The organism is Streptomyces sp. PA03-6a (assembly GCF_033792765.1).
In the GTDB taxonomy this organism is placed as follows: Bacteria; Actinomycetota; Actinomycetes; order Streptomycetales; family Streptomycetaceae; genus Actinacidiphila.
This window is the reverse complement of record NZ_JARAVK010000053.1, coordinates 1-44,443: the sequence shown is the minus strand read 5'-3', so window position 1 is coordinate 44,443 and position 44,443 is coordinate 1. Positions and strand designations below refer to the sequence as shown.

Annotated in this window: 42 protein-coding genes and 1 pseudogene; 19 read left to right on the top strand and 24 right to left on the bottom strand. The window is 72.7% G+C overall.

The window, feature by feature from the left end; genetic code table 11:
- Positions 1 to 2 precede the first annotated feature (2 nt).
- Positions 3 to 1,595: an FAD-binding oxidoreductase gene (locus PV350_RS15485; protein WP_500334347.1), complete on the bottom strand. Its 1,593-nt coding sequence runs from the start codon at positions 1,593 to 1,595 to the stop codon at positions 3 to 5.
- A gap of 72 nt (positions 1,596 to 1,667) precedes the next feature.
- Between PV350_RS15485 and PV350_RS15480 the strand changes: the two genes are divergently transcribed.
- Together PV350_RS15480 and PV350_RS15475 are read left to right on the top strand one after the other, a co-directional pair.
- On the top strand, positions 1,668 to 2,267 hold the full coding sequence (locus tag PV350_RS15480; RefSeq protein ID WP_499509363.1) for a TetR/AcrR family transcriptional regulator: 600 nt from the start codon (positions 1,668 to 1,670) through the stop codon (positions 2,265 to 2,267).
- 5 nt (positions 2,268 to 2,272) lie between these two features.
- Positions 2,273 to 3,835, top strand: coding sequence for a glycerol-3-phosphate dehydrogenase/oxidase (locus PV350_RS15475; RefSeq protein WP_500334351.1), 1,563 nt, complete (start codon positions 2,273 to 2,275; stop codon positions 3,833 to 3,835).
- Positions 3,836 to 3,853: 18 nt separating this feature from the next.
- Here the strand turns inward: PV350_RS15475 and PV350_RS15470 are convergent, their stop codons facing one another.
- On the bottom strand, positions 3,854 to 4,480 hold the full coding sequence (locus tag PV350_RS15470) for a TetR family transcriptional regulator (protein ID WP_499509364.1): 627 nt from the start codon (positions 4,478 to 4,480) through the stop codon (positions 3,854 to 3,856).
- A 133-nt stretch (positions 4,481 to 4,613) separates the two neighbouring features.
- Between PV350_RS15470 and PV350_RS15465 the strand changes: the two genes are divergently transcribed.
- Positions 4,614 to 5,132, top strand: coding sequence for an ATP-binding protein (locus PV350_RS15465; protein ID WP_500334344.1), 519 nt, complete (start codon positions 4,614 to 4,616; stop codon positions 5,130 to 5,132).
- 103 nt (positions 5,133 to 5,235) lie between these two features.
- Positions 5,236 to 6,078 carry a thioesterase family protein gene (locus tag PV350_RS15460; RefSeq protein WP_500334350.1) on the top strand — a complete coding sequence of 281 codons (843 nt, stop codon included), beginning with the start codon at positions 5,236 to 5,238 and terminating at the stop codon, positions 6,076 to 6,078.
- Positions 6,079 to 6,114: 36 nt separating this feature from the next.
- Here PV350_RS15460 and PV350_RS15455 read toward each other — a convergent pair whose 3' ends face one another.
- From PV350_RS15455 to PV350_RS15445, 3 genes are read right to left on the bottom strand one after another with little or no spacing between them, the layout of a single operon-like run.
- A complete protein-coding gene (locus PV350_RS15455) occupies positions 6,115 to 7,065 on the bottom strand; it encodes an ornithine cyclodeaminase family protein (RefSeq protein ID WP_499509366.1) in 951 nt (316 codons plus the stop codon).
- Positions 7,062 to 8,195 carry an aminotransferase class I/II-fold pyridoxal phosphate-dependent enzyme gene (locus tag PV350_RS15450; RefSeq protein ID WP_499509367.1) on the bottom strand — a complete coding sequence of 378 codons (1,134 nt, stop codon included), beginning with the start codon at positions 8,193 to 8,195 and terminating at the stop codon, positions 7,062 to 7,064. The genes PV350_RS15455 and PV350_RS15450 overlap by 4 nt, the downstream gene beginning before the upstream one ends.
- Entirely contained in the window at positions 8,192 to 8,839 is a 648-nt protein-coding gene (locus tag PV350_RS15445; RefSeq protein WP_500334341.1) for a helix-turn-helix transcriptional regulator, read from the bottom strand. The genes PV350_RS15450 and PV350_RS15445 overlap by 4 nt, the downstream gene beginning before the upstream one ends.
- Positions 8,840 to 9,021: 182 nt before the next feature.
- Here PV350_RS15445 and PV350_RS15440 point away from each other — a divergent pair, with 182 nt between their 5' ends.
- Positions 9,022 to 10,005 carry an IS481 family transposase gene (locus PV350_RS15440; RefSeq protein ID WP_500334339.1) on the top strand — a complete coding sequence of 328 codons (984 nt, stop codon included), beginning with the start codon at positions 9,022 to 9,024 and terminating at the stop codon, positions 10,003 to 10,005.
- Here the strand turns inward: PV350_RS15440 and PV350_RS15435 are convergent.
- Positions 10,002 to 10,856: a serine hydrolase gene (locus tag PV350_RS15435; protein ID WP_500334337.1), complete on the bottom strand. Its 855-nt coding sequence runs from the start codon at positions 10,854 to 10,856 to the stop codon at positions 10,002 to 10,004. The genes PV350_RS15440 and PV350_RS15435 overlap by 4 nt on opposite strands.
- 539 nt (positions 10,857 to 11,395) lie before the next feature.
- On the opposite strand from PV350_RS15435, the gene PV350_RS15430 reads away from it, so the two are divergent.
- Positions 11,396 to 11,758 (top strand): DUF1330 domain-containing protein, encoded by a 363-nt coding sequence (locus PV350_RS15430; protein ID WP_499509370.1) that lies wholly within the window; start codon positions 11,396 to 11,398, stop codon positions 11,756 to 11,758.
- 21 nt (positions 11,759 to 11,779) lie between these two features.
- Here the strand turns inward: PV350_RS15430 and PV350_RS15425 are convergent, their stop codons facing one another.
- Positions 11,780 to 12,457 carry a FadR/GntR family transcriptional regulator gene (locus tag PV350_RS15425; protein ID WP_500334335.1) on the bottom strand — a complete coding sequence of 226 codons (678 nt, stop codon included), beginning with the start codon at positions 12,455 to 12,457 and terminating at the stop codon, positions 11,780 to 11,782.
- A gap of 3 nt (positions 12,458 to 12,460) precedes the next feature.
- On the opposite strand from PV350_RS15425, the gene PV350_RS15420 reads away from it, so the two are divergent.
- A complete protein-coding gene (locus PV350_RS15420) occupies positions 12,461 to 13,708 on the top strand; it encodes an MFS transporter (protein ID WP_499509372.1) in 1,248 nt (415 codons plus the stop codon).
- Between the two features lie 22 nt (positions 13,709 to 13,730).
- On the opposite strand, the gene PV350_RS15415 is transcribed toward PV350_RS15420, so the two are convergent.
- The 3 genes from PV350_RS15415 to PV350_RS15405 all read right to left on the bottom strand — a co-directional run bounded on the left by PV350_RS15415 (position 13,731) and on the right by PV350_RS15405 (position 17,489).
- The gene (locus PV350_RS15415) at positions 13,731 to 14,423 is read right to left on the bottom strand and encodes an SDR family NAD(P)-dependent oxidoreductase (RefSeq protein WP_500334332.1); all 693 of its coding nucleotides are present in this window, start codon (positions 14,421 to 14,423) and stop codon (positions 13,731 to 13,733) included.
- Between the two features lie 170 nt (positions 14,424 to 14,593).
- Positions 14,594 to 16,351: a CocE/NonD family hydrolase gene (locus PV350_RS15410; protein ID WP_500334330.1), complete on the bottom strand. Its 1,758-nt coding sequence runs from the start codon at positions 16,349 to 16,351 to the stop codon at positions 14,594 to 14,596.
- 136 nt (positions 16,352 to 16,487) lie between these two features.
- Positions 16,488 to 17,489: a nuclear transport factor 2 family protein gene (locus tag PV350_RS15405; protein ID WP_500334328.1), complete on the bottom strand. Its 1,002-nt coding sequence runs from the start codon at positions 17,487 to 17,489 to the stop codon at positions 16,488 to 16,490.
- Between the two features lie 389 nt (positions 17,490 to 17,878).
- On the opposite strand from PV350_RS15405, the gene PV350_RS15400 reads away from it, so the two are divergent.
- Entirely contained in the window at positions 17,879 to 19,153 is a 1,275-nt protein-coding gene (locus tag PV350_RS15400; RefSeq protein ID WP_500334326.1) for an MFS transporter, read from the top strand.
- Between the two features lie 120 nt (positions 19,154 to 19,273).
- Here the strand turns inward: PV350_RS15400 and PV350_RS15395 are convergent, their stop codons facing one another.
- From PV350_RS15395 to PV350_RS15385, 3 genes are all read right to left on the bottom strand, one after another.
- Entirely contained in the window at positions 19,274 to 19,834 is a 561-nt protein-coding gene (locus tag PV350_RS15395; protein WP_500334324.1) for a mycothiol transferase, read from the bottom strand.
- 72 nt (positions 19,835 to 19,906) lie between these two features.
- Positions 19,907 to 20,359, bottom strand: a complete 453-nt coding sequence (locus PV350_RS15390; protein WP_499509378.1) for a MarR family winged helix-turn-helix transcriptional regulator — start codon at positions 20,357 to 20,359, stop codon at positions 19,907 to 19,909.
- A gap of 42 nt (positions 20,360 to 20,401) precedes the next feature.
- The gene (locus PV350_RS15385) at positions 20,402 to 21,109 is read right to left on the bottom strand and encodes an SDR family oxidoreductase (protein WP_500334322.1); all 708 of its coding nucleotides are present in this window, start codon (positions 21,107 to 21,109) and stop codon (positions 20,402 to 20,404) included.
- Between the two features lie 247 nt (positions 21,110 to 21,356).
- On the opposite strand from PV350_RS15385, the gene PV350_RS15380 reads away from it, so the two are divergent.
- The 3 genes and pseudogenes from PV350_RS15380 to PV350_RS15370 all read left to right on the top strand — a co-directional run bounded on the left by PV350_RS15380 (position 21,357) and on the right by PV350_RS15370 (position 24,236).
- On the top strand, positions 21,357 to 21,731 hold the full coding sequence (locus PV350_RS15380; protein WP_500334320.1) for a nuclear transport factor 2 family protein: 375 nt from the start codon (positions 21,357 to 21,359) through the stop codon (positions 21,729 to 21,731).
- Between the two features lie 30 nt (positions 21,732 to 21,761).
- Positions 21,762 to 22,022 (top strand): annotated as a pseudogene (locus tag PV350_RS15375) (carboxymuconolactone decarboxylase family protein); the annotation flags it as partial.
- 720 nt (positions 22,023 to 22,742) lie between these two features.
- Positions 22,743 to 24,236, top strand: coding sequence for an IMP dehydrogenase (locus PV350_RS15370; protein ID WP_499509382.1), 1,494 nt, complete (start codon positions 22,743 to 22,745; stop codon positions 24,234 to 24,236).
- Between the two features lie 51 nt (positions 24,237 to 24,287).
- On the opposite strand, the gene PV350_RS15365 is transcribed toward PV350_RS15370, so the two are convergent.
- Positions 24,288 to 25,091, bottom strand: coding sequence for a GNAT family N-acetyltransferase (locus PV350_RS15365; RefSeq protein WP_499509383.1), 804 nt, complete (start codon positions 25,089 to 25,091; stop codon positions 24,288 to 24,290).
- 86 nt (positions 25,092 to 25,177) lie between these two features.
- Entirely contained in the window at positions 25,178 to 26,071 is an 894-nt protein-coding gene (locus tag PV350_RS15360; RefSeq protein WP_500334317.1) for a helix-turn-helix transcriptional regulator, read from the bottom strand.
- Between the two features lie 270 nt (positions 26,072 to 26,341).
- On the opposite strand from PV350_RS15360, the gene PV350_RS15355 reads away from it, so the two are divergent.
- Entirely contained in the window at positions 26,342 to 28,798 is a 2,457-nt protein-coding gene (locus PV350_RS15355) for a SpoIIE family protein phosphatase (protein WP_500334315.1), read from the top strand.
- Positions 28,799 to 28,831: 33 nt separating this feature from the next.
- On the opposite strand, the gene PV350_RS15350 is transcribed toward PV350_RS15355, so the two are convergent.
- Positions 28,832 to 29,653, bottom strand: a complete 822-nt coding sequence (locus PV350_RS15350; RefSeq protein ID WP_499509386.1) for a hypothetical protein — start codon at positions 29,651 to 29,653, stop codon at positions 28,832 to 28,834.
- 317 nt (positions 29,654 to 29,970) lie between these two features.
- On the opposite strand from PV350_RS15350, the gene PV350_RS15345 reads away from it, so the two are divergent.
- From PV350_RS15345 to PV350_RS15335, 3 genes are all read left to right on the top strand, one after another.
- On the top strand, positions 29,971 to 30,876 hold the full coding sequence (locus tag PV350_RS15345) for a TIGR03619 family F420-dependent LLM class oxidoreductase (protein WP_499509387.1): 906 nt from the start codon (positions 29,971 to 29,973) through the stop codon (positions 30,874 to 30,876).
- 120 nt (positions 30,877 to 30,996) lie between these two features.
- Positions 30,997 to 31,215 carry a hypothetical protein gene (locus PV350_RS15340; protein ID WP_499509388.1) on the top strand — a complete coding sequence of 73 codons (219 nt, stop codon included), beginning with the start codon at positions 30,997 to 30,999 and terminating at the stop codon, positions 31,213 to 31,215.
- A 1,250-nt stretch (positions 31,216 to 32,465) separates the two neighbouring features.
- Positions 32,466 to 33,119 (top strand): class I SAM-dependent methyltransferase, encoded by a 654-nt coding sequence (locus tag PV350_RS15335; protein WP_499509389.1) that lies wholly within the window; start codon positions 32,466 to 32,468, stop codon positions 33,117 to 33,119.
- Positions 33,120 to 33,305: 186 nt separating this feature from the next.
- Here the strand turns inward: PV350_RS15335 and PV350_RS15330 are convergent, their stop codons facing one another.
- Positions 33,306 to 33,803, bottom strand: coding sequence for an ArsR/SmtB family transcription factor (locus PV350_RS15330; RefSeq protein ID WP_499509390.1), 498 nt, complete (start codon positions 33,801 to 33,803; stop codon positions 33,306 to 33,308).
- Positions 33,804 to 33,998: 195 nt separating this feature from the next.
- On the opposite strand from PV350_RS15330, the gene PV350_RS15325 reads away from it, so the two are divergent.
- From PV350_RS15325 to PV350_RS15310, 4 genes are all read left to right on the top strand, one after another.
- Positions 33,999 to 34,811: a class I SAM-dependent methyltransferase gene (locus PV350_RS15325; RefSeq protein WP_500334311.1), complete on the top strand. Its 813-nt coding sequence runs from the start codon at positions 33,999 to 34,001 to the stop codon at positions 34,809 to 34,811.
- A 156-nt stretch (positions 34,812 to 34,967) separates the two neighbouring features.
- Positions 34,968 to 35,546, top strand: coding sequence for a TetR/AcrR family transcriptional regulator (locus PV350_RS15320; RefSeq protein WP_499509392.1), 579 nt, complete (start codon positions 34,968 to 34,970; stop codon positions 35,544 to 35,546).
- Positions 35,547 to 36,124: 578 nt separating this feature from the next.
- On the top strand, positions 36,125 to 36,709 hold the full coding sequence (locus tag PV350_RS15315; RefSeq protein WP_500334309.1) for a hypothetical protein: 585 nt from the start codon (positions 36,125 to 36,127) through the stop codon (positions 36,707 to 36,709).
- A gap of 119 nt (positions 36,710 to 36,828) precedes the next feature.
- Positions 36,829 to 38,040 (top strand): serine hydrolase domain-containing protein, encoded by a 1,212-nt coding sequence (locus PV350_RS15310; RefSeq protein WP_500334307.1) that lies wholly within the window; start codon positions 36,829 to 36,831, stop codon positions 38,038 to 38,040.
- Positions 38,041 to 38,110: 70 nt separating this feature from the next.
- On the opposite strand, the gene PV350_RS15305 is transcribed toward PV350_RS15310, so the two are convergent.
- The 7 genes from PV350_RS15305 to PV350_RS15275 all read right to left on the bottom strand — a co-directional run bounded on the left by PV350_RS15305 (position 38,111) and on the right by PV350_RS15275 (position 44,333).
- Positions 38,111 to 39,472: an MFS transporter gene (locus PV350_RS15305; protein ID WP_500334348.1), complete on the bottom strand. Its 1,362-nt coding sequence runs from the start codon at positions 39,470 to 39,472 to the stop codon at positions 38,111 to 38,113.
- A 252-nt stretch (positions 39,473 to 39,724) separates the two neighbouring features.
- Positions 39,725 to 40,960, bottom strand: a complete 1,236-nt coding sequence (locus PV350_RS15300; RefSeq protein WP_500334305.1) for a putative hexosyltransferase — start codon at positions 40,958 to 40,960, stop codon at positions 39,725 to 39,727.
- Positions 40,957 to 42,198 carry a bifunctional glycosyltransferase family 2/GtrA family protein gene (locus tag PV350_RS15295; RefSeq protein WP_499509396.1) on the bottom strand — a complete coding sequence of 414 codons (1,242 nt, stop codon included), beginning with the start codon at positions 42,196 to 42,198 and terminating at the stop codon, positions 40,957 to 40,959. Before PV350_RS15295 ends, PV350_RS15300 begins: the two co-directional genes overlap by 4 nt.
- 72 nt (positions 42,199 to 42,270) lie before the next feature.
- Positions 42,271 to 42,786: a cellulase gene (locus tag PV350_RS15290; RefSeq protein ID WP_499509397.1), complete on the bottom strand. Its 516-nt coding sequence runs from the start codon at positions 42,784 to 42,786 to the stop codon at positions 42,271 to 42,273.
- Between the two features lie 10 nt (positions 42,787 to 42,796).
- Positions 42,797 to 43,306 carry a SigE family RNA polymerase sigma factor gene (locus PV350_RS15285; protein WP_499509398.1) on the bottom strand — a complete coding sequence of 170 codons (510 nt, stop codon included), beginning with the start codon at positions 43,304 to 43,306 and terminating at the stop codon, positions 42,797 to 42,799.
- Between the two features lie 345 nt (positions 43,307 to 43,651).
- The gene (locus PV350_RS15280) at positions 43,652 to 43,840 is read right to left on the bottom strand and encodes a hypothetical protein (RefSeq protein WP_143681789.1); all 189 of its coding nucleotides are present in this window, start codon (positions 43,838 to 43,840) and stop codon (positions 43,652 to 43,654) included.
- 82 nt (positions 43,841 to 43,922) lie between these two features.
- Positions 43,923 to 44,333 carry a hypothetical protein gene (locus PV350_RS15275; RefSeq protein WP_499509399.1) on the bottom strand — a complete coding sequence of 137 codons (411 nt, stop codon included), beginning with the start codon at positions 44,331 to 44,333 and terminating at the stop codon, positions 43,923 to 43,925.
- Positions 44,334 to 44,443 lie beyond the last annotated feature (110 nt).

The window sequence follows — 44,443 nt, the reverse complement described above, 5'->3', positions numbered from 1 at the left end:
GGTCAGCGGGTGGGGAGCAGGATGCCGGGGTTGAGGAGCCCGTCGGGGTCGAGCGCGTCCTTGACGGCGCGCAGGGCCTCGATGCCAAGCGGACCCGCTTCGCGGACGTACCAGTCGCGGTGGTCGGTGCCCACGCCGTGGTGGTGGGTGATGGTGCCGCCCGCGGCGAGGACGGCCTCGTTGGCGGCCTCCTTGGCGGGGGTCCAGTGCGCCACGGGGTCCTCGCCCTGCGCCGAGACGACGGTGAAGTAGAGCGAGGCGCCGTTCTCGTAGACGTGGGAGATGTGGCACATCACCAGCGGCGGGGTGCCGGCCGCGGCGAGCGTCGCGGTGAGCGCCTCGCGCACGGATTCGTACAGCTCGGGGATCCGGGACCAGAAGGTGGCGGTCTCCAGGGTCTCGGCGAAGGCGCCCGCGTCGAGCAGCGAGTCCCGCAGGTAGGGGGCGGAGTACCGGCCGTGGGCCCAGCGCTCGCCGGGCTCCTCGCCCAGGTACGCGCCGCCGCACTCGCGCAGTACGGCCGCGGCCTGCTCCCGGCGCAGGGCGGTGTCCTCCGCCGTGCCCTCGTAACCGGCGATCGCCGTGCAGCCCGCGGACGCGGCCCCGTCCGAGCCGATCGCGTCGGGCTGGGCGAGGCCGACCATCGTCTCGGTCTCGTCGGACAGGCGCAGCACCGTGGGGCGGGGGCCGTCCTGGGCGAGCCGGCGCAGGGCCGCGGCGCCCTCGGCGAAGGAGGCGAAGCGCCAGCCCTCGTAGACCTTGACCTGGGGAAGCGGGCGGATCCGCACCGTCACGGAGGTGATGACGCCCAGCGCGCCCTCGGAGCCGAGGATCAGCTGGCGCAGGTCGGGGCCGGCCGCGGAGCGGGGGGCCCGGCCGGCGTCGAGGGTGCCCTGCGGGGTGGCGACGGTCAGACCCAGCACCATCTCGTCGAAGCGGCCGTAGCCCGCGGAGGCCTGGCCGCTGGAGCGGGCGGCGGCGAATCCGCCGATGGTGGCCCACTCGTAGGACTGGGGGAAGTGGCCCAGGGTGAAGCCCTGTTCGGCCAGGAGCGCCTCGGCCTCGGGGGCGCGCAGCCCCGGCTGCAGGATCGCGGTCCGCGAGACGGGGTCCAGCGACAGCAGACGGTTCATGCGGCGCAGGTCCAGGGCGACGAAGGGGCGCCGCCCCTGCGGGGCGAGGCCTCCGACGACGGAGGTGCCGCCGCCGAAGGGGACGACGGCGAGGCCGTGTTCGGCGCAGACGGCGAGGACGGCCAGGACCTCGTCGTGGCCGGCGGGCAGCACGACGGCCGCCGGGGTGTCGTCGACGTCGCCGCCGCGGATGCGCAGCAGGTCGGGGGTGGACTTGCCGCGCGTGTGGCGGATCCGGGTCTCGGCGTCCGTGCGCACGTGGACCGGGTCGCCCACGCAGTCGGCGAGGTCCTGCCGGGCCTCGTCGGTGAGGGGGGACCCGGGTACGGCGATGTCCTGCAGGGCGGCGGGTTCCGCGCCGCGGGGTTTGACGCCCAGCAGATCGCGCAGCAGGCCGATCACGGTGTCGGGCAGCGGGGCCGCTTCGGCCGGGTCGCCCCAGCCGCTCCACAACATGTCCACGGGCTCGTCCTCACCGGTCGTTTCTGGGGGTGCCGTCTCCTGCGTCCCCCACAGGGCGTTACACTGTGACACATGGCGCCTATTCGTCACAACACCTCGGACAGCGATCCGGTGCTCGACGCGGTCCGCGACTGCGTCCTGGCCGTCGGCGTCCGCCGCACGACCCTGACCGACGTGGCCCGCCGGGCCGGCGTGTCCCGCATGACGCTCTACCGGCGGTGGCCCGACGTGCGCACGCTCGTCGGCGACCTGATGACCCGTGAGTGGGTCTCGGTGGCGGTGGACGCGATGCCCGAGCGGCACGAGGGCACCAGCATCCGGACGTACATGGTCGAGGGGCTGGTGGCGGGAGTGCGTGCCTTCCGCCGCCACCCGCTGTTCGTCAAGATCCTCGACGTCGACCCCGAACTGCTCCTCCCCTATGTGCTGGACCGCCGCGGCGCCAGCCAGGACGCACTGCTGGAACGGATCGCCGCCGCCCTGGAGGAGGGCCACGCCGACGGCTCGGTCCGCGCCGGCCACGTCACCCGACAGGCCCGTTCCGTGCTGCTGGTCGTCCAGTCGTTCACGCTCTCGTTGCGCACCATGACCGACGAGGACGACCCCGACCTGACCTCCGCGGCCTTCCTCGGGGAGCTGCGGGACATCCTGGAGAGGACCCTCGCCCCATGAGCCCCATGAGTCCCGTGAGCAGCCCGGCCCCCTCCCCCGCGTCCTCGCTCAGCGCCGCGCGGCGCGCCCGCGAGCTGGCGGAACTGGCCGCCGGCGAGCAGGTGGACGTCCTGGTCGTCGGCCTCGGCGCCACCGGCGCGGGCGCGGCCCTCGACGCGGCGTCCCGCGGGCTGTCGGTCGCCGCGATCGACGCCCACGACCTGGCCTTCGGCACCTCCCGGTGGAGCTCCAAGCTGATCCACGGCGGCCTGCGCTACCTGGCTTCCGGCCAGTTGGACGTCGCGTACGAGAGCGCGGTGGAGCGCGGCGTGCTGATGGAGCGCACCGCCCCCCACCTCGTCCGCGCCCAGCCCTTCGTGCTGCCGCTGACCCCGCTGGTCTCGCGCGGGCAGGCCGCACTGGCCTGGTCCGGTTTCCGGGCCGGCGACGCGCTGCGCCTGTCGGCGCGGACGGCGCGGGCCACGCTCCCGGCGCCGCGCAGGCTCTCCGCGGTGGAGACCCGGCACCTCGCCCCCGCCCTGCGCACCGCGGGGCTGCGCGGCGGCCTGCTGTCCTGGGACGGCCAACTTGCCGACGACGCCCGCCTGGTGACCGCGATCGCCCGGACCGCCGCGGCGCACGGGGCGCGGATCCTGACACGGGTGCGCGCGGTCTCGCTCAGCGGCTCGGGCGCCGTCGTACGCGACGAGCTGACCGGCGAGGAGCAGACGATCCGGGCCCGCGCGGTGGTCAACGCCTCCGGCGTGTGGGCGGGCGGCCTGGTCGACGGCGTACGGCTGCGCCCGTCCCGGGGCACGCACCTGGTCCTGCGCTCCGACGGCCTCGGCGGCCTGCCCGCGGGCCTGCACATACCGATCCCCGGGGAGTCCAACCGGTTCGTACTCGTCCTGCCGCAGGGCGACGGCCGGGTGTACGTGGGGCTCACCGACGAGCCGGTCGACGGCACCGTCCCCGACGTGCCGGAGGTGCCCGAGACGGACATCGGCTTCCTGCTCGACGTGCTCGGCACGGCGCTCGACGTCCCCGTCCACCGCGACGACGTGGTGGGGGCGTTCGCCGGGCTGCGCCCGCTGCTCGACACCTCCGCCGACGGCTCGGGCCGTACCGCCGACATCTCGCGCAAGCACGCGGTGCTCACCTCCGCCGAGGGCGTGGTGACCGTCGTCGGCGGCAAGCTCACGACCTACCGCCGGATGGCCCAGGACGCGGTCGACGCGGCCGTCACGGCCCGCGGGCTCGGCGCCGCTCCCTGCCGCACCACGTCGCTGCCGCTCGTGGGCGCCGCGGCGCCGCACGTGCTCACCGGCCTGCGGGCCCCGCGCCGCCTGGTGCAGCGCTACGGCACCGAGGCCCCCGCCGTGCACGCCCTCGGGGCCGCCGATCCCGCGCTGCGGGAGCCGGTCGCGCCCGGTCACCCGGTCACGCGCGCGGAGCTGGTGTGGGCCGTACGCCACGAGGGGGCGCTCGACACCGGCGACCTCCTCGACCGGCGCACCCGCGTGGGCCTCGTCCCGGCCGACCGTGAGACGGCGCTGAAGGCGGCGGAGGAGGTACTGGCCGGGGCGTGACCCCGGCCCGGCCCGGGGTCACGGGACGACGGCGGCCCCCGGGGCACGGTCAGGGGTACGCCAACCGGCTTCGAGGCGGTCGAGGAGCGTGCGGAACGTGGGGTCCACACGCTCCTCCTCACCGTCCGCGAGGAATGCGAGCAGGAGCCCGAAGACGGCGTCCACCAGGAGGGATGCCTCGATGCGCGCACGCTCCCCTGCCATGCCCAGGCCCTCGAAGACAGGGGCGATGAGCTCGGTCCACTCGGTGACCAGTCCGTACATGTGGGGGCCATGGCGCTCGGGTCTCAGCATGGCGGCGGCCATCATCTCGAAGTACAGGGGCAACAGCGCAAGGCGCTCGGGGCTGCGGACCTCCCGCCACAGCGCCTCCGCCAGGCGTCGCATCCCCTCCGCGTCCCGGGGCGTGCCGGCCACCGCGAGGACCTCGCGGAAGCGCAGGATCGGCCGGCTCGCGTCCAGGGCGAGTGCCTCGGCGACCAGGCGTTCCTTGCTGCCGAAGTAGTAGAGGAGCATCCGGTCGCTGGTGCCCAGCGCCTTGGCCATCGGCCGCAGGGACAGATCCGCCAGGCCGTGCGCGACCACGTACTCCCGCACACGGTCGAGGAGTTCCCGCCGCTTGTCGGCATCGGCCCGTCGCGGCATGGCACTCTCCCGAAGTCCGTATTGATCGCTTTTGCCAGCCTATTTACCGTAGCACCCGCTACATGTATATTTGATAGATGTAGCGGGTGCTACAGGAAAAACTCTCGCGCCTCACTCCCGACAGCGGAAGGGAATGATCACCATGGCCGCCGCCCAGGCCATCGGCACAGACGGGACCCGCACCTCCGCGTCCTGGCTCGCCCGGCAGCTCAGGCTGTGGTCACGCACCCTGGAGCCCGTGCGCCCCCTGCACGCTCCGGCCGGACGCGCCTCCGCCCGGGACGCCTCCTGGCCGCTGGACCACGAGCTGGCCTCGGTGGGCCGCGCCCGCAGGCTGGCCACGGCGCAGGTGCATACATGGGGCCTTGGCAACCTCGCGGATACGGCGGAACTCCTGGTCAGCGAACTGGTCACCAACGCCCTGCGGCACGCACGCGGTCCGGTGCGGATGAACCTGCGCGTCACGGAGGGGTACCTGCGGTGCGAGGTCGAGGACATCAGCTCCCGGGCCGCGGTCCGGCGCGTCACCGACACCGACGCGGAGGGCGGGCGCGGCATGGAGATCCTGGACCTGCTCAGCGACGCCTGGGGCACCGACCGGACGGCAACCGGCAAGACGACGTGGTTCGAACTGTCGCCGGCCGCCGCCTGAAGGCACGCCCGCGAAGCCTCCCCTCCCACCCGTGCCGTGACACCGGACTTACCCACCAGTAGCCTCTATTCCGTCGTCAGCGGGCGGGAGAGCAGCGGTGAGCATGCCGGACCACAGTGATGTCGAGGCCTTCTTCGAGCGGGTGGCGGACGAGCGCTTCGTCCCGACCGGGTACACACGCGGCCCCTGGGACGCCGCGAGCCAGCATGCCGGACCGCCTGCGGCCCTGCTCGGCCGCGCGGTGCAGACGCGCCCGGGCGCCCGCGAGGACATGCGCCTGGTCCGGATCACCTTCGAGATCCACAGCCCGGTGCCGCTCGCCCCGCTCACCGTGACCACCCGCGTGCTGCGCGAGGGGCGCAGTGTGGAACTGGTCGAGGCCTCCCTGTCGCCCGACGGGGGCTCTCAGATCATGCGGGCGCGGGCCCTGCGCATCCGCACCGCGCCCGGCACCGTCCCCGCCGCGGGCCCCGCCACGGATCCCCGCGCCGCCGCCCCGGAACCCGCCGTTCCCGGACCGGCGCAGGCCCGCCCCGAGCCGTTCTTCCCCGTGCCCTGGGACACCGGCTACCACACGGCCATGGAGACCCGCTTCGCCGCGGGTTCCTTCCTCGACCGCGGCCCCGCCACCTGCTGGCTGCGGATGCGCGTCCCGCTCGTCGCGGGCGAGAAGACCGCTCCCCTGGACCGTGTCCTGGTCGCGGCGGACTCCGGCAACGGCGTGAGCAATGTGCTGGACTTCTCCGAGCACCTCTTCGTCAACCCCGACCTCACCGTCCACCTCCACCGCCACCCCGCCGGCGAGTGGGTCTGCCTCGATGCCCGCACCACCGTCGACCCGTACGGCGTCGGCATGGCCGAGGCCGCCCTCCACGACGAACAGGGCCCCATCGGCCGCAGCGTGCAGAGCCTGTTCGTCGCCCCGCGTCGCGGCGCCTCGGCCTGACCCCCCGCCCCGCGGAAGCGGTCGCCCGACAGGACGTCAGCCGAGGAGTTCCCGGACCACCGCCGCGGCGACGGCGGCGTCGAGGGCCCCGACGCCCGTGAGGTCGGCGATCGTCACGGTGGCGTCCGTGCGGTCCCCGCGGCCTTGAGGGGTGCGGAGCAGGGCCCCGAGGGGGACGTCGGCGTCGTGCGGGACCGCGCCCGCGCGGACGGCGTGCGCGAGGTCGCCGTGGTGGAGGCACTGCTCGTGGTCGTCCGTGGCGATGACGCCGGCACGGGCGAAGAGCGCGGGCGGCAGCTCGTTCTTGTGCGGCATGTCCGCGCCGACGGCCGTGACGTGCGCGCCGGGGCGGACCGCGTCGGCGTCCAGCACCGGGGAGGTGGCGGGCGTGGCGGTGACGACGATGTCGGCGCCCGCGGCCTCCGCGGCGGAGGCGGGGCCGGCGCTCAGCCCGTGGGCGGCCAGGTGCTCGCAGAGGGCGGCCGCCCGGCGCGCGTCGCGGCCGTGGACGAGGACCCGGCCGACGGGGCGCAGCATCGCCAGCCACCGTACCTGCAGCCGGGCCTGCTCGCCGGTGCCGAACACCCCCACGCTGCGGGCTTCGGGGCGGGCCAGGGCGTGGCCGGCGAGGGCTCCGGCGGCTGCCGTGCGCCAGGCCGTGAGGCGTCCGCCGTCGTCGAGGACGGCGCGGACCCGGCCGGTGTGGGCGCTGATGACGCAGACCAGGCCGTGGTTGACGGGTTCGCCGCGCTCCGGGTTGCGGTAGAAGCCGGAGGCGATCTTCACGGTGAAGTCGTCGGACCCGTCGATCCAGCCCGTCTTCACGTGGCAGTCGCCGTCCGCGGCGGGGAACGTCAGATGGGTGGGCGGCGGCACGGTGGTGCGGCCGGCCGCGTGGGCGATCAGCGCGGCACGGACCGCGTCCAGCACCAGCGCGGGCCGCGCGGCGGCCTCGATCTCCTCGGGGCCCAGGACGGGGACGGTCATCGGCGTGCTCGCAGCCAGCCGGCGAGGGCGTCGAGTCCGGGGGCCGGGTCGCGGCGCCCGACGCCGACGCGGAAGCGGTCGGCGGGCGTCTCGGTGAGCTCGGAGCGGTAGATGCTCGCGGGCAGCAGCAGGACCCCCGCCTGCTCGACGAGATCGGTGCAGAAGCGTTCCACGCCGTCGGCGCCGAGGTAGCGGGGGTAGGCTACGCAACCGCCGTCCGGGGCTCGCCAGCTGAACAGGTCGTCGAACTCGGCGAAGAAGGCGTCGAAGAGCGGGAGGTTGGCGGCGATCAGCGCGCGGTTGCGGTCCAGGATCCGGTCGCGGGCCTTGAGGGCGATCCGGGCGAGCACCTCGCTGGGCGCCGCGTTGCAGATCGTGGTGTAGTGCTTGGCCCGCTCCAGGCGCGAGCGCAACTCCCGGTCCCGGCAGGCGATCCAGCCGATCCGGAGCCCGGGCAGGCCGAGCGACTTGGACGTGACGTTCAGCGACAGCGCCCGTTCCGACAGGTCTGCGGCCTGGGGCAGGGTGCGGGCCGGGTCGCGTTCGAGGCCGCGGTAGACCTCGTCGCTGAACAGGTGGATGCCGCGTTCGTCGCAGAGTTCGGCCAGGCGCGTGAAGTCGGCGGTGTCGATGACCTTGCCGGTCGGGTTGTTGGGGAAGTTCACGGACACGACGCGGGTGGTGGGGCGGAGCGCCGCGGCCACCCGGTCCACGTCCAGGGCCCAGTCCCGCCCGGGGTCGAGCGGCACGCCCGTCACCTCGCACAGGGAGAGCGGCACGGTCTCCGCGGCCTGGTAGTTGGGGGTGACGACGACGGCGTGGTCGCCGGGGCCGAGGAGCACCTCCATCGCGAGGTAGAGCGCCTCCTCCGCGCCTGCGAAGCAGATCACGTCGTCGGCGCCCGCCCGTTCGTACGTTCCGGCGATCGCCTCGCGCAGCCCGGGGTCGCCGAAGGTCCGGGTGTAGCCGAGGGAGAGCGTCTCCCAGGCGTGCCGGTCCTCGGCTTCGGCGAGTTCCAGCAGTTCGGGGAGGGTCATGGTCTGCGCGTCCGAGGCGGTCAGATGATGACGGACCGTGAACTCCCAGCGGGAGAAGTACGTTTCCAGCCGGAAGTCGGGAAGTCGGCTCACGGGTGCTTCCTCTGTGCTTTGAGGTCGGCGAGCAGGGCGTAGACGGTGGAGCGGGACGCCTGCAGGGCGCCGGCCACGACGGGCACGGCGCGGCGCATCGTGAACACCCCGGCCCGGTCGAGCTCCTCGAGGATCGCGAGGCGGTCCTCGCGGCCGAGGCGGTCCACCGGGCAGCCCCGGTCCCGGGTGTAGGTGCCGACGGTCCGCTGCACGTGCTCGGTCCAGTCCTGCTCGAAGAGCGGCTCGGGGTGCGGCACGGTGGGCGCGGCGAAGGCGGAGAGCACCGAGGCCGCCTGCTCCAGCGGGGTCCGGTCGAGGTTGACGCACAGGACCGCGGAGGGCCGGCCGTCGCCGTCCCGCAGGACCGCGCTGACGGACGAGAGCCGGCGCCCGTCGGCGAGCAGCTTCTCGTACGGGCCGTACACGTCGTGCGCCGACGGGTCCAGCCGCTCCAGCTCGCCCAGCAGCGAGGGGTCGCCGGGGGTACGCCGCGACATGGGGTTCCAGATGCCCAGCACGCGGTCGTCGGCCACGTCGTGCAGGACCACCTCGGCGTACGGGCTCAGCAGCAGGGCCACGGCCTGGGAGACCGGGGCCCACTGCCGCACCCGGGGGTCGTTCTCGTCGAGTCGCGCCTTCTCCATGGCTGGACTGTACGTCCAGACTGGACAATCAGTCCAGCGCCTCCGTGGAGGGGGGCACGCGGCGGGTCAATACACCTAGGTGTATTGACCACGAGCGTTGTTGACACCTGCTGGGTCTTGATCACGGCGAAGACCTCCGGTGTGGTGGAGCTGTCTAGGACTGCACCGCACCGGAGGTCTTCGTGTCCCACCGTAATGCCCGCCTGACCGTGCACGGCAGGCGGCTACTGGTCGAGCGTGTCTGCGCGGGTCGCCCGGTCGCTCATGTCGCGGCGGAGATGGGCATCTCGCGCGCCACGGCGCACAAGTGGGTCCGCCGCTGGCGGGCCGAGGGCGACGCCGGCCTGCACGACCGTACGAGCAGGCCACACACCGTCCCTCACCGCACACCGGCCGCCATGGAGGCCCGGGTCTGTCACCTGCGGACCACTCGTAAGCTCGGCCCGGCACGGATCGGGCCGATCCTCGGGATGCCGGCCTCGACAGTTCACCGGATCCTGACCCGGCACGGCCTGCACCGGCTGGCCTGGATCGACCGACCCACCGGCGAGCCGATCCGCCGCTATGAACGGGCACAGCCGGGCGAGCTGGTCCATGTCGACATCAAGAAACTGGGCAACATCCCAGACGGAGGCGGCTGGCGCACCGTGGGCAGGGCCGCGGGAGACCGAAACCGGCAAGCCACCACCACCCAGCGGCAGAACTGCACGCCGGTGATCGGCTACAGCTACATCCATTCCGCCATCGACGACCACTCCCGCCTGGCCTACAGCGATGTCCTGCCCGACGAGCGCAAGGACACCGCCATCGCCTTCTGGCGCCGGGCGCAAGTCTTCTTCACCGCCCACGGGATCACCGTCGAGCGTGTCCTCACCGACAACGGCTCCTGCTACAAATCCAAGGCCTGGCGAGACACCCTCGTCGCGGCCGGAATCACCCACAAACACACCCGGCCCTACCGGCCACAGACGAACGGCAAGGTCGAACGCTTCAATCGCACCCTGCTCGAAGAATGGGCCTACCTACGGCCCTACACCTCAAACGCAGAGCGCACCAAAGCCCTGGCAGACTTCCTCCACACCTACAACCACCATCGCTGCCACACCGCACTCGGAGGCAAGCCCCCAATCAGCCGCGTCAACAACGCTGCGGGTCAATACACCTAGGCCGCGTCGAGGTCCTGGTGGATCGCGCGGGAGACGCCCTCGACGGTGGCGATGCCGGAGGCCATCGTCGCGTCGTCGTCGGTGAGGACGGTGATGCTGTAGTCGTGCCCGCCGCCGGTGAAGGCGCCCAGGCTGTGCACCCGCCAACCGTGGGTGGCACGGGAGAGCCAGCCGTTCTTGACGTGGACGACCGCGGAGTCCGGGGCGCCCGCGGGGGCGCCCCAGCGCTGGGAGGGGACGACCTCGTTCATCAGCTTGAGGGCGTAGGCGCGCGCGTTGTCGCCTAGCACGGCGTTCGGCGCCGTGAGCAGGTCCATCAGCTTCTGCTCGTCCCCGGCGGTGATCTGGGTGAGACCCCAGGCCCCGGCGCCGTCCGGCACGGTGTGGGTCATCCCGGCGGCGGACAGGAAGTCGCTGACCTTGGCGACGCCGAGCTGCTTCCACAGCGCGGTCGTGGCGTCGTTGTCCGACTTCGTGATCATGGCGGTGGCGAGCCCGGCCTCACGGGAGGTGAGGTGGCGGTGGTGCTGCCGCACGTCCCGCAGCAGGGTCGCCAGGACGGTGACCTTGACCGTGCTGGCGGAGTCGAAGTGCTGGTCCGCGCGGAGCGTGCACGACGTGCCGGTCGTGCGGTCGTGCACGGACACGGCCGTGCGGGCGGTGCCGCCCTCCAGCGCCGACGTGATGTCCCGCTGCAGTTTCGCGGCCAGTCCGGGCGCCGCCGAGCTGCAGCTCACCTGGGGCGTCGCTGCGGCGGCCTCCGCCGTCGCGGCTCCTGCCGCCACGGGGACCGCCACGCCTGCGAGGACCGCGGCGGCCATGGCGCGCCGGGATATTCGGGTATGACCCATGTCACTCCGTCCATCGGGTTGCTGCCGGCCGGGCTGACTGCCCAGTGTGGGCGGACGGTTGGGCAGGACGGGATGTGACGTCGGCTACGTCCGGCCGGGGCGACGAGGGCCGCGGCGGGCCCTTCGCGGCCACGTCCCCGGGTGGCCGGACGGTTCACGGGGAAGCCCCCGGGGGCTGTCGCGCGGCCGTGGCGTGACGCCGTTCCGCGCCACCGTCTTGGCGTGCCCGATGCCCCAACTCTCGTGGCGTGACGCGTCGTTGTCAGCCGGTCGGCCAGGCGGAGGCGACCGCTGCAAGGCGTTGCCGCCACCCGGGGGGGCCGACCGCCACTCCGGTCGCGGACAGCCTCCTGGGGGCGTTCCTGCATCGGACTTCGCAGCCGCGCCCGAACCGTGCCTATATGACCCGAATGTAATGAAGCTCGCACGCCCCTCATTACCTCCGGCGTCATCGACCGGCCCGCACGGGCCCGGCAGGATCAAGGACGTCCGGCAGGACGGACACCGGACACCACGCGCCACGACCCAAGGGAGCAGCCATGACCGCCTACGCCGTCGGCCACCTTCGTCCCGGGCAGCCCCACGAGGAGGTCTTCACCTACATGGAGCGCATCCAGGACACCCTGGACCCCTTCGGCGGCCGCTTCATCGTCCACGGCGCGACCGTGGAGGTCGTCGAGGGGCGGTGGCCCGGGACGATCGTCCTGATCGAGTTCCCGGACATGGACCGGGCGCGGGCCTGGTACGGGTCGAAGGCCTACCAGGAGATCCTTCCGCTCCGCACCCGCCATCTCGACGGCGAGGTCATCCTCGTCGACGGCGTCGGACCCGGCTACGACGTCACCCGGACCGCCGCGCGGCTCAGGGAGGAAGCCACCCGGACGGGCGCGTTGCCGGCCTGACGGGCCGCAGACCCGGCGGGCTCAGCCGCCGAACCGGCAGCCCGAGGTGTGGGAGGCGGCCTCACCGGCCGCCGCGGCCGCGTCGCCGGCGCGGACGGCGTCCAGCAGACGCGCGTGGTCCATGTAGTCCTCCGGGTGCAGCGCGGGGGCGCCGAAGTGCTCCTTCAGCGAGTCCCTGACGACCTGGCCCAGGTCCGCGTAGAGCTCGGCCAGCACCTCGTTGTGCGAGGCGGCCACCACCGCGAGATGGAAGGCGCTGTCCGCGTCCACGAAGGCGTCCCGGTCACCCGAGGCCCAGGCGCGTTCCCGCCGGTCCAGCAGCGTGCCGAGGCGGGCGAGGTCGTCCTCCGTGCGGCGCGTCGCGGCCAGGCCGGCCGCGGCCGACTCCAAGGCGCCGCGTACCTCGGTCACGTCCCGCTGCCCGGCGTCCTCGAAGCGGCGCTGCATCACCCCGGCGAGCTCACTGGTCGCCGCGACGTACGTGCCCGAGCCGTGGCGTATGTCCAGCAGCCCGTTGTGGGCGAGCGCACGGACGGCCTCGCGGACGGTGTTGCGGGCCACACCCAGTTGCCGGACGAGTTCCGGCTCGGTCGGGATGCGCGAGCCCACCGGCCAGGCCCCGGAGGTGATCTGGCGGCGCAGTCCGGACACGACCTGCTCGAAGAGCCCGGAAGGGCGCGGCACGGGACGTAGACTCATCCCATGATTATACGCCGGAGGGTCCCGAGCCGGTCCGCGGAACGGCGGAACCCGGCACGGCCCGGTGCCCGCACCGGCGGCCTGGCGGTGGTGGCGCTGCTGCTGGTGGCGTTCAACCTCCGCCCCGCCGTCACGAGCCTCGGGCCCGTCCTGGCCGAAGCGCGCGCCGCCCTCGGGATGAGCGGTGCCGTCGCGGGGCTGCTCACCTCCGTGCCGGCGCTCTGCTTCGCCCTGGTCGGCTTCGCCGCTCCCGGGCTCGCCCGCCGGTACGGGCCCTCGGCGGTCGTCGCGGCGGGCACGGCCGTGGTCGCCGTGGGGCTGGTGCTGCGGCCCCTCGCCGGGGGCACCGTGCTGTTCCTGGCGCTCAGCGCCTTCGCGCTCGCCGGGATCGCCGTGGCCAACGTGCTGCTGCCGGTGGTGGTCAAGCAGCGCTTCCCCGACCAGGTCGGCCGTATGACCGGCCTGTACTCCATGGCCCTCAACCTGGGTGCCTCGGTCGCGGCGGCCGCCACGGTGCCGCTGTCCGGGGCTTTCGGCGGTGACTGGCGGTGGGGGCTGGGCGCCTGGGGCGTGGTCGCCGCCGTCGCCGTGCCCCCGTGGCTCGTGCTGGCGCGCGTTCGTACCGCGGACCGGGCGCCGCAGCCCGCACCCGGGCCACCCGGCGCCGGGTCCGGACCCGGGGTGCGGATGACCCGCTCCCCCACGGCATGGGCGCTGGCCGCGTACTTCGGCCTGCAGGCGGGTGCCGCCTACGTCGTCATCGGCTGGCTGCCCCAGGTGTTCCGGGACGCGGGGCTGTCGGCCGGGACCGCGGGCCTGCTGTTCGCCGTCACTTCACTGCTGGGCGTGCCGCTGTCCTTCGCGCTCTCGGCCCTCGCGGGGCGGCTGCGGCGGCAGAGCGGCATCGCGGTCGTGCTCGGGGTGTTCGGGCTGGCCGGGTACGCGGGGCTGTGGGCGGCACCGGCTGCCGCGCCGTGGGTGTGGGCCGTGCTGCTGGGCGTCGCCAACTGCTCGTTCCCGCTGGCCCTGACGATGATCGGGTTGCGCGGCCGGAACAGCGCCACGGTGGTACGGCTCTCCGCCTTCGCGCAGAGCGCCGGATACCTGCTGTCGATCCCCGTCCCGTTCCTGGTCGGCGCGCTCTACGAGCACACCGGCGGCTGGCGGGTCCCGCTGGTCCTCATGGCCGTCCTGATGGTGGCCCAGCTGGTCGCGGGCCTGCTCGCGGGGCGGGACCGGAACGTGGGCTGACCGGCGGCGCCGAGCGCGGGGATCACCAAGGCAGGGCGCCGTCCGGGCCGGAGAAGGTGCCGGTGGGACCGTCCGGGCCGAGGGTCGCCAGCCGGACGATCGCCTCGGCGCCCTCCCCCACCGTCCCGCTGCCCGTTCCGAACGGGTCCGCCCGGGTCAGCCCGGGCTCGGCGGCGTTGACACGCAGGCCGGGCAGGGCCTTGGCGTACTGCACCGTGAGCATGTTCAGCGCCGCCTTCGACGACGCGAACACCGGCAGGAGGATGCGGGCCTCAGGGCGGCCCGGGTCGGTGACCAGGCCGAACGAGCCGAACGCCGAGCTCACGTTGACGATGACGGGTGCCTCGGATACCGCCAGCAGGGGCAGGAAGGCGTGTGTCATCCGCACCGCGCCGAAGACGTTGGTCTCGAAGACGTGGCGCATGACGGCCGCGGTGACCTCCTCGGCCCCGCGCATGCCCTCGAACGCCCCGGCGCCGTTGACCAGGACGTCGAGCCGGCCCTCCCGGCGGGTGAGGTCGGCCGCGGCCGCCGTGACGGAGGCGTCGTCGGTCACGTCGAGGGGGACGAAGTGGGCGCCGAGGTCGTCGGCGGCCGCACGCCCGTGGCGCGCGTCGCGGCCGCCGACGTGCACGGTGTGCCCCAGCTCGATCAGCCGGCGGGCGGTCTCCCGGCCGAGGCCCCTGGTGCCTCCGGTGATCAGTGAGACGGTCATGGGTCTCCCCTGCGCTGTGCGGATCTTCTGTCGCCGCAGGGATCCGTACCGCGTACGGGTCCCGTCAACGCCGCTTCCCGGGGGATCCGCCCTGTGGCTGGCGTTGACGACGCCCGGCGGGGTGGCGCCGGCCCCGCGGTTCCTCCGCGCCGCGGGGCCCACGCCCGCCGTCACAGCTCCTGCCGCGCGCTCCGGGGTACGAAGGGGAGCAGCAGGTAGGAGGGGTGGGCGGGGCCCGAGACGAGGGTGGTCGTGCCGGTGAAGACCTCGTCCGGGCGGTCGTCGGGGTCGTTGTGCAGGAAGATGCCGTGTCCCTTCATCGGTACGCCGTAGGTGCTGGGCCAGGGGCCGTCACCGGGCAGTTCGAAGTCGCGTCCCGTGACGGTGAGGGCGAAGCGATAGCCGGCGGGCACCACGACGGAGGTGGGCCAGATCTCGACGTCCACTGCGACGACCTCGCCCGGCGTGAGCGGCTGGGGACGGTCGTGGGTGTGCCAGGGCCGGTACGGCAGGCTGCGCCCAGGGTCGGTGGCACGGTGGGAGGCCCTCAGCCAGCCCGCTCCGATCACGCCCGCGGGGTCGAGTCCGCTGACGAAGGTGACGTCCTTGCCGTCCGGGTCGAGCACCCGCAGGGTGAGGAACAGGTCCGCGTCGGCGGTCGTGGAGGCGATGTGGAGGCGGGCGGCCGCGGGCCCGGTGATCTCGGCGTCCTCGGGGAACGGCTCGGTGGTGAAGGTCAGTCCGTCCCCGGCCGCGTCGAAGTCGGCGCTCCGCTCCTGCAGGGCCGCCTCCGCGCTCAACGCCATCGTGCCCGGTTGCAGGTGGAGTTCGGTCCACCGGGTCCGCGCCAGGGGCCATTCCTGCTCCTGACGCCGCTCGAACGTCCCGTCCACGTGACGGACGTTCAGCTGGACGGGCGGCTGCCGGTCCCAGCCGGTGTCCTCGTCCTTCAGGAAGTGGCCGAAGAAGCGCTTCTGCAGGGCCACGCCGTAGTCGGTGTAGAACTCGGCGAAGTGCTCCAGGCCGTGCACCTCCAGCCACTTCTGCGCCGAACCCGCGCGGGCGAACCCCTCGAAGCCACCCCGGGTGTGCAGGTGGTGCGCCCAGTTGGTGGCGGAGAGCACGGGCACGGTGATCTTCCCGAGTTCCGGTGAGCGCTCCCGGTAGTAGGCGTCGTCCAGGGGGCGGGAGAGCAGTTCGGCGGGGGCGTCGGTGCGGAGCCCGGCCAGCTCCGGCGCCGGGCGCGTGCCCGGGCCCGCCACGAACTCGCCGGTGTGGGGGTTGCGTGCGCCGCGCTCGCCGACGCCGTGCTGCACCGAGGCGACCTGGACGGGGTACCACACGGAGGTGAAGGTGTTGAGGATCCCGCCGTGGCGGGCGAACTCCCGGTAGAGGTCGCTGGCCCCCTCCCAGGGGCAGATCGCCGCCAGGTGCGGTGGCCGGAGCGCCGCCACCTGCCACTGGTTCACCGCGTAGTAGGAGATGCCGAGCAGGCCCACCTTGCCGTTGCTCCACGGCCGGGTGCCCGCCCACTCGATGCAGGCGCGGTAGTCCTCGGTCTCCCGCGGGGAGAAGATGTCGAGGACGCCCGGGGAACGCCCGGCGCCGCGCGAGTCCACGCGGACGCACACGTACCCGTCCGGCACCCACTTCTCGGGGTCGACAGTCTCCCAGTTCTGGTACCGGTTGGACGAACCGGCGGTCACGTCCGGGTACTTGGCGGACAGCGGCCCCCACATGCCCGGGTAGCCCTCCTGGAAGGCCAGTCCCTTGGCGTAGGGCCCATGGGTCATGATCACGGGATGGCGTCCCTCCGTCACGGGACGGAAGACGTCCGCCCGCAGCACCACTCCGTCGTCCATCGGGATCGGGACGTCCCAGTCGATGCGCATGCCGTCCCGGACCTCGCTGCTGTGCCAGCTTTCCATCGTTGTCTCCGTTCGTCGACGGGCGCTGAACGCCCCCTTGCGGACGACGGGACGGCCCCGCCGCGCGACGCCGCGCGGCGGGGCTCCCGTCGGGAGTCGGTGCTGATGCCGGTCCTCAAGCCGGCACTGGTGGCCCTCAGCCCAGGATCGTGGCGGCCTGGGCCGATCCGACGGCCGCGTCCGGCCACAGCGCGCTGTCCCAGACCGACGTCATGCGGGTGATCAGGCGGTCGCGGCCCAGTTCGAGGACGGTGGCGCCCAGCGGCAGCCGGCTGCGGCTGATCCACTCGAAGGCGCCGCCGCGGGCGCTTCCCACGACATGGCGCACCGTGACGCCGCGCCCGTAGGGCAGGGTCGGCAGCGTGCGGGCGAAGAAGGCCGCCGCCCGCTCCCGGCCGGTCACCAGGGTGTGCAGGGCGATGTCCGCCACGACCACGTCGGGGTCGAGGAGGCGGGCCGCCCGTGTCGCGTCGCCCGCCGCCAGCGCGGTGGTGAGGTCGCGGACGGCACTCCGGAGGGCCGGGGACGCGTTCCCCCCGGTCCTGTGCTCCCCGAAGTCCGTGGGGAACCGGTCGAGCGGGGTGCGCAGGGCGGCGACGCCGTCGACGGTGAGGGAGCGTCCGTCCCAGTGGTCCACCCAGCGGGTGACCTTGCCGTGGCGGAAGTCCACGGTGCCGACGGCCCGGATCTCGTGCCCGAAGAGCTCCGGCGAGTCGGTGAAGAACACGACGGCGCTGTCGAGGTCGCCGATGATCCGGGTGGGATAGGCGTAGGCGGACTCCGGCCAGCTGCCCAGCAGTGAGGCGAACTGGTCGTACAGGGACTGCCAGTCACGGAAGATCCATCCGACCGTGGCGTCGGCGTAGGTGACCGACTCCCGGGCGAAGTGCGCCATCAGGGCGTCGGCGTCGGTCCCCGACTTGGCCTCGAAGTAGGAGGCGAAGAAGCGGGACAGCTCGGGCGTGGCCAGGCTGACGTCCACGTCGTGGCCCATCACCCGGAGCGGGGCGTGGCCGTGCGGGCGCGGTGCGGCCACGGCCGGGGCGGCGGCGATGCCCGTGGCCGCGGCGGCCGCGACGCTTCCGGCGAGCAGCGTCCTGCGGCTGGGGCGGGCGGGGCGGGATGAGGATGAGCTCATGGGTTTCTCCAGTCGTCGTCCCGTCGGCAGACCGACCGCTCCCTGAGGCGACGGGACAGGGTGCGCCCACGGGCGGTGGGGCGCACGGCAGCGCGTGCTGCGCTGCCCCCCAGGGGAGTGAGCGCGACCGTAACATAGATTCATGCGCAAGCACATACATCCGGACATCCGTCCGTAGATCCTGGGACCTAGTGCCCGGGACGTAGGAATCGTCTTCAAGGCTGCCCGTTGGGGGCAGCAACGGATCCTCCGCAGAGGCCGCGCACGATGTATTGACAGCCCCTCACGTGTCGCTCATCGTTGCGCCCAGCGCTTCACGTGTACGGCATACGGACAAGCGTCCGGTGCTGCATACGACTCCCTGTCGTCGTCCCCCAAGGAACCCTCACGTGATCGACGGACCCCTTGCGAAGGCTGCTCCCGCCCCGACTTCCCCCAGGCCCCTCACACGCGCCGGTGTCGCCCTCGGCTTCGCGATGCTGTGCGTCTCGTACATGGTCAACGCGATGGACCGGCAGGTCTTCTATCCCCTGCTGCCCGAGATCCGCGCGGAGTTCGGGTTCTCCCTCGGCCAAGGAGGGCTGCTCGCGACCGGTTTCACCCTCGGCATGGCCCTGGTCGGGCTTCCCACGAGCTACCTGATGGACCGGCTCGGCCGCAAAAGCGTCATCGTGATGAGCGTCGTCGTCTACTCGCTGGGCACCCTGGCGATCCCGCTCGCCGCCGGTTTCGCCGACATGGGCGCCTACCGGCTGGTCTCCGGCGTGGGCGAGGGCATGCAGGCCACCGCCCTGTACGCCGTCATCGGTGCCTACTTCTTCCACCGCCGGGCGGTCGCCGCCGGCGTCGTCGGCGTCGCCTTCGGCGCGGGCGTCTTCCTCGGCCCCCTCATCGGCAACGGCCTCGCCGGTGCCTGGGGCGGCTGGCGCGGCCCGTTCCACCTGTTCGGGGCCGTCGGCCTCGGGATCGCCGTGCTCATCGTCGCCACCGTGAGCCGCACCATGACCGAGGCGGTCACCGGCACCGGGACCGGTACGTCGGCCGGCGGCTTCGACCACGTGCCGGCCACTCCGTACAACCGCAACACGCTCGGCATGGGTGTCGCCTGCGCCGTGACCGGACTGGTGAACTACGGCTTCCTCGGGCTCTACCCGACGTTCCTGCGCGAGCACCTCGGTCTCGACGCCGGGCAGGCGGCGCTGGCCGTCTCCTTCTTCGGCTTCGGCGCCATGATGGCACTGCCGGCCGGCTGGCTCGGCGACCGCGTCAACCAGCGTCTCCTGCTGGCCGTCGGCTTCGTGACCACCTCCGGCACCGCGGCGCTGGCCTACCAGTACGCCACGTCAGCCCCGGCCCAGTACGTCCTCGCCTTCCTCATGGGCACCTTCGCCAGCGGCATCCTCTTCACCAACTGCACGACCGCCATGCAGCGCGCGGTGCGCCCCGAACTCGTCGGCCGGGGCTCGGGACTGTTCATGCTGACCTACTACGTGCCGGCGGCCTTCTCCGGGCTGCTCTTCGCCCGGCTCGTCGACGCGCTCGGCTGGGGCGGCGCCGGACTGTGGCAACTCACCGTCCTGCCCCTGCTGGGACTTGCCGGGCTCGCCCTGGTCGACACCTCCAGGATGGTCGTACCGAGCCGGGCGGCCGTCCGGGGCCGGTAGGACCGGACCGGTAGTCCCGGACCAAAAGGACGGCGGCCACCGCGTGATCACCCGCGGGTACGCGGACTCCCGCAGACCGCGCGGTGGCCCCGGGCCGGGGAGGAAGGGCTCAGGCCCCCGTCACTGGCCCACCCTGCCGTCGACGCACTCGCGCAACAGGTCGGCGTGCCCGCAGTGCCGGGCGTACTCCTCGATCCGGTGCACCAGCAGCCCCCTGATGGCGATCCCGTCCTTCCCCACGCGCTCGCCCAGGTCCGGATGCGCCGCGAGCGCCGCGTCGGTCGCGGCCTGCTCGCGTTCCAGATCGCGGTACGCGGCATCGACCACGGCCTGGTCCGCGACGGCGTCGTCGAAGTCCGCGTCCCGCCTGCCGTACAGCTTCGGCAGCGGTTCGCCGTCGCTGATCCAGTTGCGCCAGTCCCGTTCCACCTCGGCGAGGTGCCGGACGAGGCCGAGCAGCGACATCGTCGACGGCGGGACCGAACGACGGGCCAGTTGCTCCGCGTCCAGGTCCTGGCACTTCATCCGCAAGGTCATCCGGTAGCTCGTCAGGTAGTCCTGAAGGGTGGCGAGCTCACCCTCCGGACCGGGGCCTTCGCTGTCGCGGGGGTCGTCGTCCGGGTCGACCCACATGTCGGGGTAGACGGTTGCCCGGGTCCATCGTGGCGCTTGGTCGCTCATGCCCCGCATGGTGGTCCGTGACGGCCCGGTTCCGCCACCGGGTTTGTGCCGCCGGACGCCGGACGCCAACCGTCAGCCGAGGTGCTCGGCGACGCTTTCGAACTGGACGGCCATGCCCGAGAGGTCGGCGGAGTCGACGTGGTCCATGACGCGCCTGCGCGCACTGGCCAGGAGCGACGGATAGGCGGCTTCCAGCCGTTCCAGCCCGCCGGCCGTCAAGGTCGCCACGCTCCCCCGCGCGTCCACCTCGTGCCGTCGCTTGGCCACCCAGCCGCGGGCCTTGAGGGAGTCGACCACCCGTGAGATACGGCTGGCCGACAGGCGGGTGAGCTCGGCCAGGTCGATCATCCGCAGTTCGCGGTCCTTGGCCTCGGACAGGAACATCAGCACCGAGTACTCGGACAGCGTCAGCCCGGTCGACTTCAGAAGGTCGTCATCCAGAGCCTTCGGCAACGCGGTCATCACGCGCTGCAGGGCACGCCAGAAGCGCTCTTCTTCTGCGTCCAGGGGAGCATCCGCCGTCATGGCGCCAGCTTAACCCGCCGGTATACCGCCTACAGCCTCCCGTCACCAGGGCAGCGCGCCGCTGCGGTCGAAGTAGCCGCCGGTCGGGCCGTCGGAGCCGACGAGCGCCATGCGGACGATGACCTCGGCGCCCTCCTCGACCGTCTGGAACCCGGTGTTGCCGTTGAGGTCGGTCTTGGTGAACCCCGGCTCCACCGAGTTGATCCGGAAGTCCGGCAGCGCCTTCGCGTACTGGACGGTGATCATGTTCACGGCCAGCTTCGACGCCGGGTAGTCCAGGCCCGGGAACATGTGGGCGGGCTGGTCGGGGTCCGTGACGTGGTGCAGCGAGGCCAGGCCGCTGCTGACGTTGACCACGACCGGGGCTGCGGACTTCCGGAGCAGCGGCACGAACGCGTGGAGGACCCGCACGACGCCGAAGACGTTGGTGTCGAAGGTCGTCCTCATCGCGTCCGCGGTGGTCTCCACGGTGGGCACGACGCTGTTGTCCGGCCGGCGCACCTCGATGCCGGCGTTGTTGATCAGCACGTCCAGGCCGCCGCCGGCCTCGATCGTCCGCGCGGCGGCGGCGACCGACCCGTCGTCCGTCACGTCGAGCCGGACGAAGGACGCCCCCAGCCGCTCGGCGGCCAGTCGGCCCCGCTCGGCGTCGCGGGCGCCGATCCACACGGTGTGGCCCTCCGCGATCAGGCGCCGCGCCGTCTCGTACCCCAGCCCCTTGTTGGCTCCGGTGATCAGTGTCGTCGTCATGGTGTCGCTCCCGTCTCGGTGTTCGTTCTCCGACGCCTCCAGATTGCGGCGGGGCGGGGCGGGCAGGGAGTCGTCCCGTTTTCCTGGGACTCGCGGTACCAGCGTGCTCGCCGCTTGCGCCGCGATCCGCGGGCTGTGACGAGGTCCACAGGCCACCGGACGTCGTACCGGACCCTGGAGTCCGGTACGGTTCGATGCATCCGGACCCAAGGGTCCACATAACCCCTCCCCCGAAGGAGCACCTGGGATGACATGCGCCCGCATCAGCGAAGCCCTCCGGGCACTGGTCTTCGAGCCCGAGCCCGGCGTCGCACTGGACGAGGTCCTCGACCGGTACTACGCCCCCGACTACACCCACCGCAGCGACGGCGACGTCCTGACCCGCGAGGAGTTCGCGGCCATGGTCGCGGGCATCCGCCCCCGGATCACCGGCGGCACGGTGACCGTCATCGACGAGGTCGGCGACGGCACGACGTACGCCGAACGGCACGTCTTCCACCTCACCCTGGCCGACGGCTCCACCCAGCACCGCGAGATCGCGATCTTCGGCGCCCACGCCGAGGACGGCCGCTTCTCGCACCTGAGCGAGACCGGCTTCGACCTCCCCGCCGAAGCCCGCTGACGCCCCCGACCACCCACCCAGGAGCACACCATGCCCCGCCTGACCGACCCGGACCCGGCGTCCTTCCCCGACGAGGTCCGTCAGTACCTGACGGCGCTGCCGCCGGACCCCATGGTCAAGATGATGTCCCACTCGGCCGGCACCGTGAAACCGTTCGTGGAGCTCGCCCGGGCCCAGTTCACCTCCCTGCGCCTCCCGGCCCGCTCACGCGAACTCGTGATCCTCACGGTCGCCGAGTACACCGGCTGCGCCTTCGTCGCGGCCCAGCACGAACCCATGGCGCAGGCCGCAGGTGTCGACGAGCCGACCCGCCGGCTCATCCGGGCCCGGGACCTGGACAACCCCGCCATCCCCCTCCCCGACCGCGCCCTGCTCCGCCTCACCGCCGAAGTGGTGCGGCAGCCCCGCGTCAGCGACGAGGTGTTCGACCTGGCGCGGTCATTCCTCAGTGAGCGCGAGTTCGTCGAGGTCCTTCAAGTGGCGGGCTACTACTGGTCGTTCGGCCGGATAGCCACCGTTCTGGACGTCGAGGTGACCAAGGTCTACGGCGACGAGGTCCTGGACGCCCCGACGGACGCCGACCGCGCCTGAGACGTCGATTCCCCGAGCACGCCCGGGGATACTGACGGCGTGCTGCTGACATCGATCGCCGGGTCGTGTAGGTCCCGGTCGGTGGCGGGCCGATCCGGCGGTGGGCGGCGTGCGGAGGCCGGTGCGGCCCACCGCCGGGACACGCCCAAGCCGACCTTGGAAAAGGCCGGGTGCGGTACGATCACGCATGGCGTCATGGAAGTCAGCGCCTGTGCAACACCGTGCGGATTCCGGTCTGTCGTGCCTTCGCTGTCAATTCGGCCGCGCGTGTGTGCACCGACCCGCCGGGTGTGCCCGCTCCCAGGATCTCCAGAGCGCATTCTTCCGACCGTGCGCTACCGGCCGGCGTCGATCCGCACTGCCGGCGCGAGCCTCGCCCATCGGTCGTCGACCGGTGCGCAGGCCCTTTTTGGAGACGACGTGAAAATCCTCCCCGAGATTTCCCGCACGCTGAGTGAGTACCTCCTCATTCCGGGCCTGACCACGGAAGACTGCACGCCGGACAACGTGGACCTCGGAGCGCCCCTGGTGCGTCACCGGGTCGGCGAGGAGCCGGGGATCCGGGTCGCCACCCCCATGGTGAGCGCCATCATGCAGGCGGTGTCGTCACCGACGCTGGCGGTGGCGCTGGCGCAGGTCGGCGGGTTGTCGTTCATCCACCAGAACCAGCAGGTCGAGGACCAGGCCGCGGACGTGCGGACGGTGAAGCGGCACAAGGCCGGCTTCCGGACCAGCGACGTCACCGTGGCGTCGCAGACGCCTCTCGGCGAGGTGGCACGGCAGTTGGCCGACACCGAGCAGGGCGTGGCCGTGGTGACGGAGAACGGGGAACCGGACGGCGAGTTCCTGGGGATCATCAGCCTCGACGACTTCCATCTGGAACGTCACGGAACCTCCGAGGCCGCCGGCAACCGGATGCGGGGCCGTGACGACCTGGTCACCGCGCCGGCCTCGGTTTCGCTGTCCGAGGCGAACGAGCTGATCTGGCATCACCACCTGGACGTTCTGCCGCTGCTCGAGGACGGCCGGGTCGTCTCCTTGGTGCTCAAGAGGGACTACCAGGCCCACAAGACGTACCACCGCGCGAGCGTGGACGGCGAGAAGCGTCTGCGGGTGGGCGCCGGCATCAATTCCCGTGACTTCAAGGACCGTATTCCCGCTCTGCTGGAAGCCGGCGCGGATGTGCTGTGCCTGGACTCCTCCGACGGCTATTCCGTGTACCAGGCGAGGACCCTCGAATTCGCACGGGAGACGTACGGTGACGACGTTTTCGTCGGCGCGGGGAACGTCGTCGACGGCCGGGCCTTCCGTTACCTGGCCGATGCGGGCGCGGCATTCGTGAAGGTCGGGATCGGCGGCGGGGCCATCTGCACCACCCGCGCGCAGAAGGGCATCGGCCGCGGGCAGGCCTCCGCACTGCTCGACGTGGTCGAGGCGCGCGACGCCTACGCCCAGGAGACCGGGGTGTACGTGCCGCTGTGCTGCGACGGGGGCCTGCTCAACGACTCGCACATGGCGATGGCGCTGGCGATGGGGGCGGACTTCATCATGCTCGGCCGCTACTTCGCCCGGCTCGACGAGAGCCCGTCGCCGAAGCTGCAGATCGGCGGCCAGTGGTACAAGGAGTACTGGGGTGAGGGCTCGCGGCGCGCGCAGAACGCGGCCCGCTACGGCCAGCGCGGCCAGATGGTCTTCGAAGAGGGCGTCGACGGCTACGTGCCCTACGCCGGCAGCCTGTACGACAACGTGGAACGGACCCGGGCCAAGCTCACCTCGACGATGATCAGCTGCGGGTCGACGAACCTGCGGGACTTCCACCGCGACGCGGTGCTCGTCCCGGTGTCCGCGGAGTCCTTCAAGCAGACCGGCGCCGAGGTGCAGTTGCGCCGGCCCGCCGTCCACTCCGGGGAGTGATCCGACCGGCCCGTGCCCCGGCCCTCACCAGGGCCGGGGCACGGGCCGTCCTCACGCGGGCAGGGTGAAGAGCCGGTACGCGGACACCGTCGTGAAGCCGAGGCGCCGGTAGAGAGGCTCGCCGGCCGGGCTGGCCATGAGGGCGGCGGAATGCATCCCGCGGTCGCGGCCCACGCGGAGGGCCGCGGCCGTGAGGGTGCCGCCGATTCCACGACGGCGGTGGGTCCCGGCGACGTGGACGAGGAAGATCCCCGCGTGGCCGTGGGCCGTGATCACCACGGTCGTGCCGACGACACGACCGTCGAGCACCGCGGCGAGCCGTACGACGTCCGCGTTGTCGGGACGCTGCGCCTCGATGCGCACCATGTCGGCCTCGAGGCCCGGCGGGACGCCCATGGATGCGCTGTAGGTGCGGACGAACTCCGCGAGGCGGGTGGGCTCCTCGACCGTCTCGACCCGCAGGCCGTCCGGTCGTTCCCCGGCCTCGACGAGCCGGTCGAGCGACCGGACCATCACCGGGACGGAGCCGATTTCGACGAGTCCGTGACGGGCGAGCTCGGCCGCCGTTCCCTCGGGGTCGGGGCTGTCGGGGCCCACCCACCACCACCAGGGGACGTCGGCGAGCCGGGTCCGGACCGTGGCGGCCGCCCGCCCGGCCTCGTCCGGGGAAAGGCTCCGGACCACGCCGTTGAACTGGGGGGTCGCGAGTCCGCTGCGGTAGTAGTCGAGGTCCCCCTCGCCGCGCTCCGCCTCGCCCCATCCGAGCAGGTACTGGCGGAAGTTGGCGGTCACCCGGGTGAGGTCCACACCGTCCCCGGGCACGGGCGTCTCCGCCGGAATTCGTCTGTCCGTCATCCTCGTTGCTTTCACCGTCAGGGTGCCGTGTGCCGGAGCACCCCGGTTTGCCGGGCGTCGTGGGACCGGGGACCGGCGTCCTTCGCTCACCGTTCCGGCGCGGTCAGCCGGTCCCGGTCCTCCCCCGCCGAGGGGCGGGGGGAGGCGCTGAGATCGCCGAGCATCTGCAGGAGTTCCGCGCTGCGGCTGCCCGGCTCGGGGTGGAACACGCCGAGGATGAGCCCGTCGCTCCCGGCGATGGTCAGCTTGTTCGACCGCAGTTCCAGGTCGCCGGCCCGCGGGTGCCTCAGGCGGGAGACCCGGCCCGTGTGCGGTGCCACGTCGTGGCGGGCCCACAGGTCACGGAAACGGTCGCTCCGCAGCGACAGGTCACCGACCAGCTCGGTCAGCCGGGGGTCGTCGATGTCCGGCCCCGCCAGGGCCCGCAGGGTGGCCACGCCCTCGCGTGTCATCGACTCCCAGTCCCTGCGCCGTTCACGTTCCGACGGATCGAGGAACGCGGCCGCCAGCAGGTTCACGCCGGGGGCGTAGCTGGGCGACAGGGCCGCCGCGAGGTCGTTCACGGCGAGGACGTCGAAGAACCTGTTCTGCACCCAGGCGGGGTTGCCGCTCCATCCGTCGATCAGTTCGCGGACGCTCTGTGGCACCTGTTCCGGTCGCGGTGCCCGGCCGCGGGACCGCCTCCGCGCGGCCGCGCGGTTTCCCTGAGCCTGCGTCAGGCCGATCAGGTGGTCGGCCGCGTCCTGGTCCAGGGTCAGCGCCCGGGCGATCGCGTCGAGCACTTGTGGTGACGGATTGCGGTCGCGTCCCTGTTCCAGCCGGAGGTAGTAGTCCGTGCTGATCCCGGCGAGCATCGCGACCTCTTCCCGTCGCAGACCCTCGACCCGACGCGTCCCTCGGGTGCCGATGCCGACGTCCTCCGGCCGGACCAGGCGCCTGCGAGCCCGCAGGAACTCACCCAGCGCATTCGAAGCGTCCATACCGAGGACCGTAACCCCGCCCGGCGCGCACGTGCCTGGCCCCCTTGGTACCAGGTACGACGGGCCGGACGGCCCCGCACGAGGTGTTCACCCCGGGGCGGCGGTGCCGTCACCGTCCGTAGCAGGATGGCGCTCGCAGCAGGTCGGGCGCGTGTCGGCGGGTCTCGGTAGCCTGAGTTGTGGTGCGGCCGTGAGCCGGCAGGCGTCTCGCGGGCGCCCGGGGCGTCCCGGGACGGCCGGGATCGTCACCTTGCGTGACAGGACATGAGAATGGGCAATCCCTCCGAGGCTCCTTACGGACGCCGCCCCTCAGGATCGTCCGGCGACGAGGACGTCGCCGGATTCGTCCTCGATGACGACGGCGTCGTCTCCGCATGGAGTGCCGCCGCCGAACGGCTCTTCGGCTGCCGCGCCGCGGACGTCGTCGGACGCCCGGCAGCCGAGTTGTGGCCGGAGGCGTTCGCCGGATCCCCGGGGCATGCCGACGGAGCACCCGGGCGGGCGTCCTCCTCGGGCCGTCGTGCCGTGCTCACGCGCCGCCGTGACGGCGGCCCCCCCGACGTCGTCCTCCACATGTCGCCGTTGCTCGAACCGGGAGGGCGCGACGGCGGGGGCACCGCGGTCGTCGCGGTCCCGGCAACCCCTTCGGCCCTCGCGGAGGGCGAGGCGATCCTGGAGGCCCTCTTCACCCAGGCGCCCATCGGCATCGCCGTGTACGACCGGAACCTGCGCTTCGTACGGGTCAACGCCGCGCTGGAACGCATCCACGGGTTCCCCGCGGCGAAGGCCCTCGGCCGGCCCGTCGGCGAGGTCCTGCCCGGACTCGACGCCATGGCGATCGAGCGCAGGCTCAAAGGGGTCCTGGAGAGCGGCCGGCCGGTCGTCAACGCCGTCCACCAAGGACGCACGTCGGCCGATCCGCACCGGGACCACGTCTGGCACGTCTCCTCCGTCGTCCTGACCGCGCCGGGCGGCGAGGTCCTCGGGGTCACCGATCTGATCATCGACATCACGGACCGCCACCGGACCAAGGAGCGCCTGGCGCTCCTCGACGAGGCCGCGATGCGCATCGGCACCACGCTGGACATGCGGTGCACGGCGGAGGAACTCGTGGAGGTGCTCGTTCCGCGGCTCGCGGACGTGGCGACGATCGACCTCCTCGACGACGTCATGGAAGGCGCGGAACCGGAGCCGATGGGCTCCGGGCCCGTCGCGCTGCGTTCCCTCGCCCGCACGGCCGTCGACCCCGACGTCATCAGCGGGCTCAGGAAACCCGGCGAACGGCAGGACTATCCCCCCGACTCACCGCACGTGCAGAGCCTCGCCGACGGCCGGCCGCGGCTGATCCCCGTGGTCGACCCCGGTGCCCCCTGGCTGCGGGACACCGACGACCAGCGCGTCAGGACGATGCTCAGGTACGGGATCGACTCCTTGATCCTCGTACCGCTGCGCGCGCGGGACGCGACCCTGGGCCTGGTGCACCTGTACCGGGGTCGCGGCACGGAACCCTTCGAGCCCGACGACCTCGTCCTCGCCCAGGACATCGTCGCGCGCGCCGCCGTCTGCCTGGACAACGCCCGCCGCTACACCAACGAGCACACGGCCGCCCTCACCCTCCACGCGAGCATGCTGCCGCGCAGCGTCCCGGAGCAGAGCGCGGTCGAGGTGGCGCAGCACTACCGGCCGTCGCGGGTGCACGCGGGGGTGAGCGGCGACTGGTTCGACGTGATCCCGCTGTCCGGTACCCGGGTCGCCCTGGTCGTGGGCGCGGTGCCGGGCACGGGGTTCCAGGCGGCCGCGTGCATGGGGCACATCTGCTCCGCGATCCGCACGCTGGCCCAAGTGGACCTCACGCCTGACGAGTTGCTCGGGCAGATCGACGACATGGTGCCGCGGCTCCTGGAGCGCGAACACGCCACCGGGTCCGCGCCCGTGGTGGAGGGCCTCAAGGGCTCGACCTGCCTGTACGCCATCTACGACCCCGTCTCGCGGCGGTGCGTGATGGCCAGTGCCGGACATCCCCCGCCGGCCGTCGTCGGCCGGAGCGGGGACGTGGTGATCCCCGATGTGCCGGTCAACAACCCCCTCGGCCAGGGGGACCCGGTGTTCGAGCCGCTGGACCTGGAACTCGCCGAAGGCAGCACCCTGGTGTTCTCCAGCCACAGCCTCCAGCGCGCCACGGACACGTCCGAGACGCTCGCCGCCCGCCTCAGCACCGTCGTCGCCGACCGGGCCCGCCCGATCGAGGAGACGTGCCGCGCCATCTCCGACCTGGTCGCCGCCCAGCTCACGATGGAGGACGGCCTGGCCCTGCTGCTGGCCAGGACCCGCCCCCTCGACCCGGGGAAGCTGGCCACGTGGACCGTGCCCCCCGTCCCGGCGGCCGTCCGCGACATGCGCTCGCTGGTGCTGCGGCAGCTCGACCTGTGGGGGCTGGAACACCTGGCCTTCGCCACCGAACTCATCGTCAGCGAGCTCATCACCAACGCCATCCGGCACGGCCACGACCCGATCCGGCTGCGCCTGATCCTCGACCGGACACTCATCTGCGAGGTCAGCGACGCGGCGAGCACGTCGCCCCACATCCGCCGGGCGGCCACCACCGACGAGGGCGGACGCGGGCTCTTCCTGGTGGCGCAGTGCTCCCATCGCTGGGGCACCCGGTACGCGCTGGTCGGCAAGACCATCTGGGCCGAGCAGACCCTGGAGCCCGTACCGGCCGCCTGAACACCGGGGCCGCAGCGCCCCGCGGTGCGCCGGTCAGCCGCCGCCGGCACCCGACGGCGGCAGCAGCTCGGTGGCGAAGCGCAGGAACTGCAGCAGCGGCGCGCCCGCGGTGAGCAGGGTCGCCGGCCGGTGCGGGAGCCCGTCCGGACCCTCCTCGCAGCAGGCCGCGTAGACCTCGCGCACGAGGTGGGCGGCCCTGTCGACCCGCTCCGCCAGGTTCCCGTCCCCACCCGCGACCAGCGGCGCGTTCCGCAAGTGGGCGTGCAACGCGCCGCGTTCCCGTTCCAGCAGCGCCGCGAGGTGCGCCGTCGTCCCCTCCGCGAGCAGCCGCCGGGCGGAGCCGAAGGCCGTCCCCGTCGCCGCGATCCACGCGTAGGGCGCGTCCGCGCTGCGCAGCGGGGTGCCCGTGGCCGCACTCGTCAACCCGGCGGGGACGAACAGCTCGTGCAGCCGGTAGCCGCCGCCGTTCTCTGCGCCTTGTCCGCGGCGTACGACGAACACCTGCCGGCCCCGCTCCACCAGGGCCGGCAGCGCAACCCAGCGCGCTTCCCGGGCGGACGGCGCGAGGCGCCACGCCCCCGAGAGCACATGGCCTCCTTCGGTCGCCCGGGCCCTGGGCACCGTCCGCGGGTCGCCCTCGGCGGGTTCGGCCTGCGGGAGCGGCACGGCCCAGTGGAAACCGCGCACGAAGTCGGCCCACGCCGTGCCCGGTCGGGCGTGCCCCCGCGCCTCGTAGGTCGCGAAGACCTCGTCCAGGGCGGTAGCGGGCCCCGGGAGGTGCGCCTTCCCGGCGCGGTCCCGAGGGCCGGCGCCCCTCTCGGCGCCGGCGAGCACGAGTCGTCCCTGCGACTGCATGGGGGAGAGTCCTTCCGCATCACGTTCCCGGGAGGCCGCGTGGAGGCGCGCGGCCTCCGGAGGGCGGCTGTTCCCTGGGTGAACCCCACTGTGCACGCCCCCCGCCCCCGGTGGCAGTGCCCCGGCGGTCCTGGCAGCGGGGGGACCAGTCGCCTCGTCATGACGGTGCCGGGTGGTCCCGGCACTCCCAGGAACGCCAGTGCCTTCACCCCCGGACGGCGGGACAGCAGGCTGGGCACGGCCTACGGCTTCGTCGCGGGCTCCTGACGTGGCAACGGCCGTGTCCGGCATGCCCCCAAGGCGAACGAAGGGTTTCCATGAAGATCGGGTTTGCGCTTCCGTACCTGCACGACGTGGCCCATCAGGTCGACCGGGCGGCCGAGTTCGCCCGGGAGGCGGAGAAGGCCGGTGCGGCGAGCCTGTGGGCGGGCGACCGGCACTTCGCCGCCGTGAACCCCACGATCGGGGCCACCGGCCCCGGCACCACGATCCCGGTGGAGTACCGGACCGCGGCCGACCCCTTCGTTCTGCTCGGTGTCGCGGCGGCCGCGACCGAGCAGGTGCAGTTGGGCACCAACGTCCTCATCGCGCCGGTCTACGCGCCCGCACCGCTCGCCCGCAGTCTGACCACGATCGACCGGATCAGCGGTGGGCGGCTCATCCCCGGCTTCGGCGTCGGCTGGTCACCCGAGGAATTCACGGCGGCGAACGTGGACTTCACCAAGCGCGGCGCCCGGACCGACGAGACGCTGGACGCCCTCGAACTGCTCTGGACCCAGGACCCGGTGGAGTACCACGGCCGCCACCTGGAGCTTCCGCTGCAGTACGCGCCGTTGAAGCCCGTACAGAAGCCCCGCCCTCCCTTCTACCTCGGCGCGCCGAGCGGGGCCCCCGCCGCGCTCAAGCGCATCGGTGAGCGTGCGGACGGCTGGCTGCCGGCGTGCGTCGTGCCCGTCTTCGTGGACGCCGACACCGTACTGGCGCAGCGCGCCCTGATCGACGAGTCCGCCGGTGCGGCGGGACGCGACCCCTCGCTGCTGGACACGGTCATGCGGGTCAACGTCGTGGAGGGGACCCCGCTGACCCGGGTCGCGGACGCCATCAAGTCGCTCGCCGACCGGACGGGCATCGAGCACTTCATGGTGGAGTCCATGTCCCTCCCCCACGTCGACGCCTCGCTCGAACTCGTCACGGATCTGCTGGCACTGGTCCGGCGCGGCTGATGCCAGGCGCGTCCCGTCACCCTGCGCGATTCACCCGTTCGGCGGCCTCTCGGTCGCGGCTTCGGGGCGGGCGGCGTCTCATGAGCGTGACCGCATACGCGTTCGAGTGGGAGGTCGCCGATGTACGACATGCGCGCCGAACCCATAGCGACGGAATCCGGATCCGCCCAGTTGTGGCACGTACTCCGGCTTGACGGAAGCACCCTGTGCGGCCGTGCGCTCGCCGGCAGGCCCGTTCCGGCACCCGACGACGACTACCGCGACGAGTACTGCACCCCCTGCATGACGGCGGTCGCCACAGCGGCGTCCCGCCGCGGCAGGGTCCGCCCCCTGGTCTGAATCCAATCCCCCCACACCCCCGGCCGACAGGGTTGGACCTGTCGGCCGCCCACCTTCCATTTAATTGCGTACGCACGCATGACGCTTCGATGAGACAACGTTGTCAGACACCCCCGATGCACGGCACTCCCCGGAAGAGATTCACATGCCCGAGACAACAGATGACGCCCTCTGCGTCGAAGACAGCGTGTACAGGATGCTGGTCACGGCCGGACCGGTCTCGCGGGACCGCGTCGCGGCCGTGGTGGGCCTCTCGACGGAGACGTCCGACCGAGCGCTCGCGTCCCTGGTCAAGAGGGGCCTGGCCGCCCCGACCGGCGGGCGGCCCGGTTCTCCGCCGCGCAGCCGGACGTGGAGTTCGTGCAGCGACTGCGACGGCAAGCGGACGCGCTGGACCGGGCACGGGGCATCGCCGACGACCCGCTCAGGACCGTTCCGGGGCCGTACGTCCAGGCGACGGGCAAGAGATCGGGCAGGGTCCAGCCCAGCGGACCCGCTACGCCAGACAGCTGCTGCCGGCGGTGCGGACTCGGGTCCCAGCGCGACACCATCCGGTACAGCGTGCTGAGGGACAGTCCCATGAACGGCAGTTCGCGGATGCCGAAGCCGCGATTGCGGATCAGCGCGCCGAGCACGGCGGCAAGCCTGGTCTCGGCGGGACGTCGGGCCGGCCACGCCGGCTGCACGAAGGGTCCGAGCGGTGACGCGGGGCAGTGAGCGGACGAATGCCTCCAGCGCGGCGATCTGGGAGTGGTCGCAGTAACTGACGCGGTATGCGAACTGCCTCATGACCCTGGCGTCGCGCTCCGGAGGCAGGAATTCCGCCGGCACCGGCCGGCCTGCCACTACGAGAAGGTCGGCGGCCGGTATGCCGAGTTCGGCGGCAAGTTCGGTGAGCCGCTGCGGGGCGGTGTCGGCTCCGCCCGCGGCGAGGCTCCCCAGGATGATGGCCCGTTCCATGTGAGGAAGGTAGCGGGTGGGCTGCCGGGACGGTCGGGGCCGCAGGAGTTCACGGTAGGGACTCACCTTCGGTGATCGCCTGGGGCGTATCGATGCACGCCGGTGCGACCCGGTCCGGCACCGGGAGCCCCGGGATGGCGGTGCCACCGTGGGCGCACCGGCAATCGTGCCGTGACCGCAAACGATCACCGGTGTGGTGTGACGGCTGGGTGTCGGCCGCGGTGGATGTCGCGCAGGTCAGCTGAAGGTCGCGCCATGGTCTGTCAGTTGTCTGGTCTAGGGTCGCCCGCATGGCCGAGCCCTCCTTCCTGACCGCCGTCCGCGAGTCGTACGACACGGTCGCCGCCGATTACGTCGAACGCGTCCCGCCTCCAGCCGCGATGGACCCGCCGTCACGCGCGATGCTGGCGGGATTCGCCGAACTGGTGCGGACGGCCGGTCTCGGGCCGGTCGCGGACCTGGGGTGCGGCCCCGGCCGCGTGACGGCGCACCTGGCCGGGCTGGGGGTGTCCGCTTTCGGCGTCGATCTGTCGCCGAAGATGATCGGGCTGGCGCGGCAGGCCTATCCGAACCTGCGGTTCACCGAGGGCTCGATGACCGCGCTGGAGATGAGGGACGACGAGCTCGGCGGCATCCTGGCCTGGTACTCCACCCATCACACGCCCCCACGGTGGCTGCCGGATGTGTTCGCCGAGTTCCACCGCACGCTCGCGCCCGGCGGCTACCTGCTCTGGGGAGACTACGTCGGCGATGAGCGGCTGCAGCCGACGCACCGCTATGGCCGTCCGGTGTCCTACGAGTCGTACCTCCTGCCCCTGGACCGCATGGTCGACCTGCTGGAGCAGGCCGGACTCGTCGTCACCGCGAAGCTGGAACAGGAGCCCGGCGGACGCGTGAACAGACCGCACGCCTGCCTCCTGGCCCGCAAGCCCGAAACGCCCTGACGGGGCTCGTTCCCGGGGTGAGACCGCTCGGCTGGACCGCCGACGATCACGGCGCGGGCGGTCAGAGCGCTGGGTCGTCCCCATTGTGAAACGATCAGTTGGGCGCTTGCCCGGCGGATCTTGTGACCTTCTGATGGTCGGCGCGTTGCGCTGGACATGGGCGGGGTGATGCGCCGGACACCGTCGTCAGGGCCGGTTCGGGTCGGGGTGCACCACCAGGAAGAGCGACCAGGCGGGCGCGGCCGGGTCGTCCGGGCGGGTGGCGAACTCCTCCAGCAGATCATGGAGCCGGGCGCGGAACTCATCCATCTGCGGCGGTGGCAGGCGCAGCCCCATCCTGGTGCCCTCGGCCTCGGCCGCGGGGACGAGGGCGAGTTCCTCCAGGAACGCGTCGAGCATCGACCGGTCCTGCGCCGGCGCCTCGATGTGCCAGGTCTTGCGCGTCGACAGATAGGGAATCTCCCGTGCGCCGCGCGCCCCGCGCCGTTCCTCCTGCGCCTCCAGGAACCCGGTGCGGACCAGCGTCCTGGTGTGGTGCAGCACGCTGGCCGGATCACGGCCGAGGATCGCCGCGATCTCCTTGTTCGTGCGCGGCTCCCGCGCGCAGATACGCAGGATGCGCAGGCGGAGGGCGGAGGCGAGTGCCTTCGCCTCCGCGTCGGTCGCCGGCCGGCGTTCGGTCATGACCGGCAGCCTACTGAAGTGCCGGCAGCCCGTTGAAGGGTCGGAGCGCAAGTGATTGACAAAACCAAATCACTCATCCAGGGTACCGCTGTGGCTTTCACGGCCCCCTGAGGGCCCTCCGGCCGATCCGCGCAACTCCCCTCACGTCCACCGCAGTCCGAGCGAACGGGGTCGACCATGCCGAACCATCCCGGAATGACCGGCGGACCCGCCGCTCCCGAGGGTCCCGCCGGACAGGCGGACGCCCGGGCGCCCAGGGCGGTGTCCTGGATCAGTCCCGTAGAGGCTCCCCCGGGGCCGGGAGAGACGGCGAACGACTACGACCGCTTCGCCGAGGCGTACGCGGCCGAGAACGAGACCAGCCTGATCAACGCCTACTACGCGCGCCCCGCGATCGTGGACCTGGCCGGTGACGTGGCGGGCCGCCGGATCCTTGACGCCGGCTGCGGTGCCGGCCCGGTGGCCGAGGCGCTGCGCGAGCGGGGCGCCGTCGTGGCCGGCTTCGACTCCAGTGCCGGGATGCTGGCGCTGGCCCGGCGACGGCTCGGCGACGGCGTGGTGCTGGAACGCGCCGAACTGGGGGGCCCGCTGCCGTTCGCCGACTCCGGATTCGACGACGTCGTCGCCTCCCTGGTCCTGCACTACCTGGAGGACTGGACGACGGCCCTGGCCGAACTGCGGCGCGTACTGAAGCCCGGCGGCCGGCTCATCGTGTCCGTCAACCACCCCTTCGTCAGCCAGATGGCGGCACCGCCCGGAACCGACTACTTCGCGACCCGCTCCAGCTCCGAGATGTGGGAACTCGGCGGCGCCAAGCACCTGATGACCTTCTGGGACCGGCCATTGCACGCGATCACCGACGCGTTCACCGCGGCCGGCTTCCGGATCGACCTCATCAGCGAACCGGCCCCGGCACCCGGCGCCCGCGAACGGTTCCCCGAACTCTTCGCGCAGAAGCGGTCCGGCAAGTTCCTGTGCTTCCTGTTCTTCGTCCTCAGCAAGGCCTGACCCCCTCCCCCCGAGGGCCCGATCGCCGCCCCAGAGGCACTCGGTACTTCGTACGCACACACCCACCGCCATGAAACGGACTCGCGGGTCCGATACCATGGGCCACCGGACCCGGGGGCCGAACCCCTCATCGAACCCAGACAGGCCACCCGTCCCATGAGCCCTGTGAACCCGCCCGACCCGGACCGGCAGACGTCCACGTCACCGCGAAGGGCGGACGCCCGCCGCAACCACGAGCGCGTGGTCGCCGCCGCGGTCGACGTCTTCCGCGAACGCGGCACCCTGGCCACCGTCCCCCAGATCGCGGCGCGGGCCCAGGTCGGCAAGGCGACCGTCTACCGGAGCTTCCCCACCAAGGAGGACCTGCTGGAGACGATCACCCGGCTGAGCCTGGAGGAGCTCGAGCGGCGCACCGCGGAGGCCCGGGACGAGACCGGCCCCGACGAGGTCTTCCGCCGCCATGTGTGTGCGCTCTTCGACGTCCTGGCCCACGACCGCCTGCTCGCCGAGCGCCTGGCGGACGGGGCGTCCCCGGCCGCCGTGTCGGTCCTGGAGTCGCTGACCGAGGCCATGGAGACCGCGCGTGCGGCGGGGACGCTGCGCGAGGACACCACGCCACTGGATCTGCGGGTGCTCCTGTGCGGCGCGGCCCTGCAGCTGGTGCGGCTCGAGGAACGCGAACCATCGGTCTGGCACCGCTACGCGGACATGGTGCTGCGGGCACTCTGCCGCTGACCGCCGCGGGACGCCTCAACGACCGTCCGGGGTACGGGGGCTGCCGCGGACCTGATCGACGCGGCGCCGAAGCCGGACCGCGGCCGCGGAGCGTGAGCTCGACGGGAAGTCCCGGCCCTCCCGTGGAAACGGGTTCCCCGCGCCCCGCTGACCAGGTCGATGACCGGGGGCCATTCGTCGACCTGGACGGGGTGTCGACGAAGCACGCAGGCCACCTCAGACGGTACGCAGCCGCCGCAGCAGCTCCAGCCTGTCCAGGTACGGCAGTTCGAGGTCGAGCAGGACGAACCCCGCCTCGTGCACGAACCGCAGGGCGTCCAAGGCCCGGCCCACGCCCAGCGGTGTGGCCGCGCTGGGCGTGGGCCGTGCGGTCGGCGTCCTCGACCGGTGGCGCGTGCATCCGTGGACGCCCCCTGTCCAGGCCGTGGCGGTTCCGACGCGGCGGGTGGCGCACCACCGCCGACCCGGAAAGTCTGCGCGTTCTGTCAACCGATCTTCGCCGAACCGTGGTCTGAGAGGTTGAGGGGGCATGTGAGCCCCCGGTGCGTTCGTTTGACAGTCTGCAAGGAGTCTCGTCCATGACCCGGATGAAGAAGTTAGCGACGGCCACGATGACGGCGGCCCTTCTGGCAGGGGTGCCGACAGTGGCCTACGCGGTGGCGCCGTCCACGGCGTCCACGGGTACGTCACAGGCCACCGCGGCCGCCGGCGCCCCCGCCACGAAGGGCGGGTGGGCGCGGGTCGTATCGCCCGGTGAGCGCGTCAACGCGGCTCCCGGGGTGGTCCTGTGGCTCACCGAGGAGGGCAAGCACTGGTCCACTCCCGACCAGCCGGACCAGTTCCGCAGCGTGGTCGACGGCAACATCGATCCCACGCGGCCCAGCGTGAGCCTGCAAGCCGAGACGGTGGGCGACCGGTACTTCCTGTCCGGGGTGTACGTCACCCCGGACGACGCCGCCGACGCGGCCACGGTCAGGGTCGTCACCGGCCTCGGCGCGGTCACCGGCACCGTCGTCCGGCTCCCCGGGCACCCCGGCTGGGGCGCCTGGTACGCCACCAGCCCCCTTCCTTCCTCTCCCCCGCTGCCGGGGAGCCCCTTCATACACAGCGTCACCGTCTTCGACGCGGGCCACCGCCCCCTCGCCACCCTGGCCATCGGCTGACGCCTCGCCACCGGCGGGAGGACCCGGCACGATCCGGGTCCCCGCGTTCCCGGGCCCGCAGTCGCCGCGTCAGGCGACGCCCCCCACCGGTCACCTGTTCCCCGACCAGAAAGTCCACCATGCGCATCAAGAACGCGGGCATCGTGCTCGCAGGCTGCACCGCGACGGCCGTCCTGGCCGCCTCCCCCGCCGGCGCGGCCACCTCATCCCTGCCCGCCCCTTCCGTCAGCGCCGTCCTGGCCGTGCAGAAGCAGGCGATGGCCAACGGCGCCCCGGGTGCCCTGACCCGTATCGACTCCGGCAGCACGAGCTACCGCATCTCGTCCGGGCAGGCGGACACCGTCGCCCGCACCGCGATGGACGCCGACCGCCGGTTCCGGGTGGGCAGCGTCAGCAAGTCCTTCACCACGGTGGTGCTGATGCAACTGGTCGCCGAGGGGCGTGTCGACCTCGACGCACCGGCGAACACCTACCTGGCCCAGCCGCTGCCGGACGACCGGATCACCGTGCGGCATCTGCTCAGCCACCGCAGCGGCCTGTGGGACTACACCAACGACATGTTCTACTTCACCGTCCCGGGCTTCGAATCGGTACGGAACAAGGTGTTCACCTACCAGGAACTGATCGACCTGTCGACGGCCCACGAGCCGACCAACGAGCCCGGCGCGGCCTACAGCTACTCCAACACCAACTTCGTCGTCCTGGGGCAACTCATCGAGCACGTCACCGGCGTGCCGATGGCCACCCAGTACCAGCGGCGCATCTTCGAGCCCCTGAACCTGAAGAACACCACCTACGTCCACCCGCAGACCACCATCTCCGGCTCCTACGCCCACGGTTACCTGCGGCCCGACGACACCACGCTGCCGCTGGTGGACTCCACCGAACAGACCGTCTCCTGGGCGCAGTCCGCCGGCGCGGTCATCTCCAACGCCCACGACCTCAACCGGTTCTTCTCCGCGCTGGTCTCCGGCACGCTCGTGCCCGCCGCCCAACTCCAGCAGATGATGACCATGGTCCCGGTCAACGCCGACGGCACCCAGTCCTACGGGCTCGGGCTGCGCGCCAGGAAGCTGTCCTGCGGCGTCACCGTGTACGGCCACACCGGCACCGTCCAGGGCTTCTACACCTACGCGTTCACCACCGCCGACGGGAAGCGCAGCATGACCTCCATGGCCAACACCTCCAACAACGGAACCGTCAACACCATCCTCGGCGGCACGCTGGAAGCCGCCTTCTGCGGCACCACCCCCGCCAAGGCCCTCACCGCCAAGTCCTCCGAGAGCGAGGCGTTCACCGAGGACATAGCCCCGCAGGTCGTCCGCCGCTGACCGACCGCCGAGCTCCCGATCCCGGCGCCGCGTCCGGGATCGGGGGCCGCACACTTCGGTGGGGGCGGTACTACGCCTGCGGCACCACGCCCTCGGCCGGCGACCGTGCGGGCCGCGGCGCCGGGTCCCCGGCCGCCTCCTCGGCGCGGCTGAGCGCGGCGTTCCTGGTGTCGGGCATGAGGACGTAGGTGACGAGGGAGACCAGCGCGCACGCCGAGACGTACCAGAAGAAGGCCGTCTCGTGACCGGCGTCCTTGAACCACAGCGCCACGTACTCCGCGGTGCCGCCGAACAGGGCGTTGGCGATCGCGTACGGCAGCGCCACGCCCAGCGCCCGTACCCGGGTCGGGAACAGTTCGGCCTTCACCGCGGCGTTGATCGAGGTGTAGCCGGTGACGATCACGAGCGCGAGCAGCGAGAGGCCGAGCGCGGGCCAGTACGAGGAGGCCGAGCCGAGCGCCGTCATGATCGGGTAGGTGCCGAAGGTGCATCCCACGGCGAAGGTGATCAACAGTGGCCGGCGGCCGATCCGGTCCGACAGCGCACCGGCCAGCGGCTGGAGCAGCGCGAAGACGAACAGCGCGGTGAAACTGACCAGCGTCGCGGTGTTCTTGGCCATGCCGGCGCTGCCGATGAGGTACTTGGTGAGGTAGGTGGTGTACGTGTAGTAGGCGACGGTGCCGCCCAGGGTCAGCGCCATGACCAGCAGCGCCTGACGCCGGTGCTGCCACAGCAGCCGGAGCGAGCCGCGGGCGTCGTCCTGGGTGCCGGCCTCCTCGGCGAAGGCGTCGGTCTCCTCAAGCCTGCGCCGGATCCAGAAGACGACGAGGGCGAAGACCGCGCCCAGCAGGAAGGGGACGCGCCAGCCCCAGTCGTGCAACTGGTCCGTGGTCAGCACGTGCTGCAGGGTGATCAGGATCGCCAGGCCCAGGAGCTGTCCCGCCGTCATCGAGACGTACTGGAAGGACGAGCCGAGACCGCGCCGGTTGCGGGCCGACGCCTCGGTGAGGTAGGTCGCGCTGGCCGCGTACTCGCCGCCGATGCTCATGCCCTGCAGCAGTCGCGCGAGCAGCAGGACGAGCGCGCCGGCGTAACCGGCCTGACCGTACGTCGGGGCGATCGCGATCAGCAGGGCGGCGACGGACATCATGGTGACGGTGAGGGTCAGCGCGCTCTTGCGGCCGTGCCGGTCGGCGGCGCGGCCCAGTACCCAGCCCCCGACGGGACGCATGAGGAAGCCGACCGCGAAGATGCCGGCGGTGTTCATCAGCTGGGTGGTCGGGTTGTCACCGGGGAAGAAGGAGTCGGCGAAGTAGAGGGCGAAGCTGGCGTAGACGAACCAGTCGTACCACTCGACGAGATTGCCCAGCGAGCCTCCCACGAGGGCGAGGCGGCGCTTGCCGCGCTGCTCGGCGGACGGGGACGCGGGCATGGCGGAAGTCGGCGACATCGGCGGCTCCAGAGGGAAAGGCCCTGATGGGGGGCGGGGCGAGGTGCCCAGAACACGTGGTTCCGCGCCTCGCCCGGACGAGGTCCGGCGCCCAGATCTAACGTCCCGCCGAGAATCCGGGTCACGGATGCCCGGCCGGCCGGCTGCCCGGGGCCCGTCGACGCGGTCGTGCTCGCGTACGTGGTGGTCGCCGCCGGGCTCGGGGGAGCGCTGGATCACCACCATCGCCGTGGGCTACGGAACGCCCAGCTCGAAGAGCACGTATCCGGCGTACGAGCCGGAGGCCAGCGCGGCGAAGCACAGCAGCGCGGCCCGCGCGACGGGCCGGGTGCGGGCGAGGGCCAGCGCGGGCGGCACGAACAGCGGGAAGGCGGGCAGCAGGTAGCGCGAGACGTTGCCGAAGATCTGCTGCGTTCCCAGGACGGTGACGACGGTGAGGACCGTGTACACGACCAGGACGAGCGGCGCCCGCAGCCGCACGAGGGCCGGGATCAGGGCGAGGGCGAGCACGACGACGCAGACCCCCACGATGTCCTCGACCGGGCACGCGGACAGGTAGTCGAAGCGGCCCACCGGTACCGAGGTGAAGACCTCGAAGGTGTGCCTGCCCCAGTCGAAGGTGTGGGCCCAGGCACCTTCCTGCAGCCTGAAGTAGCCCGCGGGATCGCCCATCCGGTGGCCCACCCAGCCGAGGTAGCCGAACAGGCCGAGCGGGGCGACCACGATCGCGGTCAGCGGGCGCGCCACGCCGTCCGCGCGCGGCCGCCGCAGGGCGAGCAGTCCGGCCAGGACGAGGGCGCCGATCAGCGCGGTGGCGGTGGGCCGGGCCAGGCCCGCGGTGAGGGTGAGCAGGCCCGCCGTGAGCCAGCGGCGGTTCATGACCGCGTGGCAGGCCCATACCGCCAGGGCGACGTACAGGGACTCCGAGTAGCCGGACCACTCGGTGCCGGAGCCGGGCCACACCGCCCACAGACCGGCCGCGCAGAGCCCGGCGCGGTGGCCGCCGAGGCGGGCGGTGACGGCGTACAAGCCGAGGGCGGCGACGAAGGAGGCGAGGACGGAGACCAGCATCCCGGCCCCGTACGGGCCGAGGCCGGTCACCTCGGCGGCCAGACGCATCGCGGCCGGGTAGAGCGGGAAGAAGGCGGCCGAGTTGCCCTCCAGGGTGATCGGGCCGGTCGCCCCCGGTACGGGGACCAGCGCCGGATCGTATCCGTGGGTGGCTATCTGCTGGTACCACCAGCCGTCCCAGCTGGCGAGGACGTCCCAGGGGTGGGCGCCGCCGCCGAAGCGCGGGTTCTTGGCGCGGAAGTCGCCGGTGTGGTCCAGCAGGTACAGGAAGACGGCGAAACCGGCGAGCTTGAGCGTGCCGTAGACGGCGACGGCGCGCCCCCAGCGGGCGGTGCGGGACGGCTCCTCACACGGGCCGGCGGTGGTCGTGGCCGGGGCGACGGCGAGCGTGCTGGTCATGAGGGGGTGGATTCCGTCCGGCGGTCGCGCCGGCCGCGGAAGACCCAGGACCGGAAGAGGAGGAAGCGCAGCAGTGTGGTGGCCAGGTTGGCGGCGACGAGCACGGTGAGTTCGGCCCGGTGGCCGGCGGCCGGCGCCGCATGGTGCAGGGCGGTCAGCGCGCCGCTGGTGAGCGCGAGGCCGACGAGGAACGCCAGCAGTCCGCGCGCATGGTGGCGTACGGCGCCGGAGCGGCCGCGTACGCCGAAGGTGAGGCGGCGGTTGGCTGCGGTGTTGGCGAGGGCGCAGGCCAGCAGCGCCAGGGCGTTGGCGGCCTGGGGGCCCGCGGGTGGCCGCAGCGCCGCGTAGAGCAGAAGGTAGCCGAGGGTGCTGACGGCTCCGACGGCCGAGAAGCGCAGTAGCTGGGCGAGGAGCCCGGCCTGGGCCTCGGTGCCCGCCCGGCCGTGGCGCAGTTCGGCGAGCGGGAGGCGGCCGGTGGCGAGCGCGCGGCCGATGCGTGCGATGCCCCGGAGGTCGGCCAGGGCGGTCGGGACGATGCGCACCCGGCTGTCGGGATCGTCGACCCAGTCGACGGGGACCTCGTGGATGCGCAGCCCTGCGCGTTCGGCGATGACGAGGAGTTCGGTATCGAAGAACCAGCCGGAGTCCTGGACCAGGGGCAGCAGCCGCTCGGCGACGTCGCTGCGCACGGCCTTGAAGCCGCACTGGGCGTCGGAGAAGCGCACGGCGAGCGTCGAGCGCAGCAGGACGTTGTAGCAGCGCGAGACGATCTCCCGCTTCGGGCCGCGCACGACCCGGGAGCCGCGGGCCAGGCGGGTGCCGATGGCGATGTCGGAGTGCCCGGATATCAGGGGCGCGACCAGGGGAAGCAGCGCCGCGAGGTCGGTGGAGAGGTCCACGTCCAGGTAGGCCAGCACCGGTGCGGACGACTGCGACCAGGCGGCGCGCAGCGCCCGTCCGCGCCCCTTGTCCGCCAGCCGCGTCCACGCCACCTCGGGCAGCTCCGACGCGAGGCGTGCGGCGATCCGCGGGGTGCGGTCCGTGCTGGCGTTGTCGGCGACGGTGATGCGGAAGGCGTACGGGAAGGTGTCGCGCAGGTGCGCGTGGAGGCGCCGGACGGACGGCTCCAGGTCCTTCTCCTCGTTGTGCACGGGAACCACGACGTCGAGGACGGGGTCGGGGTGACGGGCCGGGAGAGGTGCGCGCTCCATCACGGCGACCGGTCGGTCTTTCCTCATGTTCTGTCCGCTTCTGTTCACTGGTGCAGGGCATGCCGAAGGCAGGCGGGACGGGCGGGAGGCGGCCCGGGATCAGGGAGTCGGGGTTCCGCTGGGCGGAGCGCTCCCGGTCGGCGGGCTCGTGGCGGTGCTCGTGGCCGTCCCGGTCGGGGGGCCGCTGTACGGATCGGCGCCGGTGGACCGGCTGGCGGGAACCTCTCCGGTGCCGCTGGACGGTGGCGAGGGCGCGTCCGAACCGGTCGCGGAGGAGTAGGCGCCGCCCTCGCCCATGGCCGGGGAAGCCGGGCTCGTGCTCGTGCTCGCCGGACCGTCGGGGCTCGGGGAGAGCGTGCCGGTCACCCGCGGGGTGCCGGCCGGCTGCGGGGCCGGGACGGCGGGCTCGTTCATGGCGAAGGCCCCCGGCAGCAGGGCCAGTCCGACGGCGAGGCCGGCCACCGCGACGGCCGACCCGCCGGCCCGCCAGGCGGCGCGGGCGCGGCGGCGGGCCCGTAGGCCGTCACGCAGCCGTTCCCGGTGCCGGGGCTCGAGGGGGGTGTACTGCTCGGAGTCGCGCAGCATGCGCGACAGCTCGCGCTCGAAGTCGTCCATCGCTTCTCCTTCAGCCCACCGGCTCGATGGCGTCCGACAGGATCCGGCGCAGTCGTGCCACGCCGCGTGCCGCGTGGGACCTGGCGGTGCCGAGCGGGCACCCCAGGGCCTCCGCGACCTGCGCCTCCGGTAGGTCCTGGTAGTAGCGGAGCACCACCGCGGCGCGCTGCCCGGCCGGCAGCTGGCTCAGCGCGGCCTCCAGCCGGGACCGCTCCGCAACGGCGGCGGAGAGATCGCCGACGGCGGGCGGTTCCGGCAGGTGCTCGACGGGGCGCTCACCCCACCAACGCCGCCGGGCCGAGCGGGCCGCGGCCCGGGCCATCACCTTGCGCACGTAGGCCTCGGGCGCCTGGTCCGCGACGCGCGGCCAGGCGAACCACAGCTTGACCAGGGCTTCCTGCAGCAGGTCCTCGGCGCGGTGCCGGTCACCCCCGGTGAGCAGCCGGGCGAGGTGGAACAGGGCGGACCACCGGGCTGCCATGAACTCGTCGAACCCCCCATCGGTTCGGGAATCCCCCATCAGCACCGCCCCCTGGTCTCGCCACGCCCTTACGTCATGGGAAAGACGCCGGAGGGCGGCCCGCTATGCAGGTGAGACCTGTGATCCGGGTCACGCGGGCGAGGGCGTCGTCGTCCCCGGCCGGTACGGCGGTGACCGGGGCAGGACCGCGACTCCTGCGGGGCGCATGCAGTGGGCGGTCGGCGAGCCGGCGCCGTACGCCCGGCCCGGGCCGCGCGCAGGGCAGCGCCCGATGCCGAGGGCGCGCCCGCGTCGAGGCCGTTCAGCGGGAGGGCGTGGCGCGCCGGCCATGCCATGGCCTCCGGGTCGGGCGGCCGGTCCGCAGCGTGCCGGACGGGCACCGTGTCAGACCGGCAGCCCCTTGCGGGCGCGGCGTTCCAGAGTACGGCGGCGGCGTTCGGCCGCGACGGCCCGCAGCCCCTCCTCGCGACGCTTGTTGTACCCGGGGGGTTCCACCGTGAACAGGCACAGGCCGCACACGTAGCCGCCCTCGGGGCCCTCGATCACGGGTTCCAGGCAACGCTCGCAGTCCATCGTGCAGTCGTACCCCATCGCTACGGTCGCGGACCAGCGGTGCCGGCGAGGTCGCGGACACCGGTGGGCACCGCGCACGCCGTCAGAGCCTGACGCTGCGCCGGCTGACGGGGACGCCGTCGCCGTCGACCCAGCCGAGGACCAGCCGGCGGAACTCCGTGTGGCTGATCATGCGGGTGGTGGTGTCGGCGGAGCCGCACTGGGCACCGATCTCCCGGCCCTGGCCGCCGTCCTCACCGTCGTCGGTGGCGAGGTAGATGCAGCCCGGGTCGTCGACCTCCTTGGTGACGAGGGCGTCGACCTCCCAGCCGCGCCCGACCCGGTGGATGGTGATCACGGCGTGGCCGACGCGCCCGGAGTCGTACACGGCGAGCCGTACGCTCCGGCCGCCGTCGCGGTGCGGCGTCCAGCCGTCGGCGGCCTGCACGGAGGGCGCCGCGGCCACCAGCATCGCCGCGGACAGGACGGACACAGCGACAGGGCGGACACGCACGACGGCCTCCAGGTCGGATGCGACGACCACCGGTCGGCGCATCCGACCTGGAGGCCGTCGTGCGTGTCCGCCCTGTCGCTGTGTCCGTCCTGTCCGCGGCGATGCTGGTG

Coding starts and splice junctions, on each gene's coding strand:
- PV350_RS15480 (WP_499509363.1), top strand. CDS start 1,668: ATGGCGCCTATTCGTCACAACACCTCGGACAGCGATCCGGTGCTCGAC.
- PV350_RS15475 (WP_500334351.1), top strand. CDS start 2,273: ATGAGTCCCGTGAGCAGCCCGGCCCCCTCCCCCGCGTCCTCGCTCAGC.
- PV350_RS15470 (WP_499509364.1), bottom strand. CDS start 4,480: ATGCCGCGACGGGCCGATGCCGACAAGCGGCGGGAACTCCTCGACCGT.
- PV350_RS15465 (WP_500334344.1), top strand. CDS start 4,614: ATGATCACCATGGCCGCCGCCCAGGCCATCGGCACAGACGGGACCCGC.
- PV350_RS15460 (WP_500334350.1), top strand. CDS start 5,236: ATGCCGGACCACAGTGATGTCGAGGCCTTCTTCGAGCGGGTGGCGGAC.
- PV350_RS15455 (WP_499509366.1), bottom strand. CDS start 7,065: ATGACCGTCCCCGTCCTGGGCCCCGAGGAGATCGAGGCCGCCGCGCGG.
- PV350_RS15445 (WP_500334341.1), bottom strand. CDS start 8,839: ATGGAGAAGGCGCGACTCGACGAGAACGACCCCCGGGTGCGGCAGTGG.
- PV350_RS15435 (WP_500334337.1), bottom strand. CDS start 10,856: ATGGGTCATACCCGAATATCCCGGCGCGCCATGGCCGCCGCGGTCCTC.
- PV350_RS15430 (WP_499509370.1), top strand. CDS start 11,396: ATGACCGCCTACGCCGTCGGCCACCTTCGTCCCGGGCAGCCCCACGAG.
- PV350_RS15425 (WP_500334335.1), bottom strand. CDS start 12,457: ATGAGTCTACGTCCCGTGCCGCGCCCTTCCGGGCTCTTCGAGCAGGTC.
- PV350_RS15420 (WP_499509372.1), top strand. CDS start 12,461: ATGATTATACGCCGGAGGGTCCCGAGCCGGTCCGCGGAACGGCGGAAC.
- PV350_RS15415 (WP_500334332.1), bottom strand. CDS start 14,423: ATGACCGTCTCACTGATCACCGGAGGCACCAGGGGCCTCGGCCGGGAG.
- PV350_RS15410 (WP_500334330.1), bottom strand. CDS start 16,351: ATGGAAAGCTGGCACAGCAGCGAGGTCCGGGACGGCATGCGCATCGAC.
- PV350_RS15405 (WP_500334328.1), bottom strand. CDS start 17,489: ATGAGCTCATCCTCATCCCGCCCCGCCCGCCCCAGCCGCAGGACGCTG.
- PV350_RS15395 (WP_500334324.1), bottom strand. CDS start 19,834: ATGAGCGACCAAGCGCCACGATGGACCCGGGCAACCGTCTACCCCGAC.
- PV350_RS15390 (WP_499509378.1), bottom strand. CDS start 20,359: ATGACGGCGGATGCTCCCCTGGACGCAGAAGAAGAGCGCTTCTGGCGT.
- PV350_RS15385 (WP_500334322.1), bottom strand. CDS start 21,109: ATGACGACGACACTGATCACCGGAGCCAACAAGGGGCTGGGGTACGAG.
- PV350_RS15380 (WP_500334320.1), top strand. CDS start 21,357: ATGACATGCGCCCGCATCAGCGAAGCCCTCCGGGCACTGGTCTTCGAG.
- PV350_RS15365 (WP_499509383.1), bottom strand. CDS start 25,091: ATGACGGACAGACGAATTCCGGCGGAGACGCCCGTGCCCGGGGACGGT.
- PV350_RS15360 (WP_500334317.1), bottom strand. CDS start 26,071: ATGGACGCTTCGAATGCGCTGGGTGAGTTCCTGCGGGCTCGCAGGCGC.
- PV350_RS15355 (WP_500334315.1), top strand. CDS start 26,342: ATGGGCAATCCCTCCGAGGCTCCTTACGGACGCCGCCCCTCAGGATCG.
- PV350_RS15350 (WP_499509386.1), bottom strand. CDS start 29,653: ATGCAGTCGCAGGGACGACTCGTGCTCGCCGGCGCCGAGAGGGGCGCC.
- PV350_RS15345 (WP_499509387.1), top strand. CDS start 29,971: ATGAAGATCGGGTTTGCGCTTCCGTACCTGCACGACGTGGCCCATCAG.
- PV350_RS15340 (WP_499509388.1), top strand. CDS start 30,997: ATGTACGACATGCGCGCCGAACCCATAGCGACGGAATCCGGATCCGCC.
- PV350_RS15335 (WP_499509389.1), top strand. CDS start 32,466: ATGGCCGAGCCCTCCTTCCTGACCGCCGTCCGCGAGTCGTACGACACG.
- PV350_RS15330 (WP_499509390.1), bottom strand. CDS start 33,803: ATGACCGAACGCCGGCCGGCGACCGACGCGGAGGCGAAGGCACTCGCC.
- PV350_RS15325 (WP_500334311.1), top strand. CDS start 33,999: ATGACCGGCGGACCCGCCGCTCCCGAGGGTCCCGCCGGACAGGCGGAC.
- PV350_RS15320 (WP_499509392.1), top strand. CDS start 34,968: ATGAGCCCTGTGAACCCGCCCGACCCGGACCGGCAGACGTCCACGTCA.
- PV350_RS15315 (WP_500334309.1), top strand. CDS start 36,125: ATGACCCGGATGAAGAAGTTAGCGACGGCCACGATGACGGCGGCCCTT.
- PV350_RS15310 (WP_500334307.1), top strand. CDS start 36,829: ATGCGCATCAAGAACGCGGGCATCGTGCTCGCAGGCTGCACCGCGACG.
- PV350_RS15305 (WP_500334348.1), bottom strand. CDS start 39,472: ATGCCCGCGTCCCCGTCCGCCGAGCAGCGCGGCAAGCGCCGCCTCGCC.
- PV350_RS15300 (WP_500334305.1), bottom strand. CDS start 40,960: ATGACCAGCACGCTCGCCGTCGCCCCGGCCACGACCACCGCCGGCCCG.
- PV350_RS15295 (WP_499509396.1), bottom strand. CDS start 42,198: ATGAGGAAAGACCGACCGGTCGCCGTGATGGAGCGCGCACCTCTCCCG.
- PV350_RS15290 (WP_499509397.1), bottom strand. CDS start 42,786: ATGGACGACTTCGAGCGCGAGCTGTCGCGCATGCTGCGCGACTCCGAG.
- PV350_RS15285 (WP_499509398.1), bottom strand. CDS start 43,306: ATGGGGGATTCCCGAACCGATGGGGGGTTCGACGAGTTCATGGCAGCC.
- PV350_RS15280 (WP_143681789.1), bottom strand. CDS start 43,840: ATGGACTGCGAGCGTTGCCTGGAACCCGTGATCGAGGGCCCCGAGGGC.